Raw genomic sequence first — 57,671 nt, 5'->3', positions numbered from 1 at the left:
TGTTGCTTACTGCCCCCACTGCGATGGCCCGCTATTTAAAGGCAAACGCGTAGCAGTGATTGGCGGCGGCAACTCTGGCGTTGAGGCCGCTATCGATCTGGCCGGTATTGTAGGCCACGTCACCCTAGTCGAGTTTATGGGTGAGATGCGTGCAGACGCCGTGCTACAGAAAAAGCTTAAGAGCCTGCCTAACGTCGACATTGTTTTAAACGCTGAAACCACGGAAGTGACAGGCGACGGCAGCCGAGTTAACGGTTTAGCCTACAAAGACCGCAATACCGATGAGCTTAAAACCATCGCACTAGAAGGTATCTTTGTTCAAATTGGCTTAGTGCCTAATACCGAGTGGCTGAAAGGTTCACCGATTGAAATGACGCCACGCGGCGAAATCATTGTCGATGCCCATGGCATGACGTCAGTTCCAGGCGTATTTGCAGCAGGCGACGTGACTACCGTGCCATACAAGCAAATTATTATCGCCATGGGTGAAGGTGCAAAAGCATCACTGGGTGCGTTTGACTATTTGATTCGCCACTAATCTGATTCGACATTAGCTAGCCTGCTGGGCGGATCCCCTGCCACCCTTTAGGCTGTTTCCTTTGACGTAAAGACCGTGACGTCACGCCCGCTGCCCTGCGGGCGTTTTTTTTGTTCGCCGGGTTAATCAGCGCGACCGCACACTGAGCAAGCAGGATCACGCGGCACCTGAAAATGACGCCACTGCCCGCTCAAGCCCTCAAAAGTGGCGAGTCCTTGATGCGGTTTTCCTGCACCGCTCAACAGCTTAAAAGCTTCTATCGCTTGAAAACAGCCAATCAACCCAACCAGTGGCGCCATGACACCGCTTTCTGCACAGCTCAAGGCTTCATCTTCGCTATCGCCAGGAGGATACAGGCACGCATAACAGGGGCATGCTGGGTTGCGAGGATCAAAGACGGCTAACTGCCCAGAAAAACGAATTGCCGCTCCAGAGACCAGCGGTACACCGGCCTGCTGAGCAGCAGCGTTAATCGCATAACGGCTTGAAAAACGATCTGTGCAATCCAGCACCACATCCGCCGACGCTACCAGTGCCTCGAGCGCCTTGCCATCCGCATGTTGCTCCAAGGCGATTACATGGCACTCAGGGTTAAGTGCCTGCATGCTCGCTTTTGCTGAACGTGCCTTATTGGTGCCGATACTCGCCTGCTGGTGAGCAATCTGGCGCTGCAGGTTTGACAACTCTACCGTGTCAGCGTCGGCAATCGTGATTTTACCCACGCCAGCGGCCGCTAAGTAAAGCGCCACAGGAGACCCAAGCCCACCTGCACCGACAATCAGAGCATGAGCATTTCTCAGGCGCTCCTGCCCCTCAATATCAACCTCGGGTAGCATAATTTGGCGGCTATAGCGCAGCAGCGCCTGATCATCCATCATGGGATTACTTATCCTCAAATTCCTCGAAATCGGGTATGTGTAAGTTGAAGCTCTCTTTCACTTCTTCCATTACCACATAGCTTTTGGACTCTTTTACCCCAGGCAGCGTCAGTACAACATCGCCTAGTAGCTGCCGGTAAGCGGACATCTCAGGAATGCGGCATTTTAAAATATAATCAAACTGACCAGACACCAAATGACACTCTTGGATTTGCGGCAGTTTCTCGACCGCCCGACGAAACTCATCAAACACAGCAGGGGATTGAGTTTCCAGGCTAATCTCCACAAAGACCAACAAGTTAGCTTTCAGTGCCTGCGGATCAAGAATGGCTTGATAGCCGCGAATGATACCCGCACGCTCAAGGCGTTTAACACGCTCTAAACAAGGGGTTGTGGATAAGCCGACTTCAGCGGCAAGGTCGACATAGGAAATTCGCGCATTTTCCTGCAGACAGCGCAAAATTTTAAGATCGATCCGGTCCAGCGTTCTATTTTTTGGTTTCATGGCAGGATCCAATACTGATGAATCAGGCAGTTATTAAAGGTGGCCCAGGGTAACCCGTTCATGACCTCCAACGTCTAGTACACTTTCAACGTTTTGGAAGCCAGCGCGCACTAATGCCGTTCGTACGTTGGCCGCTTGCGTATAACCATGCTCTAAGGCAAGCCAGCCGCCATCGGAAAGATAGCCACGAGCGGTACAAATCAAATGCAGCACATCCGCCATTCCGTCAGCATCGGCCACTAGTGCCGATAATGGCTCAAATCGCACATCACCCAGGCGCAAATGTGGGTCGTCGGCAGCGATATAAGGTGGGTTACTAACAATAATATCGAATGCAGCCGCTTGTGGGGGCTGAACAAACGCGCTAAACCAATCGCTAATTACGAACTGAGCATTGTCGATCTTCAGCGCTTGTGCATTGCGCGCTGCGAGTGCCACTGCTTCTGGACGAATATCCGCCCCTATTACTTGCCAGTTAGGTTTCTCGCTGGCAAACGCAAGTGCAATAGCGCCAGTGCCGGTGCCAAGATCCAGCAATCTTCCTGCCCTCGCCTTGGCACGCATCAGGACAGCCTCAACCAGAGTTTCGGTATCAGGACGTGGAATCAGCGTTTCTGGCGATGTTGCCAGCCGCAGCCCCCAAAATTCTCGTTCACCAGTCAGATAGGCAATTGGCACTCCCTGGGCACGCGCAGCCACCAACGCATCAAATCGTGCTTGCTCCCAGAGGGGGCACTGACGATCTCCCCAGGTATACAGCCAAGTACGGTCATGCCCCGTAGCGTGACTGAGCAGCACCTCGGCATCAATTCTAGGGGAAGGCGACCCTACCGCTTGCAGCCGAGCCGCCGCTCGTCGCAAAAGCATATCGAACGTCACAACATCAAAGCTCATTAGGCGTCCTGAAGGGCCGAAAGCTGCTCTGCTTGATATTCGTGAATGAGCGGCTCAATGACATCATCAAGCTGCTCACCCGTAATGACTTCCGTTAGTTTGTAGAGTGTCAGGTTAATACGGTGGTCGGTAATCCGGCCCTGGGGGAAATTGTAAGTACGGATTCGTTCACTGCGATCCCCTGAGCCTACCAATGAGCGGCGAGCGTCTGCTTGCTCTTGGCGCTGCGAGTCAACCGCATTGCGTTTGAGTTTGGCTGCCAGCAACGACATCGCCTTTGCACGGTTTTTATGCTGACTGCGCTCTTCCTGGCACTCCACCACGACGCCTGTAGGCAAGTGAGTAATACGGATAGCAGAATCTGTGGTGTTGACGTGCTGACCGCCCGCGCCACTTGAGCGATAGGTATCAACGCGCAAATCAGAGGGATTAATATCGATATCGCCCACGTCGTCCACTTCAGGCATGACCGCCACCGTGCAGGCGGACGTATGTATCCGGCCTTGCGATTCCGTCGCAGGCACGCGCTGTACGCGGTGCGCGCCAGACTCAAATTTCAAGCGCGCATAGACACCATCGCCTTTCACGCGAGAAATAACTTCTTTGTAACCGCCCTGCTCACCGTGACTGGCACTAACAACTTCAACGCGCCAGCCACGTTTTTCCGCATAACGTGAGTACATGCGAAACAGATCACCCGCAAAAATAGCGGCTTCATCCCCGCCCGTGCCAGCACGCACTTCCAAGAATACACCGCGGCCATCATCGGGGTCTTTAGGCACCAGCAGGCGTTTCAGCTCACTATCCAGGGCTTCGAGTTTCTCACGCCCCTCACTGATTTCCAGTTCCGCCAGCTCGCGCATATCGGGGTCGCTGTCGCGACTTAACTGCACGGCTTCTTCGATGCTTTTTTCTACCTCGCCGTAGCGCTGCCAGGCGGCGACCAGCTCTTCTAATTCCGCGTACTCACGGGAGTAGTCACGAAAACGCTGCTGATTATTAATCACTTCAGGGTCAGACAGCAGCATTGCCAGCTCTTCAAAACGGTCGGAAAAGCTATCTAGACGTTGGCGCAAAGTCTCTTTCATGCGGGTGTATCATCCTTCTGGCATTTTACCGCGGCCACTGGTTGCTCAAAGGCAGGCTTAGCAGGCAATAGTATATTGGGCGCGGCATTCAGCAACTCGTTATTTTCTTGGGATGCAGCGTCGCGCAAGGCAAGCGTGGGCTGATGCATTAACCGATTCGCCAATTGGTGAGCTAGACGTTCAATCACCTTGGCAGGATCTTCACCCTTTGCTAATCGCTCAAGCGCTTGCTCACGAGAATGGTCTCGAATGGCCTCTCCGTGACGTCGATAGTCGCGAATAATTTCGCCGCCATTGCGGATTCGACGCTCATGCTGCCAACTACCCACCCCGTGTTCGATGAGTGATTCAGCCTGATCAGCGGCAACTTGACGGTGACGGCGATTTTCTTCAATGACCTCTTGCAAATCATCAACGGTATAAAGGAAGACATCCGCAAGCTCACCCACTTCAGGCTCGATATCACGCGGCACCGCGATATCCACCATAAACACTGGTCGATGGCGGCGCTTTTTCAGCGCACGCTCTACCATCCCCTTCCCTAGGATCGGCAGCGGAGAAGCCGTAGAGGATATGACGATATCAGCCTGCTCTAACGCTTCCGGTATTTCTGGCAGTGTAATAGCAGAACCACCCAGAGGAGCAGACACTAGCTCAGCGCGTTCCCGGGTACGATTGGCTACCGTTAGATGCCGCACGCCGGCTTCATGAAGATGACGCGCTACCAGTTCAATGGTTTCTCCCGCCCCGATCAAAAGCGCTCTGGCACGGCTAAAATCATCAAAAATACGGCTAGCCATGCTGACCGCAGCATACGCCACCGACACTGGATTTTTGCCAATGCCCGTTTCCGTACGCACCTGTTTGGCTACCGCGAAGGTGTGTTGGAATAACCGCTCCAATTCACCACCCAACCCATTGGCTTGGCGGGCCTGCTGATAAGCATCTTTTAACTGACCGAGTATTTGTGGTTCGCCCAGCACCATAGAGTCCAGGCCAACGGCGACACGCATCAGATGACGCGCAGCATCGTTGTCAAGATAATGATAGGCACAGCGGGAAAGGTCTTCGATGCGCAAATTATGAAAGCGCCCAAGCCAATCCAGCACGGCATGCTCACCGGCGGCATCCGTCACGCAATAAAGCTCGGTACGGTTACACGTCGAAAGCACAGCCGCTTCGCTGATTTGCGGCAGGTTACGCAGCTCCGTCAACGCGCTTTCCAGCTGCGTTGGCGTAAATGCAACCTGCTCACGTACGGCCACGCTGGCGGTACGATGATTTATTCCCAGGGCAAGAAGCGTCATGCGTTATGCGTCTTCGCTAGTGGATCGGTCGTCACGTCACTTGTCGATCTGAATGTCTGGAGCTTGCTATAGCAAGTCTAAAAAGAGTGGGTAGATACGATGAACTATAAGTAGATACTATGAGTAGATACCATGGATTGCACCACCCCACCCCGTTTTCAAGGTGTAATATTCTATCACAGCACAGCATGTTCTGGCGCACACCACTTTGCCGCAGGCAACCAAGCCGCTATGCTGAGCACTCGGCCACCTGATCGAGAGACGCATGCCCCTTCGCGCGACACTACTGGGTCACCCCCTATCGTTACCGGGTTTACCCTTACTGCCCTTGGCCACAACGCTACTACTGGGCGGCTGCCAGCTTTCCCCGTCTTCCTTTGAGAGCGGGGTTCAAAATGATGCTTATGATCCCATGCAGTCAGCGCCGCCGATTACTCGCGGGCTGGATGCCGAGGGTCTTCGCTCGTTGCTGGCAGCAGAACTTGCTGGCCAACGGGGCGATTATCGCTATGCCAGCCAAGGCTATCTGGAAGCGTCCCGGCGCTATCGCAACCCCGCGTTAGCCGAGCGCGCCACTTTTGCAGCGCGCTTTGGCAATGATGTCGCCTTAATGGAAGCCTCCGCGATACGTTGGCGCGAATTAGCACCTCAAGCAGAAATGCCGAATAGGTTGCTGGCAACCCTCTCATTACAACGCGGAGACTGGCTGGACAGCTTAGAGCAGCGTCTGGCGATCGCTGAAGCAGGAGGCAATGGCGAAATAGCGGCTTTTTCTGAGGCGGCGGTGGCCGAAGAGGCGCCACTGAACCTATTAATCGAGCCATTGCGCGACTATCTTGCCCAGCCTGGCGCTCAGCAAAATGAATTCCACAGCGATGTTTTACTTGGCGCCGCACTGATCGAGTCAGCACTAGGGCAAACACGTCAAGCGCAACAGCATCTGGATCAAGTAACGCAGCTGTCACCTGAATCTGCCGCTTTGTGGCTTGCTAAGGCGCGCCTAGCATTAGAGATTGGCGATCATCGTAGTGCTCAGAACGCCGCGCAAAGGGGGCTAGATTTAGCGCCCGATGATGTCCGTTTTATATTAATGTTAGCCCAAGCTGAAATTCGCCTGAACAACATTACCGCTGCGGAAGCACACACCAATACGTTGTTAGAAACGCATGGTGGTAACGAAGAATTACGTATTGCTCTCGCCCAACTCTATTTGGAAGAAGGCCATAGCGAGCCAGCGTATCGATTACTGCAACCTCTGATTGGTCAGGACCGCGTACCTAACACTGCCTACTTCTTACTGGGAGCCATTGCCCAGTCTCAAGGAGAAGTCGATAACGCGCTGCTTTATTATCGGCAAGTACAAGACGGCAACGAATTTCTTCCAGCCCGAGCCGCCGCTGCACGCATGCTGATTGAAAATGATCGCCTGCTAGATGCTCGCGCTATGCTGCGTGTCGAGCGAATGCGCCATGACGACTACTTCGGTGAGCTAGTCATGCTAGAAATACAGCTACTGGATGAATTTAATCTGCAAGAAGATGCCATGGCACTACTTGATAGAGAGCTGACTCGTACGCCAGATGACACCAGCCTGCTTTATTTAAGGGCAATGCGCGCGTGGGAAATGGGCGATGTTGAAGCAATGGAGCGCGACCTGCGCCAAATACTGCATACCGAACCTGATAATGCAGATGCATTAAACGCATTAGGCTACACGCTTGCCGACCTGAACCTCCAGGGGCGCCTTGAAGAAGCACGCGATTTGATTGAGCGTGCCTATGAAGCTGATCCCAGCAACCCTGCAATACTCGACAGCATGGGCTGGGTCTATTTCCGGCTCGGCCAGCCTGACAATGCACTTGCGTGGCTAGAGAGCGCCTACGCACAAGTGCCTGATCAAGAAATTGCCGCTCATTTAGCCGAAGTTCTTCATGCCCTAGGACGCAGTGAAGAAGCACGCCAGCTTATTGAGCGCATTCTTCAGCGAGCAAGCTATCACCCGCAAATTGATGACTTACTTGAGCGCCACCCTGAACTAACACCGTTAAGCGCGCCCTAACATGACATGCCCTTATAAAAGTATGCCCTTATAAAAGCACGCCCTTATAAAAGACAGTTTACGCAGTACTGACATGGAGCCAGTTTATGTTGACCAATTCCCTGCCCGCGAGCCGTTTATCAATCTGCAGTCGCTCAACTCGCTTGTTACTGGCCGGCATTGCCCTGTTAACGCTGGCCGGGTGCGCCACCCAAGCGCCTGTAGACGATGGCGGACGCCAAGCTGGGCAATGGGAACGCCAGCAAGCCGACGTTGAAGCCTTCGACACCTGGACTCTCGTGGGCAAAGCAGGACTTCGCACTCCCCAGGAAAATACCAGCGCCAATCTAGACTGGAATCAACATCCCCACTATTTCCGCATGCTGATCAGTGGCCCCTTTGGCGGCGGGCGCAGTGTGCTAGAAGGTCGCGAAGGGCGCTTTTCGCTAACCACTAGCGATGGTCGCTTTGAAGCCGAAACGCCGGAAGCATTAATGGAAGAGCAACTTGGTTGGTCATTGCCGGTTCGCGCCATGCCTGACTGGGTGCGAGGCCTGCCGGGCGAGCACGCCAGCTACCAGTTGGAATCAGACGAGCTCGGCTTCCCTAACCACTTACAGCAAGATGGTTGGGAGATCGACTACCGTGACTGGGAGCAAGTAGAGGGCATGTGGCTACCTCGTCGACTAGTGATGAACTATGGCGACCTGCGCATCACCTTGGTGGTCAATCAGTGGCAATCCACTAACTCGGACTCTTAGATCAGTAGAGAGATCACATGCCTGCAACACCCTCGGCGTTGACATTGCCTGCTCCCGCTAAGCTAAACCGCATGTTGCATATCGTTGGCCGTCGTCAAGACGGCTATCACGAGCTGCAAACGCTTTTTCAGTTTATCGATTTGTGTGATTACCTTACCTTCACGCCACGCACTGACAGCACCATTACACTTTCCAACACGCTTAGTGGCGTTGCCCATAACGACAATTTAATTGTCCGTGCAGCACACTTATTGCAACAGGCAAGCGGCATTCAGCAAGGCGTCTCAGTCGCCATCGAAAAAAATCTGCCGATGGGAGGCGGTCTTGGCGGTGGAAGCTCTAATGCAGCGACCACCCTGGTCGGGTTGAATCACCTGTGGCAACTAGGACTAAGTAGCGAAGCGCTTGCAAAACTAGGGCTGACGCTAGGTGCCGATGTCCCGGTATTCGTTCACGGTCACAGCGCCTGGGCGGAAGGCGTTGGCGAAAAGCTTACGTCTGTCACGCTAGATACGCCCTGGTTCGTGGTCATCCATCCAGGCGTTAGCGTCTCAACACCAGCAATCTTCCAAGACCCGGAATTGACACGCGACAGCCTCCCCATTACTATGGCGCGCGCACTGCAGGGGGGAGCGCCGGAGTGGCGTAACGACTGCGAAGCTATCGTCAAAAAACGCTATCCGCCAATTGCGGAAGCATTGGACTGGCTCACGCAGCATGCACCTAGTCGGTTGACCGGTACCGGCGCCTGCTTGTTTGCGGCTTTCGATTCACAGCAAGCCGCACAAGCCGTCGCATATATGGCAGGTCAACATTGGCATTCATGGGTAGCGCGCGGACTCAACACCTCTCCCCTACAAGATGCTCTGGGCCGCTGAAAGCGCCCGGTCATCGCATTAGGTTTATTGCTGGGGTATCGCCAAGTGGTAAGGCACCGGTTTTTGGTATCGGCATTCCCAGGTTCGAATCCTGGTACCCCAGCCAACCTAATTATGATCTGCGTTTTCTCCCCTGATCCCCAACACTGCAAAGGTGGCTGCGCGTGTCAAAATTGATGGTTTTCACCGGGAATGCCAATCCCGAACTCGCTCAAAAGATTGCCGAGAGCTTAGACAGCCGTATGGGTAATGCTACGGTCGGTCAATTTAGCGACGGCGAAATCGCGGTCGAGATCAATGAGAACGTGCGTGGTAAGGATGTGTTCATCCTGCAATCCACCTGTGCCCCCACGAACGATAACCTGATGGAACTGATTCTGATGGTGGACGCCCTGCGTCGCGCCTCAGCTACCCGTATTACGGCAGTCGTTCCCTATTTTGGTTATGCACGCCAGGATCGTCGCGTCCGTTCAGCCCGCGTTCCCATCTCAGCGAAAGTTGTTGCTGATATGATGGTGAAAGCTGGCGTTGATCGTGTCATGACGATGGATCTGCACGCTGACCAAATTCAAGGTTTCTTCGACGTACCGGTTGACAACGTTTACGGCTCACCTATTTTGCTGGACGACATCGAGCGCCAGAACTACGACGACCTCGTTGTGGTTTCTCCCGATGTCGGTGGCGTTGTGCGCGCTCGCGCTATCGCCAAACAGCTGAACGCTGATCTTGCCATTATTGATAAGCGTCGCCCCCAGGCCAATCAGGCCCAGGTAATGCACATCATCGGTGAAATCGAAGGCCGCACCTGTGTGGTTGTCGATGACATGATTGATACCGCTGGCACGCTCTGCAAAGCTGGCGAAGCGCTAAAAGATCACGGCGCAGCACGCGTTGTCGCTTATGCAACACACCCGATTTTGTCCGGCCCTGCGGTCGACAACATCACCAACTCGGTGCTGGACGAGGTTGTCGTGACCGACACCATTCCGCTTTCCGACACTGCCCGTCGCAGCGGAAAAATTCGCCAGCTGAGCGTTGCCGGACTCATCGCGGAAGCCATCCGTCGAGTCAGCAACGAAGAATCCGTTAGCGCGATGTTCCATTAATCGCCTGACGTAGCAGCCCCCTACTGGGGCCCTGGAAGCGTCGTCGTCTGGTCGCGGTCGGCGGCGTTTCCTTACTTAAACCAAGAGGCAAATTAAATGTCTGATTTTATCCTGAAAGCCAGCGTTCGTAACGACCTGGGGAAAGGTGCGAGCCGCCGCCTGCGTCGTGCGAACCAACAAGTACCGGCCGTTGTTTATGGCGGTGAAAAAGGCGCTCAGTCTATCTCTGTAGAAAAAACTGCTTTCTACAAAGCGATTGAAGACGAGTCCTTCTTCTCTTCGGTGATCAAACTGGTCATCGACGGTACTGAAGAGCAAGTGGTTGTTCGTGACCTACAGCGTCACCCCTTCAAGCCGCTGTTAACCCACGCTGACTTCCTGCGTGTTGACGCTACTCACGAAATCACCATGAACGTGCCGCTGCACGTCGTTGGCGAAGAGAAGTGTGTCGGCATCAAAGATCAAGGCGGCGAACTGCACGTCCTGGCCAATGAAGTAGCCATTAGCTGCTTGCCGAAAGATCTTCCGGACTTCTTGGAAGTGGACATCAGCGCCATTGAGCTAGGCACTACGCTGCACTTGTCTGACCTGAACCTGCCTGCTGGCGTCACGTCGGTTGATCTGGCCCACGGCGAAGATCACGACAACGCAGTTCTAAGCATCACCAAAGTAAAAGTACGCGGCGGTGATGACGAAGAGAGCGAAGGTGAAGGCGAAGAAGAGTCCAGCGCTGAGTAAAGCGCTAGCTCTCGGCGCTGCCAGCTGATGCTTTTCAGTGCCACCTGGGTCATGCCTGCATGACCCAGGAATGATAAAATCAAGCGCTTCGGCGCTTGATTTTTTTTTGCGGCCTGACATGACGTCGAAAATTTCGTCTAGAAATTTTTATGAGGTGGGACAATGAGCCAGGTAACGGCCATTATTGGCCTGGGAAACCCCGGTGCAGAATACGATGCAACTCGCCATAATGCGGGCTTTTGGCTGGTAGACGCCATTGCACGCAGTGCGCACACAGAGCTTCGCCCGGAAAAGAAATTTTTGGGCCTGTACGCCAAAGCACGTATTGGCGACCATGAACTGCACCTTCTCAACCCCACTACTTTTATGAATCGTAGCGGTGCTGCCGTCGCAGCGCTTGCACAGTTTTTCAAACTAACGCCTGACAATTTACTGGTTGCTCATGATGAGCTAGACCTTCCGCCAGGACAGGCACGCTATAAGACCGGCGGTGGTCATGGCGGTCATAACGGCCTGCGAGACATCATTAGCGCCTTAGGCAACCAGAAGCAGTTTCATCGGGTAAGAATTGGCATTGGCCACCCAGGAGAAGCACGTCAGGTCGTTAACTATGTGCTAAGCCGACCCGGCAAAGCCGAACGGGAAGCCATTGAAAGCGCTTTGGATGAGTGCCTAGCTACGCTACCACTTGCACTCTCTGGCGACTGGGCTAAAGCCATGAACCGCCTTCATAGCGTAAAATAGCAGCACACTTTATAAGCACCCTTAGAATCAGGCGTTCTAGCACGCCCTTTTTTTCAATATTGGCAGACGCTTCCCTTGTTGCGCTGCCCTAGCGGCCAGGAAGTAATTTATGGGCTTTAACTGCGGTATCGTCGGCCTACCTAATGTAGGCAAATCCACGCTTTTTAATGCGCTGACCAAATCAGGTATTGATGCAGAAAACTTCCCATTCTGCACCATTGAACCGAACGTAGGCATCGTACCAATGCCTGACCCGCGACTTGATAAGCTTGCGGAGATCGTCAAGCCACAAAAAGTGCTGCCGACAACAATGGAATTTGTCGATATCGCAGGCTTAGTTGCAGGGGCATCCAAAGGCGAAGGCTTGGGCAACAAGTTCTTGGCCAATATTCGCGAAACCCAGGCGATCGCCCATGTCGTACGCTGCTTTGATAACGACAACGTAATCCACGTTGCCAACCAAGTGGACCCACGGGCAGATATTGAAACCATCAACCTGGAACTGGCACTTGCCGACCTGGATACCGTCGAAAAAGCCAGCCAACGCCTCGTTCGTGCAGTAAAAGGCGGCGACAAAGATGCCACTGCCACCAAAGCCATTCTTGACCGCATTCAGCCACACCTCGCTGAAGGTATGCCGCTGCGTAGTTTTGGTCTTGATGAAGATGAGAAGCGCCAGATTAAGAGCTTCGGTTTCTTAACGCTCAAGCCCACCATGTACATTGCCAACGTTAACGAGGATGGCTTCGAGAACAATCCCTACCTGGATATCGTTAATGAGATTGCGGCAGAAGAAGGCGCAGCAGTGGTGCCGGTATGCAACCAGCTAGAAGCTGAGATTGCCGAGCTGGATGACGAAGAGCGCAGTATGTTCCTATCAGAAATGGGCATGGAAGAGCCAGGGCTTGATCGCGTCATTCGCGCAGGCTATGCCCTGCTTGGCCTACAAACATATTTCACCGCTGGCGTTAAAGAAGTCCGCGCCTGGACAGTGAAAGAAGGCGCCAGCGCCCCAGAAGCCGCTGGTGTGATTCACACCGATTTCCAGAAAGGTTTTATCCGCGCGGAAGTGGTTGCTTACGAAGACTTTGTCGCCCTCAATGGCGAGCAAGGGGCTAAAGATGCTGGCAAATGGCGCTTAGAAGGTAAGGACTACATCGTTAAAGATGGCGATGTTATTCATTTCCGTTTTAACGTCTGATCAGTTGCCGCTTGATAAACAAAAAAAGAAACACTTGACGAACGACGGGCTACTGAGTAATATTCGCCCCCGTTGAATGGCTACGTAGCTCAGCTGGTTAGAGCACATCACTCATAATGATGGGGTCCCCTGTTCAAATCAGGGCGTAGCCACCACACGAATATTGAAAGCCCGCTGACTCAGTCAGCGGGCTTTTTTCGTTATTGATCAGCAATGTACTCAGCACAACTCAGACCGGTTCAAAAACACCGTCAACGCCTGGGTCAAATAATCAACATCTCGGGTACCTGCTGTTTCACGTACCGAATGCATTGCCCACTGAGGAAGCCCTACATCAATCGTCGGCACCCCCACCTCAGTCGCCGTAATCGGCCCGATAGTGCTACCACACCCCATATCTGAACGAGTAACAAACGACTGCACGGGCACATCGGCCTCACGGCACACATCCCGAAACAGCGCTCCTGTTACACTATTAGTGGCATAACGCTGATTAGCATTTACCTTAATAACTGGACCACCATTAATTGCAGGGCCATGGCGTTCATCGTGTTTGTCTTGGAAATTCGGGTGTAAAGCGTGAGCGTTATCGCATGAAATCATAAGCGATGACTGAATCAGCTGAATCAGCGACTCCTCAGTCGCACCACCTACCTGAGCATTTAAACGCTTCAGCACATCACCCAAGAAAGGTCCCTGAGCACCGCAGGCACTGGCACTACCCACCTCTTCATGGTCATTGGCCACCAACAAGGCGCCCTGACTAGCATCACACGCTAGCATCGCCTCGAGTCCCACAAAACACGACAATAAGTTGTCTAGCCGCGCACTGGCGACCAACTCCTGACGCAAGCCTACCAACGATGGCGGCTGTACGTCATAAAATCCTAACTCAAAGTCAACGACTTCCACAGCGCGCAGGCCATGCTGCTCTTCCAACCAATCAGCCAATAAGTCGCTAAGCTGCGCGCTATCACTCTGCATCACAACAGGCGACATTTGCGTTTGCGGGTTAATAACACGTCCAGCGTTAACATCGCGGTCTAAATGAATCGCCAAACTAGGCACCATGGCAATCGGCCGGTCCACATTTAGCAGCACACTTTCTAAATGACCATCGGCGTGACGTACATGCACACGCCCTGCCAACCCCAAGTCGCGATCAAACCACGGGGCTAACAACACACCACCATATACTTGCACCCCCAACTGCATCCATCCCGCGGCATACTGGGTGGCGTTGGGCTTTAAACGCAACCCCGGGCTATCCGTGTGCGCACCTAACATACGCAGGCTGGTTAACTTCTCAACAGGCAGCTGAAATGCAATCACTGACGAATCATTGCGCGTCACGTAATAGCGCTTGCCCGGCTCAAGCTGCCAGTTAGCCGTCTCCTCAAGACGCACAAAGCCCGCCTGCTCCAAACGCTCCGCCATACAGCGAGTCGCATGCCAGGGCGTAGGCGACTGGTGCAGAAAATCACATAGCCGCGTTACACGGTCCGCGTTGAAAGCTTCGGACATAGAAATCCTCATAACAGTAATGATTGAGTATCACAGGGTAAATGACCTGCTACAATGCTCCCTCGGCCTACGCAACTCATAGGCTATCTGCGGGTCTAGGGAAGAATAAGTGTACACAAATCCGGGAGAGCTTGACTGATGAGCCTGTTTGCAACGTTTTCGCGCTCGGTCGCCCTTGCTGTGATGCTGGCCATTGCCAGCCCAGCAGCGCTGGCGCAACTTGAGCCGACCGACGAACAACGCCAAGCGGCAGAGGAAATAGCGGACTCACTCCGCTATGGGCATTATGCCGATATTAACTTCGACGAGCAGTGGTCAGCGGAAGCTTTCCAACGCTATCTAGACATTCTGGACGGCCAGCGCTCCTACCTATTGAACCGTGATATAGAGCCTTATCGCCATTTAGAGCGCGACATGGCAGAAGCACTTTTCGATGGTGATCTTGACGATGCATTTGCACTCTATAATCGTCTTAGCGAACGCCACACCGCCCGCCTAGAGTGGTTGCTAGAACGCCTTGATGAAGGGCTTTCATTCGAATTCGATAGCGACGAGCGCTTAGAAGTCGATCGCGAAGATGCCCCATGGGCAACCCGCGAAAGTGAATTAGACGAACTCTGGCGTAAACGGCTCAAAAACGATGCGCTAACGCTTGCTCTAACAGACCAAGATGACGAGCAGATAGAAAGCAATCTGCGCCAGCGCTACGAAGGACAACTATCCCGCTTGCGTCAGTCAGAGTCTGAAGACGTCTTTGGGTTAATCATGGCGGCAGCCTCCAGCACTATCGACCCTCACACCAGCTACCTCTCCCCTCGCCAAAGCGAATCGTTTGATATTCAAATGAGCCTTTCACTTGAAGGTATCGGCGCACTACTTCAAGCCGATAGCGAATACGTGAAGGTAGCCAGCCTAGTTCCCGGTGGCCCTGCCGATCGAGCGGGCGTGCTTGAGCCCGCCGACCGAATTATCGCCGTGGGCCAAGAAGAAGGCGACATGGTCAATGTGGTAGGCATGCGCCTGGACAACGTCGTCGACCTGATTCGCGGTCCTAAAGGCTCCGTTGTACGTCTGGACGTGGTGCCTGCCCAAGCAGTGGACATGACCCGCTCTCAAATTGTTGAAATTACTCGCGACACTGTCAGCCTAGAAGACCAGGCAGCGCATAGCGAAGTGATAAACATTGAGCGAGACGGCAAACCTCATCGCATTGGCGTGATTGACATTCCGACGTTCTACGTCGACTTCGATGCCTGGCAAGCCGGTGAGGATGAGTATCGCAGCACCACCCGCGACGTCGCTCGAGAAATTGAAAGTCTCAAGAAAGAAGGCATTGAAGGTATTGTCCTAGATCTTCGCAATAATGGCGGTGGCGCGCTTCAAGAAGCCAACTCCTTGATAGGCCTGTTTATTGACCGAGGCCCCACGGTACAGGTTCGTGATGCCCAAGGCCGCATTCAGCTCTACGGCGACACCGATGCAGGCACGACTTACGACGGGCCTCTAACCGTGCTGGTTAACCGTCTTTCCGCTTCAGCATCGGAGATTTTTGCTGGCGCTATTCAAGATTATGGCCGCGGCATTGTGGTAGGCGCCCCCACCTTTGGCAAAGGCACTGTACAAACGCTCAATGATCTTAGCCATGGTCAAATCAAGCTTACCCGTGCCAAGTTTTACCGCATTTCAGGTGATAGCACCCAAAACCGCGGCGTTGAACCCGACATTATATTCCCCAGCCTGATTGACCCTGAACGCATTGGTGAAAGCAGTCTAGATAATGCTCTTGCTTGGGATACCGTGCAGAACGTTCAATACCGCCGCTATGGCGCTCCAGAGAACACCCTCGCTGCCCTGACTTCTCAACACCAAGAACGTGCCAATGAGAATCCTAACTTCCGCTATCTAGAGCGCCAGTCCACCTTGGCTCGCCAGCTACGCGAACAGCACACCAGCGTTAGCCTGAACCGCGAACAGCGTCAACGAGAGTTAGAAGCTCAAGAAGCTGAACAGCTTTCACTTGAAAACCAACGCCGTCGCGCTTTAAACCTGCCAGAGCTGGATGAGTGGATGGATGCGCGCAGTGATAACTCGCAGCCCGAAGGTAGTGACGCAGACGCTGCCAACGAGGAGGATAAGGATGAAGACATGCCGGTTGACCGTGCCCATGTACTAGAAGCCGCCGAAATCTTACTCGACTACGCCCACCTCCAGGGCGCACAGCGCATGGCGAAATACTGAGACCCCACCAATGAATGTACCAGTCCATTATCTGGACTGGTACATTCGCAGTTACTTTTCATAAAGCTTCTTGAGACGGCTTCTGGGTAGATACGGCTACTTTGGCTGTGTGCTCGTCTGAAGGCCTACCAGGCGCGACAGCAGAATCACCGTATATAGCACGCCAATCACTGCCTCGAAGATCGCAAACGACTGGGCGTAGAACCCTTGCGGGGCGATATCGCCATAGCCCACGGGTGTTAACGTGACATAACTATAATAAAACAGTTGCTGCCAGTTAATCGGCACCCCTGATGACACTACAAAAGAGCCTGGCACGATCCATTCAATCAGCGCAAAGATCGCTGTAAAACCTGATCCGATCACCAGATATATCGAAGCGGCAGCCACTAGCACATCGGACATCATCTCGGTCGCGCGGAAGATATAGAGTGCCAGCACCACTCCGATGACAAGATGATAGGCGATAGAGGTAAGATAAACCGCCAGAGTGGTATAAGTACCCGGAGTATAGGAGTTTGTCAGTCCAGCCACGATCACTGCCACTCCACTGACAACCGCCAGTGTGCGCAAACGTCGGCCAGCCAACAGCGAAAAGGTTGCTACGACGAAGATAGACCCATAAAAAAAATAAAACAGCGCAGGCCAGATACCCTCTGCACCCGATAATGGGTAGGTCAAATTGTGCAACAAAATCGCCAGTAAAAGACCGATTGTCACCCGTAAACCACCAAGCCGAGCGGGAGCACTTGTCATGCTGCCCTCCCTTCACGATGGGCGGTTGCTGCCAGGGTGATCATCACGACCAAGACCCCGCCTCCCAACCACAAGCCATTCAGATGCATTGTTAATACCAGCCAGGCCCAAGCCGCAAGAGCCACCCCGGCAAGCAGATAGCAGACGGGTAGTTTCGAGGCCATGGTGCGATGAAACATTGCCGATCCTACCAAAAAGATCGTTGGACCAGCGAAAGCAAACAACGCCGTTGTGGTATGAATGGCATCATACGGATGAGCAACGATCAGCTCGATAGCGACGGCCACCACAATAGCGCCGCAGACCATCACTCCGTGGGCATAGGCCAAACCTGCCCGAGCCAGCCGCGTATGATCAGCCGCATGTTCAAAGCTGTGCTCGCCTGCCTCAGCAAGATGTACGAAATAGATCCACCATAGCGTAATAATCAACAAAAAGCCGATAGCCGCAGCAGCGATGACACCAGCCCCCAAAGATTGACTAACGAGCAAGCCCCCCAAAAGCAGGATGGATTCGCCAAGCGCAATAATAAAGACCTGCTGGTTGCGCTCCAAAAGATGCAGACCGCGCAAGGGCCAGCTATCCATGGGCGTGGCTCCTTTACCAGGTAACCAAAAACCAGCATAGGGCGCGGAATAGTCGATTACTACAGCAATGATCCACAACTCTAATCTAGCGCTGGGGATCAGAGCGCCAGCAACCCAGAACAAGCCCGATATCGCACTCCATGCACAAAGCTGTGCATAGCTTCTCCCCATCTGTTCACCACGAAAAACGATGGACATATAGCCCGCACGTATCAGCGCCATGGCAACATAAGCACCCACAAAAAGGCCTGCACGAGAGGAGAAAGCATACGGGATTGCAATCGCCATCAGCAGTGCGCAAGCCATGAGCACAATCATCAGAACGCGCCCACTGGCATGATCGGGATCAAGCCAGTTAGTCGCCCATGACGTGTAATTCCACGCCCACCAAGCCGCCGCGAAAAGCGTAACGGCCTCAAGCGCACCTACCCAGTTGTCGTGGGCTAATAGGAAGTGTGAAAGCTGGATAATTGCAAAAACATAGACCAAGTCAAAGAAAAGCTCGACATTGGTCACATGTGGGGTCTCGCCTAAACCAATATTACGCAACGCAGTCTTTGGAGCGAGCCTATGAAGAGCTGTTACCATCATGAAATCTTCCCTCTGTTATCGCCAGCAGTTATCCCTGGAACCCTCCTTAGTTTCTCCGCGACCACAAAATAGCAACCACCGCCGGAACAGCGAAAACGATCAACAAGAACGGCAGCTCCTGCATCACGCTGTAGCCCGCCTGACTGACACCAATCCACATATTGATAGCAGTACAAATTAACCAGACCACGAGATATACAGGCAGAAGCCGCGCGAATCGGATTGAAGCAATACGAGCCAAGACGACAAAAACCGCCAACAATACCAATCCAGCGAGGATGACCATAACCGTATGCATGAAACGTCTCCTTTGAATCTAAAAAGGTAGCCGGCGGTGATATTCGTCAGCCACCCAATTTATTTTGTGGTATAGCCGCCGTTGACAAGAATTGTCTGGCCAGTCATCCACCATCCACTAGATACCATGAAAAGGATCCAAGGAGCGATATCCTCAATATCAGTCAGGCCGGTTTTTGAGAAAGGCGAAAGTGCCGCAGCCGTCTTATGGTAGGCAACAGCATCCTCACCTTCAGCAGGGTAAAAGAAAGGCGTATCCATCGGCCCTGGCCCAATCGCAGTAACAGAAATACCCCGCTCCCCAAGCTCTTTTGATGCCGCCCGCGTGAAGTGCTCAACAGGTGCCTTTAACCCTTCATAAGCCGCATAAAATGGCGTGTAAGCCCCCAGGAGTGACGTCACAAGAGTACAGACCTTGCCATGATCGTTAACGTACTTACCTGCCTCCTTCAGGAAAAAGAACGCTGCCTTAACATTAACTGCACAAGACTGATCGAAAACCTCTTCGGTCACTTCGGCAATCGGCCGCTTAACCACCATACCGACGGTATTGATGGCAATATCGGGCCTACCCACTGCAGCAACAGTATCCTGAAAGAGTTTTTCCATGGCTGCCGCGCTAGTTAGATCAGCTTGGAATGCGACTGCCTCGGCTCCTGCCGCCCGAATCAAGGCCAAGGTTTGCTCGGCAGCCTGCTTAGCAGAATCACTGTTGTAGTGGATCGCTACAGCCTTGGCCCCCGCTTTTGCAAATTCTTGCGCAAGCAAGCCACCCAAGTTCTTCGCACCACCAGCGATCAGCACTACCTTACCTTCAATACTATTAATAGACATCACTCATCCCTCACGTTAAGTATCATCACCGCTCAACATCACGGCCTACGGATAAGATGACGCGTTGTCTGATCATGATAAACATGCGAATATCAACATGACCTGTCGGAATTAACGAACAATAGCAATGGATCGCATCAGGCAAATGCAAATCTTCATCCAAGTGATGGAGAGTGGGAATTTCACTCGGGCAGCTGAGGCACTGGCTATCCCGCGCTCTACTGTCTCAACGGAAATCCAGGTATTGGAAGACAGGCTGCAAACGCAGCTTCTATTCCGTACCACCCGTAAGGTCGCTCCAACCCAGGACGGTAGGCGGTTTCTAGAAACGGCACAGGATATCATCGATGCAGTAGCGGCCTCTGAACAGATGTTCTTGCAAGGCAACTTGCGCCTAAGTGGGCGACTGCGCGTCGATATTCCAAGTCGCATAGCTCGTCGACTAATCCTCCCTGCACTACCAGGCTTTATAGACCAGCATCCTTCTCTGGCTATTGATCTTAGTGCAAGCGATAGAATGGTGGATCTGATCGCTGATGGTGTCGACTGTGTCCTGCGGCTTGGAATACTAGAAGATTCAGACCTTGTTTGCCGCCCACTTGGCGAAGTGGATTTCGTAACTTGCGCTAGCCCCGAGTATTTGGCACACCATGGGTTACCAAAGAAGCTTAATGATCTAAGCTCTCATTTGATGGTCAACTACTCCACCCAACTTCCAGCCTCAACCGCGACACTGGAATTCCAGCAGAGTGAACGTTTGGTAGAAATCGAAATGCGTAGTGCCATTACCGTCGACGGGGCTGAGGCCTATATCGCGGCGGCCCTGTCTGGGCTTGGCTTAATTCAGGTGCCCACCTATGATGTACGTCATCTTTTTGAAAGAGGCGAGCTCAAAGAGATACTGCCTGACACACCACCACCGTCTATTCCACTCTCGTTTCTGTTCGCCAAACGACGTAACCTATCCCCCAAAGTGCGTGTTTTTTTACACTGGCTGGAAAGCATACTTGAGGGGCACGGCGTTATTTCGCAAAGCTCTACACAAAGAGAGAGCACTGACAAGTCAGCATAGTGCTGCCCGCCGTGTCGGCCGATCACCCATCTTAACTAATCGCTGAGTAAGCGTGTTCAACCGCACCGGACTGCCTTCAGCGCCTGCACAAATAATATCTTGCGCCCATCCAGGTAGCTGAGGCGACAAACGATAATAAACCCACTGCCCCTCTCGCTGATCGATTAGCAATCCACACTGCCGCAACTGGGCCAAATGACGCGACACTTTAGGCTGCGACTCTTCTAGCGCATAGGTCATTTCACACACGCACAGCGATTGCTCTTTGGCGATCAAGAGCACCAGCATTAACCGTGTCTCGTCACTTAGGCACTTGAACACCTGCAGTGCATTCAGGCTGGCAGCTTTTCCCACGGACACCTTCCAAAAAAATGAGTAGCCAAAACAGTTTATACGCTCCTAACCGGTAGACACAAAAAATCACCCAGGATGCCATAGAACATTGAGCGAGGGCATTGAGTGTTATTATAAACAGGTCGTAGAGATGCGAAATGGTCGTTTTAGGCTAGCGACTGCGAGAGAATGCTTACTAGAAAGGTGAGACTAAAAGAAAAGAAAAAACAGAATGGCTCCCCGAGCAGGACTCGAACCTGCGACCCAATGATTAACAGTCATTTGCTCTACCAACTGAGCTATCGGGGAACATTTACCGTAGGCGGTAATTAAAGCAGAACAGCAATTTGGCTCCTCGAGCAGGACTCGAACCTGCGACCCAATGATTAACAGTCATTTGCTCTACCAACTGAGCTATCGAGGAACATTACATTTTGCTGCTGTGTTTTGAGCGAAGCCACTGAAAGCATTCATATAACTTACTTCAGTATGTTGGCTCCTCGAGCAGGACTCGAACCTGCGACCCAATGATTAACAGTCATTTGCTCTACCAACTGAGCTATCGAGGAACTGCTCAAACACGGTGCGTAGTATACTGATAGAAACGCTCGGGTCAAGTATCGATTATAGGTTAACGGCTAGCCCCGGGTTTCTTGTGTCCGTATAATGCCGCCATTCAATGGCTGTACGTTACACTGCCCATTACGATTGCAGTCATGTTTTCATTCATCCCTCGTCCCCCGACGACTCATAGATGACAGGTACCGATGGCGAAGAAGCTCTTTATCAAAACGCACGGCTGCCAAATGAACGAGTACGACTCCTCGCGTATGGCAGATCTGCTCGGCGAATCTCACCAGCTGGAATTGACCGATAACGAAAAAGAAGCTGACGTTATCTTGTTGAACACCTGCTCTATTCGCGAAAAAGCCCAGGACAAGGTGTTTCATCAACTGGGTCGCTGGAAAAAGCTAAAAGACGCCAATCCAGACCTCGTGATTGGTGTTGGCGGCTGTGTGGCAAGCCAAGAAGGTGAGGCGCTGCGTAAGCGCGCGCCTTTTGTCGATATGATTTTTGGCCCACAGACGCTTCACCGCGTGCCAAAAATGCTGGATGCGCGCAATAACAACCAGATTGCTGCGGTCGATGTCACTTTTCCAGAAATCGAAAAGTTTGATCACCTGCCGCAGCCAAAATCTGATGGCGCAACCGCTTTTGTTTCTGTCATGGAAGGCTGCTCGAAATACTGCACATTCTGTGTGGTGCCTTATACCCGCGGTGAAGAAGTCTCCCGCCCCTTTGAATCGGTTATTGATGAAGTCATTCACTTAGCCGATCAAGGGGTGCGAGAAATTAACCTGCTTGGCCAGAACGTGAACGCTTATCGCGGTGAAAATGACGAGGGCGATGAGATCGACCTTGCCGAGCTAATCGCCTGCGTTGCTGCAGTGGATGGTATTGATCGCGTGCGTTTTACGACCTCTCACCCGGTGGAATTTACGGATAGCCTGGTAGATGCGTTTGCCGACATTCCGGAACTGGTGAGCCACCTACATTTACCGGTACAGTCAGGTTCTGACCGTATTTTAAGTGCGATGAAACGCGGCCATACCGCAGAAGAGTACATCGAGAAGATGGAGCGGATCCGCGCCAACCGCCCGGATATTAGCTTCTCTTCCGACTTTATCATCGGCTTCCCTGGCGAAACCGAAGAGGATTTCGAAGCAACGATGGATCTGATTCATCGCATCGGCTTTGATCACTCGTTCAGCTTCGTTTACTCGGCACGCCCAGGCACACCCGCCTCCGGCCTGCCAGACGAAACGCCGGAAAGTGTCAAAAAACAGCGTCTCGCCATTTTGCAGGAGCGAATTCTGCAGCAGGCAGCGCAAATCAGCCGACGCATGGTAGGCACTACCCAGCGGGTGTTGGTATCCGGTTTCTCACCGCGAGACCCGGGACAGCTCTCAGGGCGCACCGAAAATAACCGCGTGGTTAACTTCCGGGCAGCCAACCCAACAGAACTGATCGGCTACTTTGTAGACGTGGAGATTACCGAAGCGCTGCCCAACTCGTTGCGCGGCGATCTCGCTTCTCCAGAGCGTTATTAACTGCTCACTTATCCTAGGTAATTGCCCCGGCATCGCCGGGGCAGTAAGCTGAGTCTCACATACATCAACTAATGGGTTTCTTACTCTTGAGCCAGCCATCACCTCAGGCCAATCGCATTATCACCCTAAGCCTTGAACCCAATGATCCGCAGCGCCTTGCTAGCCTCTGCGGCCAACAGGACGAGCATCTAAAACTGATTGAGAGCCGCCTGGACGTGACGTTGCGCAACCGTGGCAACGTGTTTCAGCTGGCCGGCGCCGCTAACCGGATCAAAGCCGCCGCTAACGTGCTTGAGCACCTTTACCGTGAAACTGCGGCAGAAGAACTTGCAGCAGACACAGTTCACCTCTTCCTTCAGGAATCTGGCTTAGAAGCGCTAGAAGAAGAGGATGATAGCGACATCAACAGCGATGACGTGATTATGCGTACACCGCGCACCATGATTAAGCCTCGTGGCCTTAATCAGCAGCGCTACGTACAAAGCATTCGCGAGCACGATATCAATTTCGGTATTGGGCCTGCCGGTACGGGAAAAACATACTTGGCGGTTGCCGCGGCGGTAGAAGCACTAAATCAGCAGGAAGTACGCCGCATTCTGTTAGTTCGCCCAGCAGTAGAAGCAGGCGAAAAGCTTGGCTTTCTACCTGGCGACCTTGCCCAGAAAATCGACCCTTACCTCCGCCCGCTCTACGATGCACTGTACGAGATGATCGGCTTCGAACAGGTCGCTAAGCTTATTGAGCGTCAAGTGATCGAGATTGCCCCGCTGGCCTATATGCGTGGGCGTACGCTGAATAACTCCTACATCATCCTGGACGAAAGCCAGAACACCACGCCGGAACAGATGAAGATGTTCCTGACACGGATTGGTTTTGGTTCAACAGCGGTGATTACCGGCGATATTACCCAGGTAGACCTGCCTCGCGGACAGCGCTCTGGTCTTTCACAGGTGCTGGATGTTCTCAAGGAAACCCCCGGCATCGGCGTGACCCACTTTGCTGCGAAAGACGTTGTGCGTCACCCGCTGGTTCAGCGGATCATCGAAGCCTATGACGAGTTTGAGTCGCAGCAGGAAGTGCAAGAGCGCGCTCGCCGTGAAGCTCGCCAACAGGAGCGCGAAGCCCGCATGCAAGCACTTGAACGCGCAGGAGAGGCGCCTCGATGAGTAACATCGTGATTGACCGCCAGGCGGCCATCAATGAGCCGTTGCTTCCCACCCTTGAGCAGCTCACCCACTGGGTGGGCTGTGTCTTCTCACGCCACCCCGATGATGAGCGCTTAGAGCTGACGATTCGCTTTGTGGATGAAGCAGAAAGCCAAGCACTCAATCGAGATTATCGGGGTAACGATAAATCAACCAACGTGCTCTCGTTTCCTTTTGAGAATCCTCCCGGCGTCTGTTTACCGTTACTTGGCGACCTGATTATTTGCCATGCCGTGGTTGCCCATGAAGCCCAAGAACAACAGAAGCCTCTTGAGCATCATTACGCACACATGGTGGTGCACGGCACACTGCACTTAATGGGCTATGACCACATTGAAGAGCAAGAAGCGGAAGAAATGGAACAATTAGAGCGCGAGCTGCTTGCCACTCTCAATATTCCTGACCCGTATCACGAGTAAGCTGTTAACCTGATCGATAATTACTTTTAGGGTGGTGTATCCCCCGACTCAGTGATAAAACGACAGACTGCTTGCCCGTAGCCATCTTCACATAGGGAGCCTCTGATTAATGTGATGAGCGCAGGCCAGACAAGGCAAAAATTAACGAAAAAAGGATCGGACTCGCGTTCGAGTTTACGGGCTGTAAATGAGCATTTTGACCGGGCTCGCGCACGAGGCGATTTTTAACGCAGTATGGCCAAGCGTAGTTAATCAGAGGTTTCATAGCTGTTTTTAAGTAGTGCTTTGACGTACTGTTTGCACACAACTATTTGCAAGTCACTATTTGCACGTAATAGAGAGATTAGACGCAATGAGCGAAGACCGATCGAGCAACTCAAATCAAAAATCCTGGCTCGAGAAACTCTTTGGCGCCCTTTCCGGAGACAATGACGAACCTAGCTCGCGCGATGAGCTAATGACGTTTTTACGCCACACCGCAGGGAAACTGAAACTAGATCAAGACGCTATTATGATTATTGAAGGCGCTCTTGAGATCAGCGATCAGCAAGTGCGTGAAATATTGATTCCACGCTCTCAGGTGTCGGCAATTACCCTTGACCAAACCAGCGATGGCTACTTGCCATTGATCCAAGAAACAGGGCACTCCCGCTATCCGGTCATTGGCGAGAATCTTGACGATGTAAAAGGTATTTTACTGGTTAAAGATTTGCTCCCCCTGCTCTCTCAAACGCAAGAAAGCCGTGATGCCTTTAAGCTGGAAGACGTGCTGCGCCCGGCAATGTTTATTCCCGAGTCCAAACGCCTAAACAGCTTGCTGAAGGAATTCCGTGACACCCATAACCACATGGCCATTGTGGTAGATGAGTACGGCGGCACGGCTGGCATTATTACTATCGAAGATATTCTGGAGCAGATCGTTGGGGATATCGAAGATGAGCACGATACCGATGAAGAGGACGATATCCGCACGCTGGACAATGGCCACTTCGCCATTCGTGCTCTCACACCAATTGAAGACTTCAACGAACGCTTTGGCAGCGAATTTTCTGATGACGAATTCGATACTGTCGGAGGCCTTGTGATGCAACAATTTGGCCACTTACCAGGCCGTGGCGAACATACTAGCCTGGGCGGCTGGCGGTTCGTCATTCTTAATGCCGATAATCGACGCATTCGGTTACTGGAAGCTTATCGCGATGACACCAGTGAAAATGCTACCGATGGCGACGACAGCGACGGCTAGTCAACCGCCCACTTCAACCTGCCGATAGGATATCACCATGGGGTTGACGCCCACCTTTGCACTCCAGCTGCTGGCTGCCCTCGTGGCCGGTGGTTTCACGACGCTTACCGCTTCACCATTTGAATTATGGTGGCTAGGGCCCATCGCCATCGGCCTGCTTTATGTTGGCCTGCATACATTAAGTCCTGCTCAAGCAGCACTAAAAGGCTGGCTATACGGCGTAGCGCTCTTTGCCAGCGGCACTTCTTGGGTATATGTATCCATTCACGATTACGGCTATACCGGCGTTCCCCTGGCGGTATTTCTGACTGCTCTGTTTGTGTCCGTATTAGCCCTCTTTTTTGCAGGCACGTTTTGGCTTTATCGACGTTTTTGCAGCCCGCGCTGGGCATTGGCTAGCTTTGCAGGGGCATGGGTACTGGGGGAAGTACTACGCACTTATCTGTTTACCGGCTTTCCGTGGCTATTGGTTGGCTCCAGCTATGTGGATTCACCGCTGGCCAACTGGGCACCAGTAGGCGGCGTTTACTTACTTTCCCTGCTGGTAGTGCTCACAGGCACCTTAGGCGCTGAACTGCTGCGACGCCAATGGTGGGCAGCGCTGCCATTAGCCGCTATCTGGCTCGTTCCGTTGGCCCTACCCTCACTGTGGACGACACCAGCAAGCGAGCCCACGCGCGTTGCGCTACTTCAGGGTAATCTGCCCCAGCTATTAAAGTGGACCCCCGAAGGCCAGCGCGTAGCAGCCAATACCTATAGCGATTTAACCCGCCGTGTCGCGGATGATGCCGATCTCATTCTGTGGCCCGAAACCGCCCTGCCAATGATCGACAACCAAGCTCGCCCGGTGTTAGAGCGCGTACAAGCCAACTTACCGCCAAGCACCGCGCTATTAACCGGCATTGTTCAACTCGACGAAGACAACCGTTATTTCAATAGTGTGATTGGTGTTGGCAACGTAGAAGGCAGCTATCAAAAAGAGCATCTAGTGCCGTTTGGTGAATACCTGCCGCTTGAAAGCGTGTTACGGGGTGCTATCGATTTCTTTGATCTACCGATGTCGAGTTTTTCTAAAGGCGCCTCCGAACAAACGCCCATGCAGGCTGCCGGTGTGACAATTGGCAACGCTATTTGTTATGAGATTATCTACCCACAGTTGGTTGCACAACGCGCAGCAGACAGCGACGTGATTGTGACGGTATCCAATGACACTTGGTTTGGCGCTTCCATTGGCCCCCACCAACACTTGCAAATGGCCCGCCTGCGCGCGCTAGAGAATGGTCGTTATGTCGTGCGCGCTACCAGCAACGGCATTACCGCGATTATTAATCCCCGTGGCGAGCTGGTAGATAGCGCTGCGCAATTTGAAACCACCTACCTTATTGGCGAATTTTACGCCATGGAAGGGGCAACACCGTTTACCCGCACGGGTAGTTGGCCTGCATGGCTATTCGCTGGCCTGCTACTGTTACCGGGCTTGATACGCAAGCGTTAAAACCAAGGAGGCCGTTTCCAGCGGGCAGGGGCGGCGTAGCCGCCCCTGCGAAGCCATGCAAATCAGTTGAATCATCGTCGAAGTGTCGAACCAAAGCTAAAGCTCCCTCCCACAACATCCGAGCAGCCAAGTGCTTATGCATACGTTGCAAGAATGTAGATACTATCGAAACAATGGCTACCTATGATAAGTGCCCGCTTAATTTTATTCAGGCACTTATCACCAAGTAATAAAATATCGCTTTAACTGAAAATTTTTAAGAATTATATTCAGCGCTTTTTTATAGCTGTTCTTTATAAATTCGCCCGCCTTTCATAATCATGCGTAAGTTACGTTCTGGGTCTTTTAGAAACTCAAGATCGCGACTTGGGTCGCCATCTACGACTAAGAGATCAGCTAGTGCACCTGGTTCAATGCGCCCAAGTACACCAGGATAAGGATTACGCGGACCTGAAAGTGACAACAAATCACCGTTATGCCCTGTTGCCATTGCCAACACTGTTAACGGATCATAAAAGCGCGTTAATTTTGCCAAATGCCGCAGTTGATTCGGGGTGTTTTTAGGGCTAAAGAGAATGTCGGTACCCCAGGCAGTTTTCACATTAAACCGCTGTGCCATTTCATAAGCACGAGCGGTACCTTCAGACACTTGGCGCTGAGACTCTCGGCGCGCAGCATCAGGGTAAACATTAGCATCTTCATCTTGCAGGAAAGGCTGAAGGCTCCACCACGTGCCTTCTCCAGCCATCATTCTTACCGATTCTTCATCGGCCAATTGGCCATGCTCAATCGACTTAACGCCGGCTCGCAGAGCGCGCTGGATACCACGTGACGTATACACATGCACCATCACATAGGTGCCCCAATCATCGGCAGCCTCAACCGCTGCGCGTAGCTCTCGTTCCGTAAACTGGGTACTGTCTAATGGATCGTAAACCGACGCGACCCCACCGCCAGCCATCAATTTGATCTGCGAGGCACCTAGCATTAGCTGCTCACGTGTGCGCTTGAGCACTTCAGCCTCACCATCCGCAATCATTGCAACACCCTGACGCTCGACTTCACTTAGCGGTGTTGTGCTGCCACGAGGTACGTCATGGCGCATTCTAAAATCACCGTGGCCCGATGTTTGAGAAATCATCGCCCCTGCGGGAAATATCCTAGGGCCATTCACAATACCTTCATCAATAGCACGCTTTAACGCAAACGACGGCCCCCCTACATCCCTAACTGAAGTCACACCACGCATTAAGGTTCGTTCTGCTTCTCTGGCTGCCACCAAATGCACATAGCCAATATCAGCAGTCATGGCTTCCATCTGGGAGATGGCCGCTAGGGTGGTGTGCCAATGGGCATCAATCAAACCGGGCATCAATACACGACCGCCGCAATCAATGACATCAATACCTTCTACCTCTCCACTACCGTCTAGAATAGCGTCGATACGGCCATCTTCTACCCTGATTGATACACCATCACGCAGCGGGCCACCGTTGCCATCAAACAGCTTAAAATTGGTTAACAGCAGAGGTCCATCATGGGCCTTTGGCTGCTGCCCAACGGCAAACGGCACATGTAAACCTGCGAAAAGTGCCATCACCGCCGCTGTTCCCCCAATCATTTGGCGACGGGTAATCTCTGCCATCACCCGTTCATGAAAGCGTTGCAATATCGGCGACCCACAACAGCATGCCCCGTGGCTATGATGAACGTGGGCATCTGTTAACACTGGCGAAAATAAAGAACGGGCAGTTGGGGGCATGGCTAGAGCCTCGCTTAGCGGTAAGAAGTACAAGCAACTTTTCAAGACTTAAACCCAGAAGACTAAGTCAGCATTTCATCGCTTAATGCTATTTAATATATCTCAAATTTCCCAACAGGCAATTTCATAACAGTCGCTTTATCGAAAACTTGCGATGAATGCTAGCGAGCTAACATAGCTCACTAAAGCTTTAAGTGACGGTCAACGAAAACCAACGAATTTCCGATAAACTTTTTTCATTTATTGCACTTAACACCTACATTGTGGTTTAACATTTTTAATAAACAACAAATGAGGTGATGAGTTGTGAAAAGCTCGGGCATTTTTTTATGGGCATCACTACTTGTGATAGCCACAGCATCACCCAGCCAATCTGCTCAAGCACAACCACTCGCACTAGAAGACGCTTGGCAACAACTGCGCAGCCAAGACGATGACGTTGCCGCAGGCCAAGCTGCCCAACAACGCGCCGCTGCACTGCTTTCCACCCGCAATAATTTACTGCTGCCGCAAATAGACCTGTTAGGCTCTTATACCCACCTCGATGACCCAATTGAAGTAGATGCACTTGCGCTTAATCCGCTTAGCAGCGTCGCTGACTCTTTGCCTGGCCAACTGTTAGTTGACCTTATTGGTGGTCCCAATGCATTTCGTACACCGGTCACTAACCGCAATGTTGCCAGAAGCTCGTTAGCGATGTTTTGGCCGCTCTATACGGGGGGCAAAATCAGCTCTGCGCGGGAACTATTAACACTGGAAGAGCGGGAAGCCTCCCTACTACTTGAAGAGGTCTACCGCGTCCGCTTCATGGATTTAGTAACCGCTTATTACGGACTAGTCATGGCAGAGCGTGCGCTGACGACTCAACAGCAAGCTGAAGACACCCTTGCTCAGCATTACCGCTCTGCTCGTGCACTTGAAGAGCAGTATCAAATTGCCCGGGTAGAACGCTTAGCCGCCGAAGCAGCCTATGACCGTTCACGCATCACTACCCGTGCTATTCGCGAACAGCGTGATAGCGCCCAGCAAGCATTAGCGTCGTTGGTGCACTATGCACCTTCTGAATCTAGCTTAGGAGGTCACTCACCGGGCCCAACGCCTACGTCTCCCCTGTTTACGCTTGCGTCGCTGCCGCCAATTGGGCATTTTCAACCAGGGCTAGCCGACCACCCTGCTCTCAGGCTATTAGCTAATACCCAGGCACAGGCTGAAAGCGTGGTTGAGGCAAGCCGTGGACTTTATCATCCCAATATTTTCATGTTTGGCAGCTACAACCTTTATGAAGACGACTCTTTAGCAAGCGATCTCACGCCCGACTGGCTAGTTGGCGTTGGCGTCAGCATGCCACTGGTAGACCGAAGCGGACGGAGTGGCAAAGTACAGGCAGCGGTGAGCACTGTTTCGGAATTACGCTATCGCCAGCAGGCCGCCTCCCGCAAGCTGGAATTGCTGCTCGACCAACACTACCGTGAAGCGAATCAAGCGCTTGAAGAGTATAACGACCTCGCAAGTACAGTGGCGTTGGCAGAAGAGAGCCTGCGCCTGCAAATACTGGCTTTCTCAGAAGGGGTTGGTCGAGCACTCGATGTGATTGATGCCCAAACCTTTCTATCCACGACCCACACGCGCCGTGATGCTGCCGCCTTCCGGTTCGTCATGTCACTTACCCAGTTACTCAGTATTACAGGTCAACAAGAATCACTGTTTGCTTACCTTAGCGAGGGGGATCCAATTCCGTGACCACGCGCAGATTTCTCATCCTGGTCGTATTGGCAGGGATCGCCATCGCAGTATCCGTTGTTTTTTGGCACACCTATAGCACACCCCCTCTTCGCTTACAGGGTCAGATAGAAGCTCAACAATATATGGTGTCTTCAAAAGTACCTGGTCGGCTTGCAGAGATTGACGTACGACGTGGAGATAGCGTCAATGTCGGTGATCGGGTATTCCGTATTGAGAGCCCTGAGCTTGAGGCAAAACTCACCCAGGTCGATGCACTCGATACGATCAGCCGTTCGCTGGCACAAGCAGTGGAAGGCGGTACTCGGGAAGAAAAAATTGCTGTCGCACGCAGTGAGTTTCAGAAATCCCAAGCGGCAGAAACCTTGGCACGAACAACCTACGAACGTACTCGCGTACTAGCAGAGCAAGGCGTTGTGGCACGCCAACGACTAGACGAGGCCTTTACACTGCTACGGGTAGCGGAACAGACGCGTGTAACTGCAGCGGAAGTGCTTAGATTAGCAGAGGCTGGCCCTCGCGAAGAAGCACGCACCGCTAGCCGCGCTGGCGAAGAGATGACCTCCAGCCTGCGCGACGAGATCAACGAACTGCTTGAAGACTCAATGGCGTTTGCCCACCATCAAGGCATCATCAGCAATGTCTTACTAAATACAGGTGAACTGGTACCCCAGGGTTTCCCAGTGGTCATGATTACTGATTTAGATGAGGCATGGGCACTATTTAATGTGCGTGAAGACCTGCTACAGCATTTTTCGCAAGGAACCGAGTTCGATCTGGATATTCCCTCTCTTGGCCAACAGGCACGCTTCCGAGTCAGCCACATCGCAGCGTTGGGCGACTTTGCTACTTGGCGTGCCACGGTGCCAGGGCGCGGCTTTGATATGCGCACGTTTGAAGTGGAAATGCACCCGGTCGAGCCAGTACCTGGCCTAAGGGCAGGCATGAGTGTATTGCTTGATTTACCTTCTGAGGATGCGCGGTCAGGTAGCCAACATGGAACCGACTAGGCTGAATGGCTGGCAGGCGCTGCGCAGCCAGCCTTGGCTGCTAGCCCTGGCAGGATGGCTCCCCCCATTAATGACGCTGTTATTTATTGCCGTATTTGAAATGGGCACCCCACAATCGCTGCCCGTGGGCGTAGTCGATTTAGACCATACCGCTGAATCCCGTTCGCTACAGCGTTATTTAGATGCCAGCCCAGCGTTAGATATGCTTAACCCCTATCCTTCGGCAAGTGAAGGGGCCGAAGCGCTACAGCGTGGTGACGTCTTAGCACTATTGATCATTCCACGTGACTTTGGCCGCGACTTACGTCTCTCGCTCAGCCCTGAAGTCGTCGCTTTCTACAATAGCCAATACCTGCTGGCCGGAAAATTCATATCCTCCGCGTTAACTCAGTCAGGTATGACCTTCGCCGCCGAAGCAGGTGTTGCATTGCGGCTTGGTCAAGGTTATGCGTTACCACAAGCCGTAGCCGCAGCGGCTCCCGTGCGGCCACAAATTACCTCCCTTTATAACTCTGGGATGAGCTATGCCCGCTTTTTAGTCACCACGATCACACCCGCACTTTGGCAAATTGTGATTGTTGTCGCCACGCTGCTTACACTTTGCTGGCGGCTCGAAAAAGCACCTTTACCAGCCACTTTCTCCGCTAGAAGTATCGCACTTTGGCAACTACTGACGCCTATTTCGTTGCTGCTTTGGCTTCAGGGAGTATTAATGCTGGGCCTGTATAGTTACTTTCTCGGCTGGTCACCAGAGGACAGCCTTGCTTGGTTAGTGGCCGGAATGGCACTGATGGTACTGGCCGTGCAAAGTATGGCTACGCTGATTCTCTCCGCGGTTGCCAACAAAGTACGCGCACTAAGCCTTTGCGCCGCCTATCTAGCGCCAGCCTTTGCCTTTATGGGAATTACCTTCCCAAGAGGCGATATGAATATGCTGGCACGGGTCTGGGGTAACTTAATGCCATCCACACACTATATTGAACTCCAGGTAGCAGTGGCTGACCACGGAGCACCGCTGGCTACTCTGCTACCGCCCTTATTGATATTGCTGCTGTTTCTGCTGCCACTCCCCTTAGCCATTCATGCCTTACCAAGACAATTAAACATCAACCCTGCCGAGCAGGTGTCCTAATGAGTGCCTGGCAACGGTGTTGGCAAGCGTGGCAGGTAGAGATTGCGAATATATTTGCTGATCGGGCCGTGCTGCTCGTTATTGTTGGCGGCTTACTGTTCTATGCCGTTCTTTACCCTCTTCCCTATCATAAGAGTGTGCCGGGAGAGCAAGCGGTGGCGGTGGTGAATCATGACCACACTCATCTAGCGCGGCAACTTATCCGCATGGCAGATGCGGCTCCTCAAATTCGAGTCGCCGCCCAGCCTTCCAGCATGGCGGAAGCAGAAGCCTTACTGGCCAATGATGATGTTCATGGACTCCTGATTATTCCGTCTGGCTTCGAGCGGGATGTTTATTTAGGTCGACCTACCAGCCTGTCTTTCGCTGGGGACGCCAGTTACTTTCTAATTTACGGCAATGTTGTCGAGGGCTTGCTGACGGCCGCGACGACACTCAGTGTACAAACCCAAATCGTTGGTAGCTTAATGAAAGGGGAAAACCCTGCTCAGATTCCCGGTCAGATCATGCCTATGCGAATCACTACTAAGCCCGCGTTCAACCCCACGTCTGGCTACATCAATTACATTGTGCCCGCTGTCTTCGTATTAATTCTGCACCAGACGCTGCTAATTGCCGCGGGTAGCGTAACCATCAAAGATCGTGCACGCAGGCGTCTGGGACAAACCGCGCCATCGCTTGCATTAGCACTGCCGCTTCGACTCTTCACCTTTATGCTTATCTACCTGTTATTTGCCATGCTCTATTTTGGCTTTTTCTTTCAGCTTTATGGTGTCCCCCATGTTGCTGCACCTAGCGAATTACTCGTCTTCAGCGTGCTATTTTTCATGAGCGCCACGCTGTTCGCCATTTGGCTTGGCTACTTGCTTCCGCGACCAGAACTTCCCACTGTCCTGGTGCTCCTCTCGTCACTACCGATCGTCTTCACCGCAGGGTTTGCTTGGCCTGCAGAAAGCTTGCCCAAGTGGCTTGACACCCTAAGCCTACTGATTCCTGTAAAACCTGGCATACAAGGTTTTTTGGCGATTAACCAAATGGGGGCTCCACTGCTCAGTATCGGGCGGGAAATTAGCGTACTGGTTGGATTATGCGTTCTGTATGGCGGATGGCTTTGGTGGCTCGCTTGGCAGCAACGCCAGCCAAGCCCACGACAAGCTCATTGCAGTGACATTGCTGAAAGGGACGAATAAAGGGCTACTAACAGAAGGAGTATTAATAGTAGAGACGCAAATGGCGGTGATGTCTCAATCGGTCAACCCGCACGAGACACACCGCCATTTTCTACCACTCTAAACGTTACCGTTAGTGTAAAGATAAACGTAACGGTTTTTCATCAGCCCATCATGCCATGGTGGCAAATTATTCTGCGGCAGGGAGTTCGCCCAGCACCTCAGGAATCGTCATTTTCACATAGCGACCAGGCGCGCTTTCAATAACACTTAGCCCACCTTCTCCAGGCTGACGCGCGGGCACCATTTTTTCCGGATCAGGATCTGCATAGCCGTTCTCCGTCACCCAGGCCTGCCAATGCGGCCACCAGGAGCCTTCATTAAAGGTCGAGCCTTCTTGCCATGCATCATGCGTTTCGGGCAGCGCATCGTTGGTCCAATAGCCGTATTTATTCTTATGAGGAGGGTTCACAATGCCCGCGATATGGCCAGAACCACCCAACACAAACGTCACCGGCCCTTTGGGCAACAGCGCGCCATAATACGTACTGTTCCACTTAGCGATGTGATCTTCTTTCGTCGATACGAAATAGCAGGGGGCCGATATTTTACGAAGGTCAATCTTCACCTCGTCCAACTCAATGCCACCCGGCTCGACCAAGCGATTTTCCAAGTACATATGGCGCAGATACCACGCATGCGTACCTGCTGTCAGGTTTGTGCCATCGGTATTCCAATACAGCAGGTCAAACGCTGCGGGTACTTCGCCCTTCAGGTAATTATTGATATAGAACGACCAGAAAAGATCATTCTCACGCAATAAATTAAAGGTATAGGCCATTGAACGGCCATCTAAATACCCCTTCATTTCTAGCGTGTTTTCGATTCCCTCAACCACGCGCTCGTTAAGGAATACGCCAATATCACCGGGATCGCGGAAATCTTGCAGCGTCGCCATGTAGGTAACGGACTTCACCTTGCGACCACGCCGCGTGCTTGTCAGATAAGCGACTGTAGAGGCGGTTAGTGTGCCGCCCACACAGTAGCTCAACAGGTTGACTGACTTCTCGCCACAGGCTTGCTCAATGGCCTCCATCGCGCTAATGGGGCCCATTTGCATGTAATCAGCCCAGGTGATGTCACGCTGCTCTGGGCCTGGGTTACGCCAGGAAATCAGAAATACCGTATGCCCTTGATTCACCATCCACTTGACCAGCGAATTGTCTTCTCGCAGGTCGAGAATGTAATACTTATTGATCCATGGGGGCACGATCAACAGTGGCGTTTTAAAGGTTTTTTCCGTAGTGGGGGTGTATTGAATCAGCTGAATCAGCTCATTTTCATACACCACGGCACCCGGGGTAACCGCAATGTTATCGCCAATACCAAAGGCACTTCGATCGGTCATGCGTACATTGATACCTTCGGCTGAGTTCGCCAGGTCTTCTCGCAGACGCGTCAAACCATCCACCAAGTTCTGCCCGCGAGTTTCCAACGTACAGCGCATCACTTCCGGATTAGTCGATACGAAGTTAGTCGGCGACATGGCGTTTACCAACTGCCGAGCATAAAACGCCAGATTGCGCTTTTGCGTCGGGTCTAGGCCATCCAGGTCTTCTATGAGTTCTTCTACCATCTGCGAAAACAGCAGATACTGCTGCATAATCGCCAAGTAGTAAGGCTCTTGCGTCCAGGCTTCATCTTTAAAGCGGCGATCGCCTTTAGCAGGTGTGATCAATGGCGTCACCTGCTCACCAGACATAGCGCGCACACCCTGTTGCCAAAGCAGCCACTGATCTTGCATAAGGCGCGATTGGGTTTGCCACAACAGGTTAGGGTTACTCATAAGCGATTGTGCGGCGGCTTCAAAGCTTTCGCGCATATCACTGTAGACAGAGTCAGCAGCTTCGCTGGGGGCTATCCGTGACAGTAAATCCTCAAGCAGTCCTTTGTACTGTTCACCGACATCGCTTAGCTGCACTTTCCATGCTTCAAGCTCTTCTTGAGAAACACCTTGAGACGGCATTTTCCACCCTGACAGCATACTCACTCTCCCCTCACCTGCTGGCATTTTCTGCCCAGGCACATCATCCAAAAGAACGCGGCGCCTTGAAGGCGCCGCGAACATAGTTGCGTTTAGCTTTTACGTGAAGACTGGCTAGTCGCTTTCGCAGGCTGTTCACTTTTCGTGGCAGAGGTGGCTTGCTCGCTCATTTTCTGCCCAGCTTCGCTGAACAGCTTTTCCATTTCGGATTTGAATTGCAAGCTCATCTCACCCATGACACGGGCATCTTCCTGCATTTGCTGAGAAAGCTCGTTCATCATTTCGGCTTGTTTGGTGCCAAAATCACGCAGGCTTTCTGCATCGTCAATTTCCGTCGCGCTACGAATGCGCTCGGTGCCCATCTGGCTGTAGCGTTTCATTGCTTCCAGCTGATACTGGGTCATTTTTTCCATGTTGTTGAGCATCAGCGAGTTCATCTTACGCATTGGCTCAAACATTTGGCGGGTTTGGGTACTAAAGGCGTCCATCATTTTATCTTGCATAGTGTCTGCTCCTGTCTCTCGTTCCTTGGCATGAGCCTGGAGTGGCTCATCACATGGCAAAATTGCTGCACTGCAAAAAGAGTAAACGCTGCAATGCTGCTTTGCAACATTCTTAGCAGCTCGCTCAACCACGCTACACATTTCACATGACAGTTCTACCCTTTAGTGCGAGAACGCGAAGAAGCCGTCGCTTTCGCTTTGGAGCTTCTCGCACTTGATGCGCTTCCACCTGACGCTGCTGGCTTAGCAGCCTCTTGAGACTCGCCTTGATCTGTGCCGTCATCCTGTTCGGCACCGCTGCCGGAGGAACCCGCTTTGCGTAACATGTCCAACATCATCTGTTGATACGTGCCAAAGTTAGCTAACCCTTGGGAGAGACCTTGTTGCATCATCGGCTGCTGCAGGAAAGGACGCATTAGATTCATAGGGTCATAGCCATCTTCCCCTGACTCCATTTGCCGCTGAATATTTTCCAGCAGGCTTTGCTGAAACGCCTCAACATCCGGCAGCCCTAGTGATTGGCGAAACTCATCCGGTGTCAGGTCAAATTCAACGTTGATCTTCATAGGCGACTCCTTAACCATCTTCCTAGAGTGTAGCAGCGTTACGCCAAGCGCACCGTGCTGTTATTGTTGTTCTAAACGTGGCGTGTCAACGCTAACATCTCCATTTTGTCCACGATGACGTAGCCAATGATCTAGCAGTGTGATTGCCATCATCGCCTCAGCGATAGGCGTCGCACGGATACCGACACAAGGGTCATGGCGGCCTTTCGTTATTACCTCAACTGGCTGACCATGTATATCAATTGATCGCCCAGGCGTGGTAATACTTGACGTTGGCTTCAACGCTAATCGAGCGACGATCGGTTGGCCACTGGAGATTCCGCCCAACACCCCGCCCGCGTGATTAGAAAGAAACCCTTCAGGCGTCATCTCGTCACGGTGCTCGCTGCCACGCTGGGCAATGCAACCAAATCCGGCCCCGATTTCTATCCCTTTTACCGCATTGATGCTCATCAAACCATGCGCCAGATCAGCATCTAAACGGTCGAAGACCGGCTCGCCTAATCCGACCGGCACACCGTCGGCAATCACGGTAATTTCAGCGCCTACGGAATCTTGATCCCGACGCAGCTGATCCATATAGGCTTCAAGTTCGGCCACTTTGTCCGGGTCAGGGCAGAAAAAGGCATTTTCGCCTACCGCGTCCCAGGTTTTGAATTCGATTTTAATGGGCCCCAACTGACTCATATAACCGCGAATCTGAATTCCTTGCGCGGCCAGTACCTGCTTGGCAATAGCGCCAGCAGCAACACGCATGGCTGTTTCTCGCGCGCTAGAACGACCGCCGCCCCGGTAATCGCGATGGCCATACTTATGATGGTAAGTGTAGTCAGCGTGGGCGGGGCGGAATTGATCTTTGATTTTAGAGTAGTCTTTGGAGCGCTGATCGGTGTTCTCGATCAATAAACCAATCGACGTCCCCGTGGTTTTGCCTTCAAACACGCCAGAAAGAATCCGCACCTGATCCGGCTCTTTACGCTGAGTGGTGTGTCGAGAGCTACCTGGGCGGCGGCGATCTAGATCAAGCTGCAAGTCTGCTTCACTGATCGGTATGCCAGGCGGGCAACCGTCAACAATAGCGCCTAAAGCAGGGCCGTGGCTCTCACCAAACGTGGTAACGGTAAATAGCTTGCCAAAGGTATTGCCAGACATGGGCGTTAGTTCCTCACGCAAAAGACGCCGCATGGGCGTCGAGTTCAGCGGCGCTCAAGGCAAAAACACCCTGGCCGCCACGCTCGAATTCAAGCCAGATAAAGGGCACTTCAGGGAAAGCAGCCTCCACATGGCGGTCGGAATTGCCAACTTCAACAATCAGCCAGCCCTCGTCGGTTAAGTGCTGGCGTGCTTCACGCAAAATGCGTCGCACGATATCCAGCCCGTCGTTACCAGCGCCTAACGCCAGAGCAGGCTCATGGCGGAACTCGGCAGGCATGGTGGCCAGATCACGCGCATCAACATAAGGAGGGTTAGACACGATTAGGTCAAAACGCTGCCCTTCCAGGCCATCAAACACATCGGATTCGACAGCCCGCACGCGATCACCAACGTCGTGACGCGTAATGTTTTGACGAGCAACTGCTAAGGCATCCTGACTAATATCCGCCAATGCCACCTCGCAGGTAGGCAACACCAATGCAGTGGCAATGCCGATACAGCCAGAACCGGTACATAGGTCCAATACTCGGGCAGGCGGCTCTTCCGGGAACCATGCAGCAAAGCCGTCTTCAATCAGCTCGGCAATGGGCGAGCGCGGAATTAACACGCGTTCGTCAACGCTGAACGGGAATCCTGCAAAAAAAGCTTCGCCCAGTAAGTAAGGCAGCGGGCGGCGAGTCGTTACCCGCTCTCGCGCTAACCGGATAATGCGTTCGCGCTCTATTGGCAGCAAGCGGGCATCCAGCACAGCTGGGTCGACGTTCCATGGCAGATGCAGTGCGCCTAAGCAAAGCGCAACGGCTTCGTCCCAGGGCGATTCCGTGCCATGCCCATAGTGCAGCCCCGCCAGATAAAACTCGCTGGACACCCAGCGTAAGTAATCGCGCAGTGTAAAAAGCTCGCTCACCAATGCCGATTCCGGCAACGAAAGCATTGAGTGGGAGGTCTCATCATTGAGATGCGTAGTCACAGCGGCTCCTGGCGTGTAAAAAGTTCATGGAAGGATTGTACCTTTGACGCCGTCTGGTTCACAGCGCGTGGTTCACGGTGAACGGTTCACAGCTATGGTTTACAGGAACGGTTCACAGCAACGACAAGCTCGCTATACTGTGCGCTTCTCAATTATGCTTATTTGTTAACACTTCATTTCTCTATTTGAGCCGACCATGACGCGACACCTGCCCAATGACGACGATATCAGTGTCTTTCGCCAAGCGCTGCAGGCAGCAGGCGTGCGCCGTATTGCCAGTAATCAAGCTGATCCCGGCAAGCCTAAGCGCAACGACGAAGCTGCCCAGCAAGCACGTCGACAAGCGGCGGTAGAGAGCAACACGCTGCAAACCAGCGGTCGCACGACCGACGGTCGAGTAGAGGCGGTACGCCCCTCAGAGTATCTGGAATTCAGCGTGCCCGACCTGCCCTGGCGCACCTTAAGCCAGTTAAAACGTGGCCAAACCGCGTGGCAAGCGGGGTTGGATTTACACGGTTATACCCTAGAAGAAGCGAGGATTGAGCTTGAAAGTTTTTTGCGCGACGCCGCTGCACAAGGCATGCGCTGTGTTCTAGTCGTGCATGGTAAGGCCTGGGGCACCACCTCTGACTTTCCGGTGCTTAAAAGCCATACCAATGCGTGGTTAAGAGAGTGGCCCGGCGTCTTGGCGTTCTGTTCCGCCACCGATATCGATGGCGGTACAGGCGCGGTGTATATTCTGCTGCGCAAGCGCGGGCAGTAGGCGGCTATGTCACTCGGTCGCATCCGAAGCAATGCTAGGCATGCGGCGCTCTAACGCTTCATCAGCAAGATGCCGACCCAGCCGAATTAATTCGTTGGCCCGGTGAAACTCGTAAGTGCTGCAAACAGTTTTGGGAATTTCGATCAATACATCCGGCGGATAGCCTGCGATTTTATACTTCGCCAGCGCCGCCTGGGTGATATCAAACGACTCTAGAATCATATCGAGCTTACCCCACTCACGCCGACCACGCAGGTCAACGGTTTCATCAACGTCGCTCTCTTCACCATTACTGCCCCCCAGCCCATCCCACAGGCGGCGCGTGGTGGCACGCACATCGTCCATCCAACCGCCAATATTAGCATCACGGTCGCGCTCTAACGCGGTGCGGCTGTCGCTTGTATCTTCGCGGGGTAACAACTCCTCTAAGGTGATCGGTTGTGGGCTGTGCGCCGTCACGTTAACCGCCACGACAAAATCCGCTTCGTGGGTGGCTAATATCGGCATTATCGGCAGTGGGTTCAGCAAGCCGCCATCAACGAGTACCTGGCCACCCACATGTACTGGGGTAATGACACCCGGCACGGCAATAGAGGCACGGATTGCCTGGAGTAAAGGGCCATTTTGAAACCACACTTCACGTTGACGAATCAGATCTGTCGCGACGGTCGTCACCGGGATAGGCAGGTCTTCAATCAATCTATCACCGACCAGCTCTTCAAGTTTGCTCATGACCTTATTCGCTCGCATGGCGCCCATTGGGCTCCAGGTCACATCGACCAGCTTGAGCACGTCTAAATAGTCCAGGTTACACACCCACTCCCGGTATTCAGGCAGCTTTCCAGCGGCATAAATACCAGCAATTAGCGCGCCCATAGAGCAACCCGCAATCGAAATTATCTCGAAGCCGCGTGCTTCCAATGCTTCAATAACACCGATATGGGCGTACCCCCTGGCCCCTCCGCTCCCTAATACCAGCGCAACCTTATTACCGCCATTCAAGCAGCTGCTTGCCACAGGTGTTTTAACAACATGCGCTACTTTTTTCTTCATCGTCATCTTCCTAACGCGAGCAATCAGGTACCCGCTACGCTTGCTGACTGATTGTGCTGGCCACGTGATGAACCGCCTGGGGCTCAAGATGCAGATGATGGCCACCCGCTAGTACATGGCGCGTTAACTGTGGTACTGCTTGGCGCGCTTTTTCTGCCCAGTCCCGCTCGCCTAAAATACCTCGTTCCCCTTCTATCAATAGCACCGGGGCTTGAATCTCCGCCAGTAGCGCCAACACTTGCTGGGGCGTAAAGCGCACCAAGGAAGGCTTTAACAAACGGCTATCCGTGCGCATTTGCACATGCCCATCGGCAGTGGCCTGGGTGTTGCGCTCGACAAGTGGCGTGGCGGTGATGCTGTCCAGCGGCGTGACACCTCCGGCTACCCGCGCTGCAACTGCACTCTCAACATCGGGATAACGAGGAGGACGGGAAAGCGGCCGCCGATAGGCCACTAGCCCTTTGCGTAGTTGGCTGGCAGTCTCTTCGGCAGGTGTGTTTAGCGCTCCTAAGCCATCTAACAGAATTAGCTTATCTACCCGCTCAGGCAGCGCTGCCGAGACTAGGCAAGCCACGGCTGCCCCCATCGAGTGAGCAAGTAGCGTCGCCTTTTCGATCTCTAATGACTCCATGGTATCCAGCACGTCCTGGGTATAGTCCCATAGTGCATAGTCGCTTCCTGCAGGCGCATGAGCCGAATGCCCGTGACCGCGGAAGTCGATCGCCACAATGCGAATATCCAGTGCTTTCACCAATAGCGGCGCCAGCCGACTGAAGCTCGCCGCGTTGTCTAGCCAACCATGCAGTGCCACCCAAGTAGGCGCAGTGCTACGCCCCCAGCTAAGCGCCGCCAGCCGACCATTCGCCAGGGAAAGCGGCTGCGCAGCGGTACCGACGTGGGTCGATTCATTCATAAGCAGGATCTCTTAAAAGCCGGATAACCAAGCAATGTCATATACGTCAGATGACGCTCTAAGGCGTAAACGTTACCATGCTAAGCGCAGCGCATCTGCCGCTTTTATGCGGATAACGCTTGCGTGCTGCAACTACTGCGAAATGCTCTTAACGATGATGACCAACAGGAAAATGACTATGAAACCACGTCGTGACACCCGTGCTCGCAACCTTGTGTTCTTGATTACTGTGATAAGTGCGTTGGTGGTTGGTCTGTGGCTTGCTCGCTAAGCCAATTGCACCCACTAAGCCAGTAGCTCCCAGCCCCCCAGCGTTGAGCGTCGCTTGCAATTTCTCTTCCACGAATAAATACTGTATATAAACACACTATTTATTCATGAGGATGCCGACGATGCCGTCCCAACCCGCCGTTTTAAAAACAGCCACGTTGGCAACAAGTACGTTTACAACGAGTACATTTCCAACAACGATGGTTGCGACAGCCCTGCCGTTAACCTCTCAGCCGTTGCCATTTCCAACGTTATACGGCCGCGCTGGGTTTAGCGGCTTCCCTTCACCTGCTCAAGATTACGAACCACGCACGTTAGATCTCAATGAGCGACTGATTAAACATCCCAACCACACGTTTTACCTCACCGCCGCGGGCGACAGCATGGAAGGCTGGGGGATATTCGAAGGTGATTTGCTGGTGGTAGATCGCAGCATACCGCCCCGCTTAGGGCATATCCTGGTCGCCATGTTTGAAGAGGAAGTACTGATAAAGCGTTATGCGCTCTATCAAGGCACGCCACACCTCTGCTCGGCACATCCCCACTATCCACCGCTGCCGTTAGCAGAGACAAACTGTCAGCTATGGGGGGTGGTGCGCGCTGTGGTGCATGAGTATTTGCCATGATTGGCCTTGTTGATGCCAATAATTTTTATGTTGCCTGCGAGCGTGTTTTTAACCCCACGCTTGAAGGCAAACCCGTGGGCGTGATGTCGAATAACGATGGCTGTGTGATCGCCCGTTCGGCCGAAATGAAAGCCTTGGAAATCCCCATGGGCACTCCCTCTTTCCAGCTGGAAGGTTTGCGCCGACGGGGAGAGATTCACTTACTGTCATCAAACTACGAGCTGTATGGCGACATGTCCGCACGACTCACCCAGCTACTGCGGGATGCCTGTCCAGACGTCGCGCCTTACTCTATTGATGAAATGTTTATCTACCTGGATGGCTTCAGCGACACTCAATGCCAAGTGCTCGGGGAAGTTGTCCGCCGCCGTGTTCGCCGCTATTTAGGGCTACCTGTATGCGTAGGGCTGGCACCTACCCATACGCTAGCCAAGCTCGCTAACCACGTTGCCAAACAGCAGCCTCACTACCAAGGCGTCTGCCTACTCACTGCCAACAGCCCGACCACTACGGCGCTGCTTAAACAGCTGCCGGTGAATGACGTATGGGGCGTCGGCAGACGCCTAGCAGAACGGCTTGCGGTGAGTGGTATTCGCACGGCGTGGCAGTTGCGGGAGTGCGACCCAAAGCAACTTCGCAAACGATTTTCAGTGGTGCTTGCGCGTACAGCGCTAGAGCTACGTGGCACCTCATGCTTGGCAATGAACGCATTAGAAGAGCCGCGTCAGCGTATTATGACGTCACGCTCTTTTGGCCACGCAACCGGCGTAAAAGCGGAATTGCACGCAGCGCTGCGCCGCCATGCTCAGCGCAGTGCCGAAAAACTGCGCCAGCAGAAAAGCCTTACTCGCGCCGTATTGCTATTTCTAAACACCAACCGCCATCGTAAAGACCAGCCTCAGCTTTCACCTAGCGCGATGATTCCCCTGGCATCGCCAAGTGACGATACCCGCATCATTTTAGAAGCCGTCCGCGAAGGGTTGGAACAGATGTATCGGCCGGGTTTTCAGTTTATGAAAGCCGGTGTCATGCTATTGGACTTAGTCGATGCACAGCAGTATCAGCTTTCGCTGTTGCAGCCTTCACATAAAGCGCACCCGCACTTGATGAACGCCGTTGACGCCATTAATCAGCGCATGGGGCAAGGCACGATTCGCTTTGGAATGACAGAGGCGGAAGCACCGTGGCAGTTGCGCTGTGCGCACCGCTCTAACCGTTACACCACCTGCTGGGACGAACTCATGGAGGCAGGCACTCACCCTGGCGCCATTGCAGCTGCCAGGGTGAAGCGTGAACAACAGCGGCTAGCGCGAGCGCAGCGCTTGGCGCAGCCGCGGGCTTAGGGTCTCCCCCACTGCGACCATGACCAGCAAAACCGCTAGCAGCCACGGCCAATGCACCGCGAACGAAACTTGGTAAAGCCCCAAGGCATCAGCAAAGATAACCAAAATACCCAACGGACTAACGTAGCGCACCATGGTCAGCCATAGCGCATAAGGCAACGGCGCAAGGCCCAGTTCGTCGCGGAAGGTTTCGCTTTTCAGCACAAAACCTGCCAGCACGACCGTACCCAATCCCCCTAGCGGCATCATCCAGCGCGAGGTCAGGTAATCAAGCCAGTCGAAAAAGGTTTTACCCGCCAGTGTCCAATCAGCGCCCAGGTTAAACGATAGCATCGCCAGCGTGCTGATCAGCCATAGCACGATGCCCGTCGCCCAAGAGGCAGATTTGCGGGTCATGCCTTTGTTATCGCATAACCACGACACCGTGGCTTCCACCATCGAAATAGACGAGGTCAGCGCCGCCATCGAGAGCATCAAGAAAAACAGAATGCCAAATAGCGTGCCCATTGGCATCGCCTGGAAGGCCAGCGGCAAGCTCATAAAGATAAGCCCCGGCCCTTCACCAGGATTCATACCGTTAGCAAAAATGACCGGGAAGATCGCCAACCCCGCCATTAGTGCAACGACGGTATCAGCAATGGCCACGCTTACCGTGGTACGCCCAATCGAAGCTCCTTTGGGCAAGTAGCTACCGTAGGTAAGAATCGCACCGGATGCCAACGACAACGTGAAAAAGGCGTGGCCCAACGCCGCCAGCATGCCTTCACTAGAGAGGCTGCCTGCGTTGAACGAGAACAAGAAGCTCACTGCCTCGCCAAACCCACCGGAAAACACCCCGAAGATGATCAGTAGAATGAGCATGAGCACCAGCCCAGGCATCATCCAACTGACATTTTTCTCGATACCTTCCTGAACGCCTTTGCCCACAATCACCATGGTCAGCACTGCCACCAGGGTGCTCCAACCGCCCAGAATGAACGGGTTGGCATTATTGGCTCCAAAGACCGCCGCCATGTCATCAACGCTACTGCCTGCGAGGCCACCGGTGAGCATTTTCCATAAATAGGAGAACGACCAACCTGCGACCACGACATAAAACGACAGAATCATAAAGCCGCAAAGCATCGCCATCCAACCAATCAGCGACCAGGCAGAAGAGCGGCCAGACTCATTGACAACGCGCCGTATCGCATCAATCGGGCTGCCGCGCCCACGCCGACCAAAGGCAATTTCGGTCATCATCACTGGAACGCCAACGGCTAAAATGCACGCCAGATACACCAGCACAAAGGCCCCACCACCATACTCCCCGGTGATATAGGGGAATTTCCAAATATTGCCCAGCCCCACCGCCGAACCGGTGGCTGCCAGCATAAAGCCCCAGCGGCCCAGCCACTGAGTGCGAGGTTGCCCAGAAGACGCCATGACCTTCCACCTTGTCAGAAAAAAGCGCCTATCCTAGAGGATTTTATAACCAAAGCCCAAAATTCTTGTCTCTCTAGGCGAACCAGCCATGCGCATCTGAAGCAAGAATCTGGCAGACTAGTGAGCGATGAACACCACCCAACGGAGAGTGCTTAACATGAGCGACAGCGCCAAACCCTGGACGCAACCCATGCCCGACGCGCAGTTCAACATCATGCGCGATATTCTTGCTGCCCCCAGCCCGGTAGGCCTGGAAGGCGCCATGACCTACGGCGTACTGAAGCCCTACTTTGAAAGCTTCGCGCCCAGCGGCTGGCATCTGCATCAGTTTAAAGGCAATGCTGGCGTGGTGCTGGACACCCATCCTGGCCGCGATGACATGTTCAAAGTGATGATCATCGGCCATGCAGACAAAATCCGCATGCAGGTTCGCTCGATTGGCGAAGACGGCAAGATCTGGATCAACACTGACTCCTTCTTGCCGACTGTGCTTATCGGCCATGAAGTGAAGCTATTCAGCGAAGATCCTGACGCTCCCGGCAGCTATCGCTGCATCCAAGGCGGTACAGTAGAAGCCTTGGGCGCTATTCACTTTTCTGATCCTGCACAGCGCGATGGCAGCAAAGGTATCAAAAAAGAGCAGATCTACCTGGACCTGCAAATCCATGGCGAAAATAAAAAGCAGCAAGTGCTGAATTTAGGCGTTCGCCCAGGTGACTCCATTATTTTCGACCGCCCCATTCGCCCTGGTTTTAGCCCGAACACCTTCTACGGCGCTTACCTGGATAATGGCTTGGGCTGCTTTGTTACCGCAGAAGTAGCGAAGTTAATCGCAGAAGCCGGCGGCACCGAAAACGTACGCGTGCTGTTTGCCATTGCCAGCTACGAAGAAATTGGCCGTTTCGGCAGCCGCGTATTGGCTGGCGAACTAAAGCCAGACGCACTGATTGGCGTAGACGTTAACCACGACTACATAGCTGCTCCTGGTATTGGCGACAAGCGCATGCAGCCGCTGGAAATGGGCAAAGGCTTCACGATGTCCGTAGGCTCGATTGCCAGCGAACAGCTCAACCGCATTATCGCCAGCGCCGCCAAAGAGCAGGATATTCCCCTGCAGCGGGACATCGTTGGCGTGGATACGGGTACTGACGGCATGGCAGGCGTGCTGGCCTCTATTGATAGCGCAGCTACCTCAATAGGCTTCCCGATTCGCAACATGCACACTATTTCCGAAACCGGCAACACCCAGGATGTACTCGCGGCAGTTCACGCGCTGACCCACACCTTAAAAGCACTGGATGCCCTACCCGACCTGCAGCGGGAATTCCTGGACAACCATCCACGGCTTGACCAGGCCAGCCCACTTAGCCATCAGGGTAGCGACAAGCCTGATACTGATGAAGACAAAAAAGCCTCAAAGCCCAAAAAAGCAAAGAAGTAGTGAAAAGAAAGTTAGTGAAGAGTTAGCGAAGAACGAGTGTAGCCAAGTACTAGCGTAAAAAAACCCCGGCCATTCCTGGCCGGGGTAGTAGTATTTCCTCCGTAATCCTTCTTCACGAACGTCCTGTTCGTGCATCCTTGGTTTAACAAGCCTTCCTGCTTGGTCGTCCCTAACACCTTTCCCTGTGTTTACCTACCTTGAACCTCATATATGTCAAAAACATTAACCTGGGATATCAAAACATAAGTTTTTTTAAATTTTTATACTACCCGTTTATAAACAGATAGCTGCTTATATAAATGGCGAACTAGCCGTTTGCTGTTTATACTTTTTAAGCATCGTCACGGATGCACCTCTACACGGAACGTTACCACGACTGAACCCATTAACTCCCTTACGTTAGGAGGTCAGCGTGAGACATATCATGATTAGCCCGACAATCTACGGTGTGGATATTATTTGCCGTCATTGCGGCAACGCGGAATCCTCGAAAACGTCGTACCTAAAACGATTTCGCCTTGAGGGCACCGGCAAAGACAGCGCTACACTACGCTGCATGAATTGCCAAACGGCGGTATCCACACCAATGAGCAAACTCAGCGCACTGTTTTATCATCACGCTTGTTAGTCAGCAGTGCCGTTTGCCCATAAAAAAACCCCGACCATCGCACTGGCCGGGGTTTTATCAGGTCCTCCTTGATTTTTCTTCACGAACCTCCTGTTCATGCGTCCTTGTGCACCACAAGCACTCCCTGCTTGCACTTCCTTGTAGCGCTATGTGTGCACAGTGCGCCCTATAGCCGTTGAGTTATCTAACCTAAGCTATGAAACAGAAAATAGTTCCAATTCATGGACCACGCAGGTCTCTAGAGCGCTTGCAGTAGTTTGAAACAAAAACATACAATCACGCAGGTTTGAACAATTTAAAGGACACCCCGTGACGACTCTCGTTTCTCGCGCGACCCAAAGCACTTCTAACTATAAGTACTTCACCCCCTGGTTAGCAGCGGCTTTCATTAGCATCGCATTCGCTGCCCCCGCATGGGGGGACAGCTGGGAAGGCAGTATAGGCGCAGGCGTAACCTACTCACCTGACTACCTGGGCAGCGACGACTATGAAACACAAGCGTGGCCTGTCCTTAACCTGACGTACGGCGACCAGCTCTCAATCAATGTGCGCGACGGTATTGAGTGGCACGCTATCCGTAGCGGAAACTGGACCGCCTCTCCGTTCATTGGCTACACCTTTGGGCGAGACAATAAGGGCGATATCAGCCGGTTTGAAAAAGTCGATGACGGAGCCACGTTAGGCTTGCGGATTAGCTATCAGCAAGGGTTCTGGCGCTATAGCGTTGCAGGCAGCACGCCGGTAAGCGGCGACGTTGAAGGCGCGAAATTTTCAGCCAATGCTGTTATGCGTATGCCGGTTAGCGAACGGACATTCTTCACGCTATCGCCCAGCGTTACCTATTCAAACGAGAAGTGGACCGAGTCGCTGTTTGGCGTATCAATGCAAGACAGCGTACGTAGCGGCGTGGCTGCTTATAACCCAGATAGCGGTTACTGGCGCATGGGGGTGAATGCCAGCCTTAGCTATTTCCTAACCCCTGAATGGACTGCTACCGGTTTCGTCGGCGCAACTCACCTGACTGGCAGCGCGGCCGACAGCCCAATAGTTGATGAGCTAGGTAGCGATTGGCAAGCCCTCACCGGAGTATCGCTAAGCTATCGTTTTTAAAATCGGTCGTTTTTAGAGTCGGGAGTTTTTGCGTTTCCCACGCGTAGCTGAATAGATAAAAAACGGCGGGCACACTGCCCGCCGTCATGCTTTCTAACGCTAAAAAACGTACTGCTTAACGGGCCTCCAGCCATGCCATTAGTGCTTCGGCGGTAGCCGCAGAAGAAGGCGGATTTTGGCCAGTAATTAGCTGGCCGTCTTCACGCACATACGGCGTAAAGTCATCTGCTTTGCTGTAGATGCCGCCGCACTGTTGCAACGCATCTTCCACCAAGTGCGGCACGATATCCGTCAGGCCAACCGCATCTTCTTCACCGTTAGTAAAGCCTGTGACTTGGCGCCCTTTTACCAGTGGTTCACCAAGACTATTTTTTGCATTAATCAACACGATAGGCGCATGGCATACCGACGCCACTGGTTTGCCCTGGGCAATAAAATTTTCGATCAGCTTGATGGAATCTTGATCGTTCACTAGGTCCCACAGCGGGCCATGACCACCGGGATAAAACACTGCATCGAAATCGCCCGCATACATATCGCTTAGGCGATGCGTTGCCGCTAGCGCCGCATTCGCTTCATCATCTTGCTTAAAGCGCCGCGTTTCACCGGTTTGGCTATCGTCTGCGTCACTTTTCGGGTCAAGTGGCGGCTGCCCACCGTTTGGCGAGGCCAGCGTTACGTCTGCACCTGCATCTTTAAAGACATAGTACGGCGCTGCTAGCTCTTCTAACCAAAAGCCAGTTTTTTCGCCGGTGTCTCCTAACTGATCATGTGATGTCAGCACCACCAAAATACGCTTGCTCATCTAATGACTCCTAAGTGTGAAGCGTGCGATAGCGTCTTGCGTTACTTACTCAACCTTGGGGCGTGTTTTCTGGGTTGCAAGGCGCATAACCTTTTCTACTCACTTGCGTTACAGCAGACTCTTCAGCGGCATCCAAAGCCCCATGGCGATCATGACAAGGTTTTCCGTCAACGAAATAAAGCCCAGCGGCACATTGCTATTACCGCCCGCACAGGCACATTTCAGTTCTCGCTTATCGATATACACCGCCTTAATCACCGACACAGCACCCACCGTACCAATGAACAGTGCCAGCGGTGCTGCCAGCCAGATCAATGCCCCCGCCAGCATCAAGATACCCGCAAAGGTTTCCGCATAGGGGTAAACATACCCATAGGGCACATAGCGCTTGGCCAGCAGATCGTAATTCAGAAACATGATGCTAAAGCTTTCCACGTCTTGAAGCTTCTGCAACCCAAGCAACACCATGGCGCTAGCCACTGCATATTCAGGTAATCGCGCAGTCAATAGCGCCCCATGGGCCAGCCAGCTAATCGCCAAACCAATCAACAGCGCCGTAGCAAAAATAGCGATCACTGGCCGATAGGATGTTTCCTGAGCACCCGGCACGTTTAAGCCCAAATACTCGCGCACCTCTTCATAGCCACCGATGCGCTTATCATCAACATAGGTTTGCGGCGTCGTATCGACCTGCTCTTTCGCTTTAAATGCATCGGTTTCGTCGCGGGATGTTAACGGGTGGTCATGCACCTCGTAGCCCTTACGCCGCAGCAATGAAACGGTTTTCAAACCAAAGGGGCACTGGTGCGCATCCGTTTTCATGCGATAAACATGTGCCGTTGCCATACTCCCTCCCTGTTGTGCAACAAAGTGCAGCCCATCATTCGCTGCCTAGGTATAAGGGTAGACACATTAGGCAAGCTTGCCGAACAGACTTTGGCGCTGACTCGTTACCTTCGATAAGATAGCTAAGTGAACTTCTTTTTTAGGTTAGCGAGCACGCCGTGAGCATTGAAGCACGAGAGTTTTACCGCCAAGGGCCAATGCACCGCCCGGAACGTGCCAGCAGCTTTGCGCTGATCCGTCGCCAGTTCGATTTTCGCTCAATTGAAATAGGCCGCTGGGTGACCACCGCAGAGCGCGACCGCGCCGCCGAACTTTTTCACGATGCGCTGTGCGATTTAATGCTGATACTGCACGGCAATGAAGCGCTGATTTAGCTGCGTGGCTCGTTAGCCCTACAGTACGGCAGCGGTGGTAGGCCCGGCGTTTCTGCCCATTACGCCCCCAGCCAGCGTAGCTTTTCGCTCGCCAAGAATGCAGGGCCTGGCAGCATTGCCCACGAATGGTTTCACGCCTTCGATCACTATATTGCCCAGAAGTGTTTTAACAACGTGCCGACTAGCACCTTCGCTTCGGCGGCATGGCTAGCAGATGCAGCCCCGATTAACCACCCGCTCAACCAGCGCCTACTCGCCTGCTTCCATGCTATTCTGCTTCACCCCGACGGCCAGCAGCCCAGCGCGCTTTTCAACCACTCCGTCGCCATGGACAAAGCTCACGGCCAGCTCTATTACAGCAAACCAGAAGAGCTATGCGCCCGAGCCTTTGAAGCTTTCGTGCAAGACGCCAGCATCAAAAACCACTTCCTGGTGAAAGGCACCAAAACCTCCCCTGAGGCAGAACACGGCCTATACCCACAAGGCGAACAGCGCGAACGCATCAACGCGCTATTCAGCGCCTATTTTGCCAGCTTGGGGAAAGCACTCAGTAAAGAGCGCCGTTCATAAAACGTGAGTTGTGCGAAACACGCCAATGGCGACTACGCTTCAATGACACTCATTTCTCAAAGGAAGAGAAAAATGCCCTCTACTACAACCATTGTGGTTATCGTTGTTGTGATCGTCGCCGTCGCAGGGATAGGTTTCAGCGGCATATTTCCCTTTTAAGGGGAACTGATACCAGCCTCACCCTGGCCACCTCATCGCCGAGTGCGGGGTGATTGAGAGGCTGCGGCTGGTGAGCGAGGACATCTTGCAGCCATCAATTCCGACGCGGCACCTCTCGGGGTTTAGATCAGTGGCGCGCTATAGGCCAGGGTGCCTGCCCGGCAAACGCCATACCGGGTTACCACAACAAACATAGGTCCCAGCGGAGTAGCGTGTACACCGCACTCGATATGAATCGGCTTACCTCGACTTTTATACTCGCCTGGGGTGACTGCTCAAGTGGTCATGTAACCTTGAACTGCCGCTTAACCCAAGCTCATGTGATACCTCGAGCAAGGAACGAGAATTCTCCAGCAACACTTTGCCCCGCTCCAATGTCAGGACCTGTCAAAAGCGCTTCGGAGTAGCACCCGCCCACCGACAAAACAATCTTTGAAAGTGATACGAACTCAAATTCACGTGGGCGGCTATCTCTTCAAGCCTGAGCTGATCAATTGCCCGATCAACCATATGATTCGGTCATAGCCTGACATGGCGCAGCCTCTCAGACACGATTTATGGATACACCGCCATCTACCAGCATCGCAGAACCCGTTGTGAAACTGGAGGCATCGGATGCTAAGTACAAGGCGGATTGAGCAATTTCATCTGGTGTCGCCATACGCTTGAGAGCATGCAGGTTATGCACAAACGCCAATGCTTCCGGCGTATTGGCAAATTCACGTCCCGCTGGTGTATCAGTACCACCGGGCAGAAGGGCATTGACCCGGATATTCTGAGGCCCATGCTCTGACGCCAGCACTTGAGTCAACCCAATAAGGCCCGCTTTACTGGCTGCGTAGGCAGCCATGCCAGGCATACCTGCGGTGTAACCAACGAAGGTAGAGGTGAAAATTAATGAACCTCCTTTTCGGGCAGCCATGGCGGGCAGTTGGTACTTTGCGCCCAAAAATGCGCTGGTTAAGTTGGTCGCAATAACCTGATTCCAGTCCGTATGCGACATCTCCGGGACAGGGCCCATAGCACCCAGGATAGCCGCATTGTTGAAAGCGATATCCAATCCGCCAAAGTGACTTACCGCCTTATCTACCAACGCTTTGGCAAAAGCTTCTTCGCTAACGTCGCCCGCAACTGCCAGCACCTGCCCGCCTTCCGCGTTGATTGCGTCTGCAAGGTCATCAAGCTCCTTTTGTCGCCTTGCGGCCACCACGACGGCAGCTCCTTCTTTCGCAAAAAGCTTCGCGGCTGCGTAACCAATTCCGGTGCTGGCACCGGTAACAATAGCTACTTTATTGGAAAGTATAGTCATCGTTATTCCTCTAGGATCTGCTTACTATAAAAGGGCATATGCCCGAACAGATGCCATATTAGGAGACCGAACGACTACTGCCGACCCGAATCTTGCTGTACTTCAAGGCGCTATAACAGTTTATTAGTGTGCATGCGCGTTAACATTATCGTCAGCCTTTGAAAATTGCGTATAAAAACAAACACACTACTCATAAACCATTGTTTTATTTATACTTATGCGAAACTTTGCCACCTTTCATGGGCAAAAACAGGACTAGCGTAGCGCAAACTGCATGTGGATAACTTAAATGGCAGGCACGAAAAAGCCCGCTGATTGCTCAGCGGGCTTTTTCTATATTCTGTGGCGGAGAGGGAGGGATTCGAACCCTCGAAGCCTTTCGACTTACACACTTTCCAGGCGTGCTCCTTCGACCACTCGGACACCTCTCCACTTTTTTGCTCGGTTGTTAAGGCGTTGCCTTTCCCAACAGAACGGCGCATATTCTATGGTCTAAGACCTAAAATAGCAAGCCTTTTAAAGATTTAAGCAACAGGCAGCACAGCGTAGCGCCCGCTGGCTTTCAGGCAGAGCGTGTCGCCACAGTAGAGCTGCTGAGTGAGCGCAATGCTGCCCCTGCCCCGCGCGTTAAGCTTTTCCGCTAGCTGCTCAGGGCCTTGGGAGTCGCTGGGAGTGCAAATGATGCGGTAGTCGCTAGTGACTGGCGCAAGAAAGCGCTGGCTGGCTTCGGCCACTACCACATCTTGCGCCCGCCCTTGGGCACGCAGCCATAGCGTTACCCAACACCAGCCCTGCAGCGTGGTTTGCGCCGTTAGCGCACCACCGAAGCCTGTGCCTTTGTCGTTGAGATTGGGGCTAAGCGCTAGCTGCCACATCAACGCCCCGCCCTCTTGGGCGGCGCTTTGGGTCATGCCTTGAATTCCCAGCGCGCCTACCATGGGAATTGCTTCCCCTAGCCACCGCTGAAAGGCGGCAAGGTCTTCCTGGGTTTCAGGGAGTGGCAAACGCGGGTAAGGCACTCCTGGTTGACGTGGCTGGCTCATGACCGTTAATCCCAACGCTCTACAAAGTCTTCCACATTGTGCTGAGGTAGCGGTTTATGGCGACCTGCTAGGCTACCCAGATAGATAAACGCGACCACTTCGTCATTTTCGTCTAGCGATAGACCTTTACGCACCACGGGGTCAAAGGCGTACTTACCGCTGCGCCACATGGCACCTAAGCCTAGCGCGTGGGCGGCCAGCAGAATGCCGTGGGCGGCGCATCCGGCGGAAATCACCTGCTCCATTTTCGGCACACCAGGAATATCCGGGGTGACCTTGGCAATCACGGCAATGATCATCGGTGCACGCAGCGGTTTTTTACGTGCGGAATTTAGCGTGTCATCGCTGGCACTAGGGTCTTCTTGAAATTCCGCTTCTGCAAACAACTCACCCAGGCGCTCGCGCCCTTCGCCGATAAATTCGATAAACCGCCAGGGGCGCAGCTCTTTATGGTCTGGGGCGCGCAGCGCAGCTTGGTAGATAGCGCTGAGCTGGTCGGCACTGGGCGCAGGCTCGGTGAGTTTCCCCATAGAGCTACGTTCGTGAAGCAGCGTGAGTGCGTCCATGATGACTCCCCTTTTATTGATCGTTGAGCGCTAGGTTAGCGCCGTTGTTACTGCCTTGCTAGGCGCAATGGGCTGGGCGGCGTTAACCCAGGGGTTGCTCGCCATGGGCTGATATCAAGCCCGCCGCGGCGCACATAGCGGGCCAACACCAGTAGCTCTTCAGGCTTAGCCAGCTGCATCAGGTCGGTAAAAATATGCTCGACACAGTGCTCGTGAAAGTCCTGATGCTGACGATAACCGATTAGATAGCGTAGCAGCCCTTCACGGTCGATTTTAGGGCCTTTATAGCGAATTAATACGCTACCCCAATCGGGTTGGCCAGTCACAGGGCAGTTAGATTTAAGTAGATGGGAATGCAGCGTCTCTTCAACGATCTCTTCGCTGACTGCCAAATGCGCTGCACTGGGAGTGTAATCGCTGATGTCGATATCCAGGTCATCCAGGCATTCGCCCGGCAAGCGCTGGGGGGCAAGCTCAGCGTCGTCTACCGCTAATAGCTCTACGCTAACGGCAGCACCCGCCGCGGCGGCTAGGTCGCGCATAAGCACACATTGCACCGCTTCTCGGCTTTCAAAGCGCGTTTGATTTAGGCTATTGAGATAGAGCTTCCAGGATTTAGACTCGATCAGGTTCGGTGAATTCGCAGGCAGGCGAAAACGGGCAACCGCCACGATGGGTTTACCACGGTTATTCAACCAGGAAACTTCAAACGCGTGCCACTCATCTTCCCCCACAAACGGCAGCTTATTGTCTTCAATGCCCAACGGGGCACGGTTAGCAGCACGGGGAATAGGATACAACAGCCCAGCGTCATAATGCTCTGGGTAGGCGGAATCGCGCCCTAAGGGCGCGTGTTCTAAGGTATCGGGGCGGTGTGCCATGACTGGTTGCTCTCTTGACTAGTTACTCTCTTGATTAGTAGCGCGCTTTCTACTGGGCGTTATCACACGTTTAACTGCGAATGCCTTTGCCGCGCTCTAGCATGGTAAGTGCCACCATAAACAGCACAACGATAAAGGCAAAGATAGCGGCCAGCGCCCAGACGACCGGAATGTCAGACACGCCTAAAAAGCCGTAGCGGAAGACGTTCACCATATACAATATTGGGTTGAGCATGGAGACGCCCTGCCAGAAATCGGGCAGCATCGAAATCGAGTAAAACACACCGCCTAAATACGTCAGCGGGGTCAAAATAAACGTCGGCACGATGGAGATATCATCGAATTTATTAGCCAACAGCGCGTTAATAAAACCGCCGATGGAAAACAGCGCCGAGGTCAGCACAACGACCAGCACCGTGAGCAGTGGATGCTCGACAGTTAAACGGGTAAAGAACAGCGACACCAACGTAACAATTAACCCCACCCCCAAGCCGCGGGCCATACCACCCAAAATAAAGCCGGATAAGATCACCCAGTTAGGCATGGGAGAGACCATCATCTCTTCAATAGAGCGCTGAAACTTATTGGAAAAAAAGCTAGAGGCCACGTTGGAGTAGCTGTTGGTGATCACCGACATCATAATCAGCCCTGGCACAATGAAGTCCATGTAGCTGAAGCCATCCATATCGCCAATGCGCGAACCAATCAAGTTACCGAAGATGATGAAGTACATCGCCATGGTGATTGATGGCGGCAGCAAGGTTTGCGGCCAAATCCGCGTAAAGCGTTTGATCTCTTTAAGCACTAAGGTCCACAGCGCAATGAGGGTCTGCGTTGCATTCATGCTCGCGCCTCCTGCTGCTTGCGTTGATCAATCGCTTGCTGGCTACTTTCCACCATGGAAACAAACATCTCCTCTAAGCGGTTGGCGCGGTTGCGCATGGAAACCACGTTTAGCCCCTGTTCGCTTAAGGCACTGAACACATCGTTAAGCTGCTGACCACGATGAATCACCAACGCTAGCTGGGAAGGCTCGATCTGCTGAATTTCAAACCCTTCAACGACGGGCGCTTGCTCAACTGGGGCGGACAAGTCGAGCAGGAAGGTTTCAGTGTTCAGCTCAGTCAACAGTTCACGCACACTGGTGTTACGCACGATTTCGCCTTGATTGATAATGGCGATATTGCGGCACAGGCTCTCGGCTTCTTCGAGGTAGTGTGTTGTGAGAATAATGGTAGTGCCCTCATCGCGATTAATACGCCGCATGTATTCCCACATACTGCGGCGCAGCTCGATGTCGACACCCGCTGTTGGCTCATCAAGAATCAGTAGCTTTGGGCGATGCATCAGCGCACGGGCAATCATCAAACGACGCTTCATACCGCCCGAAAGCATACGCGCACTGCCGTTGCGTTTGTCCCATAACCCAAGGTCAGTGAGCAGTTGCTTAGCACGGGGCAACGCCTCATTACGGGTCATTCCGTAATACCCCGCCTGGGCCAAAATGATATCAATGACCTTTTCAAACTGATTAAAATTGAATTCCTGGGGCACCACGCCAAGCTGGTATTTGGCTTTCGCGAAGTCTTTGTCGATGTCGATGCCAAAAATCGACACCCTACCGGCGGATTTCTGCACCAGCGAGCAGACCACCCCCAGGGTGGTCGACTTACCCGCGCCGTTGGGTCCTAACAAAGCAAAAAAATCGCCCTGCTGGACATCTAAATCAATACCTTTTAACGCTTGAAAGCCGTTGCCATACACTTTTGTGAGGCCACGGATAGACAATGCCGGTTCGGCCATGAATATGTCCTGTCAGCAAATGGGGAGCACAAGAAAAACAAGTTAGACGAGAGGATATCGGGGCATCCGTATGTTTTTTCAAGTCGCTCGAAAGACGGCCACGCGAAAATATCGCCAATTGATGTGCGATACAGTGTTCAAAAAACACAGGGAAAACAAGCAATAAAGGAGGAGAAAGGGAGTGTTTGTTTGGAGCGGGAAAATAGATTCGACCGGGCTGGCGCTCCAGCTCTCGACCCTTGGCACCGATGTAAAACCGTTGTATGGAGCGGGAAAAGAGATTCGAACTCTCGACCCTCGCCTTGGCA

The 57,671-nt window shown here is 53.0% G+C and carries 53 protein-coding genes, 6 tRNA genes and 1 pseudogene (1 of these 60 running past the window's edge); 27 read left to right on the top strand and 33 right to left on the bottom strand.

Annotated elements, in window-relative coordinates:
* A protein-coding gene (gene ahpF / locus INT21_RS14700; protein ID WP_193085377.1) for an alkyl hydroperoxide reductase subunit F crosses the window boundary here: on the top strand, positions 1 to 538 show its 3' end. The gene continues 1,019 nt to the left of window position 1, outside the view; only the last 538 of its 1,557 coding nucleotides appear in the window; its start codon lies off the left edge, out of view; the stop codon is at positions 536 to 538.
* A gap of 122 nt (positions 539 to 660) precedes the next feature.
* Here the strand turns inward: ahpF and INT21_RS14695 are convergent, their stop codons facing one another.
* Genes INT21_RS14695 through hemA form a run of 5 tightly spaced genes read right to left on the bottom strand, consistent with a single transcriptional unit; the run spans position 661 to position 5,210 of the window.
* The gene (locus tag INT21_RS14695) at positions 661 to 1,416 is read right to left on the bottom strand and encodes a molybdopterin-synthase adenylyltransferase MoeB (protein ID WP_193068058.1); all 756 of its coding nucleotides are present in this window, start codon (positions 1,414 to 1,416) and stop codon (positions 661 to 663) included.
* A 4-nt stretch (positions 1,417 to 1,420) separates the two neighbouring features.
* Positions 1,421 to 1,921: an Lrp/AsnC ligand binding domain-containing protein gene (locus INT21_RS14690; RefSeq protein ID WP_038482725.1), complete on the bottom strand. Its 501-nt coding sequence runs from the start codon at positions 1,919 to 1,921 to the stop codon at positions 1,421 to 1,423.
* 33 nt (positions 1,922 to 1,954) lie between these two features.
* Positions 1,955 to 2,800: a peptide chain release factor N(5)-glutamine methyltransferase gene (gene prmC, locus INT21_RS14685; RefSeq protein ID WP_319022058.1), complete on the bottom strand. Its 846-nt coding sequence runs from the start codon at positions 2,798 to 2,800 to the stop codon at positions 1,955 to 1,957.
* A gap of 14 nt (positions 2,801 to 2,814) precedes the next feature.
* The gene (gene prfA, locus INT21_RS14680; RefSeq protein ID WP_089038646.1) at positions 2,815 to 3,903 is read right to left on the bottom strand and encodes a peptide chain release factor 1; all 1,089 of its coding nucleotides are present in this window, start codon (positions 3,901 to 3,903) and stop codon (positions 2,815 to 2,817) included.
* Complete coding sequence (gene hemA / locus INT21_RS14675; RefSeq protein ID WP_089038647.1) at positions 3,900 to 5,210, bottom strand: glutamyl-tRNA reductase; 1,311 nt, start codon at positions 5,208 to 5,210, stop codon at positions 3,900 to 3,902. The genes prfA and hemA overlap by 4 nt, the downstream gene beginning before the upstream one ends.
* A gap of 265 nt (positions 5,211 to 5,475) precedes the next feature.
* Between hemA and INT21_RS14670 the strand changes: the two genes are divergently transcribed.
* From INT21_RS14670 to INT21_RS14630, 9 genes are all read left to right on the top strand, one after another.
* Complete coding sequence (locus INT21_RS14670) at positions 5,476 to 7,269, top strand: tetratricopeptide repeat protein (RefSeq protein WP_226916819.1); 1,794 nt, start codon at positions 5,476 to 5,478, stop codon at positions 7,267 to 7,269.
* A gap of 86 nt (positions 7,270 to 7,355) precedes the next feature.
* The gene (gene lolB / locus INT21_RS14665) at positions 7,356 to 8,009 is read left to right on the top strand and encodes a lipoprotein insertase outer membrane protein LolB (protein WP_193061661.1); all 654 of its coding nucleotides are present in this window, start codon (positions 7,356 to 7,358) and stop codon (positions 8,007 to 8,009) included.
* A gap of 17 nt (positions 8,010 to 8,026) precedes the next feature.
* On the top strand, positions 8,027 to 8,887 hold the full coding sequence (ispE, locus tag INT21_RS14660) for a 4-(cytidine 5'-diphospho)-2-C-methyl-D-erythritol kinase (RefSeq protein ID WP_193068060.1): 861 nt from the start codon (positions 8,027 to 8,029) through the stop codon (positions 8,885 to 8,887).
* Positions 8,888 to 8,918: 31 nt separating this feature from the next.
* Positions 8,919 to 8,993: transfer RNA gene (locus INT21_RS14655), tRNA-Gln, on the top strand.
* 58 nt (positions 8,994 to 9,051) lie between these two features.
* On the top strand, positions 9,052 to 9,993 hold the full coding sequence (locus INT21_RS14650) for a ribose-phosphate pyrophosphokinase (protein ID WP_171880177.1): 942 nt from the start codon (positions 9,052 to 9,054) through the stop codon (positions 9,991 to 9,993).
* Positions 9,994 to 10,089: 96 nt separating this feature from the next.
* Positions 10,090 to 10,731, top strand: a complete 642-nt coding sequence (locus INT21_RS14645; RefSeq protein WP_089038650.1) for a 50S ribosomal protein L25/general stress protein Ctc — start codon at positions 10,090 to 10,092, stop codon at positions 10,729 to 10,731.
* Between the two features lie 162 nt (positions 10,732 to 10,893).
* Positions 10,894 to 11,475, top strand: coding sequence for an aminoacyl-tRNA hydrolase (pth, locus tag INT21_RS14640; protein ID WP_193068061.1), 582 nt, complete (start codon positions 10,894 to 10,896; stop codon positions 11,473 to 11,475).
* A gap of 109 nt (positions 11,476 to 11,584) precedes the next feature.
* On the top strand, positions 11,585 to 12,676 hold the full coding sequence (gene ychF / locus INT21_RS14635) for a redox-regulated ATPase YchF (protein WP_038482699.1): 1,092 nt from the start codon (positions 11,585 to 11,587) through the stop codon (positions 12,674 to 12,676).
* Between the two features lie 78 nt (positions 12,677 to 12,754).
* Positions 12,755 to 12,831 (top strand) — tRNA-Met (locus INT21_RS14630).
* Between the two features lie 64 nt (positions 12,832 to 12,895).
* Here the strand turns inward: INT21_RS14630 and INT21_RS14625 are convergent.
* Positions 12,896 to 14,200 (bottom strand): M18 family aminopeptidase, encoded by a 1,305-nt coding sequence (locus tag INT21_RS14625; RefSeq protein ID WP_193068062.1) that lies wholly within the window; start codon positions 14,198 to 14,200, stop codon positions 12,896 to 12,898.
* Positions 14,201 to 14,338: 138 nt separating this feature from the next.
* On the opposite strand from INT21_RS14625, the gene INT21_RS14620 reads away from it, so the two are divergent.
* Positions 14,339 to 16,438, top strand: a complete 2,100-nt coding sequence (locus INT21_RS14620) for a carboxy terminal-processing peptidase (RefSeq protein ID WP_193068063.1) — start codon at positions 14,339 to 14,341, stop codon at positions 16,436 to 16,438.
* Positions 16,439 to 16,534: 96 nt separating this feature from the next.
* Here the strand turns inward: INT21_RS14620 and INT21_RS14615 are convergent, their stop codons facing one another.
* Genes INT21_RS14615 through INT21_RS14600 form a run of 4 tightly spaced genes read right to left on the bottom strand, consistent with a single transcriptional unit; the run spans position 16,535 to position 19,503 of the window.
* Positions 16,535 to 17,194 carry a potassium channel family protein gene (locus tag INT21_RS14615; protein WP_193068064.1) on the bottom strand — a complete coding sequence of 220 codons (660 nt, stop codon included), beginning with the start codon at positions 17,192 to 17,194 and terminating at the stop codon, positions 16,535 to 16,537.
* Positions 17,191 to 18,372, bottom strand: coding sequence for a low temperature requirement protein A (locus tag INT21_RS14610; protein ID WP_226912542.1), 1,182 nt, complete (start codon positions 18,370 to 18,372; stop codon positions 17,191 to 17,193). Before INT21_RS14610 ends, INT21_RS14615 begins: the two co-directional genes overlap by 4 nt.
* Positions 18,373 to 18,418: 46 nt before the next feature.
* Positions 18,419 to 18,670, bottom strand: a complete 252-nt coding sequence (locus tag INT21_RS14605) for a hypothetical protein (protein ID WP_193068065.1) — start codon at positions 18,668 to 18,670, stop codon at positions 18,419 to 18,421.
* A gap of 59 nt (positions 18,671 to 18,729) precedes the next feature.
* The gene (locus INT21_RS14600) at positions 18,730 to 19,503 is read right to left on the bottom strand and encodes an SDR family oxidoreductase (protein ID WP_193068066.1); all 774 of its coding nucleotides are present in this window, start codon (positions 19,501 to 19,503) and stop codon (positions 18,730 to 18,732) included.
* Between the two features lie 127 nt (positions 19,504 to 19,630).
* Between INT21_RS14600 and INT21_RS14595 the strand changes: the two genes are divergently transcribed.
* Positions 19,631 to 20,575, top strand: coding sequence for a LysR family transcriptional regulator (locus INT21_RS14595; RefSeq protein ID WP_193068067.1), 945 nt, complete (start codon positions 19,631 to 19,633; stop codon positions 20,573 to 20,575).
* Here INT21_RS14595 and INT21_RS14590 read toward each other — a convergent pair.
* The 4 genes from INT21_RS14590 to INT21_RS14575 all read right to left on the bottom strand — a co-directional run bounded on the left by INT21_RS14590 (position 20,567) and on the right by INT21_RS14575 (position 21,477).
* Positions 20,567 to 20,929, bottom strand: coding sequence for a metalloregulator ArsR/SmtB family transcription factor (locus INT21_RS14590; protein WP_193068068.1), 363 nt, complete (start codon positions 20,927 to 20,929; stop codon positions 20,567 to 20,569). The genes INT21_RS14595 and INT21_RS14590 overlap by 9 nt on opposite strands.
* Positions 20,930 to 21,141: 212 nt before the next feature.
* Positions 21,142 to 21,217: transfer RNA gene (locus INT21_RS14585), tRNA-Asn, on the bottom strand.
* A gap of 39 nt (positions 21,218 to 21,256) precedes the next feature.
* Positions 21,257 to 21,332, bottom strand: a tRNA-Asn gene (locus INT21_RS14580).
* A 69-nt stretch (positions 21,333 to 21,401) separates the two neighbouring features.
* A tRNA-Asn gene (locus INT21_RS14575) sits at positions 21,402 to 21,477 on the bottom strand.
* 198 nt (positions 21,478 to 21,675) lie between these two features.
* On the opposite strand from INT21_RS14575, the gene miaB reads away from it, so the two are divergent.
* The 5 genes from miaB to lnt all read left to right on the top strand — a co-directional run bounded on the left by miaB (position 21,676) and on the right by lnt (position 27,384).
* Entirely contained in the window at positions 21,676 to 23,019 is a 1,344-nt protein-coding gene (gene miaB, locus INT21_RS14570) for a tRNA (N6-isopentenyl adenosine(37)-C2)-methylthiotransferase MiaB (protein ID WP_038482686.1), read from the top strand.
* 86 nt (positions 23,020 to 23,105) lie between these two features.
* Positions 23,106 to 24,185 (top strand): PhoH family protein, encoded by a 1,080-nt coding sequence (locus INT21_RS14565; RefSeq protein ID WP_193061651.1) that lies wholly within the window; start codon positions 23,106 to 23,108, stop codon positions 24,183 to 24,185.
* Positions 24,182 to 24,643, top strand: a complete 462-nt coding sequence (ybeY, locus tag INT21_RS14560; protein WP_193068069.1) for an rRNA maturation RNase YbeY — start codon at positions 24,182 to 24,184, stop codon at positions 24,641 to 24,643. Before INT21_RS14565 ends, ybeY begins: the two co-directional genes overlap by 4 nt.
* A 352-nt stretch (positions 24,644 to 24,995) precedes the next feature.
* Complete coding sequence (locus INT21_RS14555; protein ID WP_193068070.1) at positions 24,996 to 25,889, top strand: HlyC/CorC family transporter; 894 nt, start codon at positions 24,996 to 24,998, stop codon at positions 25,887 to 25,889.
* Positions 25,890 to 25,926: 37 nt separating this feature from the next.
* Complete coding sequence (gene lnt / locus INT21_RS14550) at positions 25,927 to 27,384, top strand: apolipoprotein N-acyltransferase (RefSeq protein ID WP_193068071.1); 1,458 nt, start codon at positions 25,927 to 25,929, stop codon at positions 27,382 to 27,384.
* Between the two features lie 280 nt (positions 27,385 to 27,664).
* Here the strand turns inward: lnt and INT21_RS14545 are convergent, their stop codons facing one another.
* Entirely contained in the window at positions 27,665 to 29,029 is a 1,365-nt protein-coding gene (locus tag INT21_RS14545; protein ID WP_193068072.1) for a metal-dependent hydrolase family protein, read from the bottom strand.
* 423 nt (positions 29,030 to 29,452) lie between these two features.
* On the opposite strand from INT21_RS14545, the gene INT21_RS20675 reads away from it, so the two are divergent.
* From INT21_RS20675 to INT21_RS14525, 4 genes are read left to right on the top strand one after another with little or no spacing between them, the layout of a single operon-like run.
* On the top strand, positions 29,453 to 30,886 hold the full coding sequence (locus INT21_RS20675) for a TolC family protein (RefSeq protein ID WP_193068073.1): 1,434 nt from the start codon (positions 29,453 to 29,455) through the stop codon (positions 30,884 to 30,886).
* A complete protein-coding gene (locus INT21_RS14535) occupies positions 30,883 to 31,896 on the top strand; it encodes an HlyD family secretion protein (protein WP_193068074.1) in 1,014 nt (337 codons plus the stop codon). The genes INT21_RS20675 and INT21_RS14535 overlap by 4 nt, the downstream gene beginning before the upstream one ends.
* Positions 31,883 to 33,028 carry an ABC transporter permease gene (locus INT21_RS14530; protein ID WP_193061645.1) on the top strand — a complete coding sequence of 382 codons (1,146 nt, stop codon included), beginning with the start codon at positions 31,883 to 31,885 and terminating at the stop codon, positions 33,026 to 33,028. The genes INT21_RS14535 and INT21_RS14530 overlap by 14 nt, the downstream gene beginning before the upstream one ends.
* Positions 33,028 to 34,218 carry an ABC transporter permease gene (locus INT21_RS14525; protein WP_193068075.1) on the top strand — a complete coding sequence of 397 codons (1,191 nt, stop codon included), beginning with the start codon at positions 33,028 to 33,030 and terminating at the stop codon, positions 34,216 to 34,218. Before INT21_RS14530 ends, INT21_RS14525 begins: the two co-directional genes overlap by 1 nt.
* 169 nt (positions 34,219 to 34,387) lie before the next feature.
* Here the strand turns inward: INT21_RS14525 and phaC are convergent, their stop codons facing one another.
* The 5 genes from phaC to prmB form a co-directional block, all read right to left on the bottom strand.
* Positions 34,388 to 36,241 carry a class I poly(R)-hydroxyalkanoic acid synthase gene (phaC, locus tag INT21_RS14520; RefSeq protein WP_193068076.1) on the bottom strand — a complete coding sequence of 618 codons (1,854 nt, stop codon included), beginning with the start codon at positions 36,239 to 36,241 and terminating at the stop codon, positions 34,388 to 34,390.
* Between the two features lie 92 nt (positions 36,242 to 36,333).
* Positions 36,334 to 36,744 carry a phasin family protein gene (locus INT21_RS14515; RefSeq protein ID WP_038482660.1) on the bottom strand — a complete coding sequence of 137 codons (411 nt, stop codon included), beginning with the start codon at positions 36,742 to 36,744 and terminating at the stop codon, positions 36,334 to 36,336.
* A gap of 155 nt (positions 36,745 to 36,899) precedes the next feature.
* A complete protein-coding gene (locus INT21_RS14510) occupies positions 36,900 to 37,310 on the bottom strand; it encodes a hypothetical protein (protein ID WP_193068077.1) in 411 nt (136 codons plus the stop codon).
* 60 nt (positions 37,311 to 37,370) lie between these two features.
* Positions 37,371 to 38,462: a chorismate synthase gene (gene aroC, locus INT21_RS14505; RefSeq protein WP_038482654.1), complete on the bottom strand. Its 1,092-nt coding sequence runs from the start codon at positions 38,460 to 38,462 to the stop codon at positions 37,371 to 37,373.
* A gap of 13 nt (positions 38,463 to 38,475) precedes the next feature.
* On the bottom strand, positions 38,476 to 39,435 hold the full coding sequence (prmB, locus tag INT21_RS14500) for a 50S ribosomal protein L3 N(5)-glutamine methyltransferase (RefSeq protein ID WP_193068078.1): 960 nt from the start codon (positions 39,433 to 39,435) through the stop codon (positions 38,476 to 38,478).
* A 196-nt stretch (positions 39,436 to 39,631) separates the two neighbouring features.
* On the opposite strand from prmB, the gene INT21_RS14495 reads away from it, so the two are divergent.
* Positions 39,632 to 40,198, top strand: coding sequence for a Smr/MutS family protein (locus INT21_RS14495; RefSeq protein WP_089038690.1), 567 nt, complete (start codon positions 39,632 to 39,634; stop codon positions 40,196 to 40,198).
* Between the two features lie 9 nt (positions 40,199 to 40,207).
* Here INT21_RS14495 and INT21_RS14490 read toward each other — a convergent pair whose 3' ends face one another.
* Complete coding sequence (locus INT21_RS14490; RefSeq protein WP_193068079.1) at positions 40,208 to 41,251, bottom strand: patatin-like phospholipase family protein; 1,044 nt, start codon at positions 41,249 to 41,251, stop codon at positions 40,208 to 40,210.
* A gap of 34 nt (positions 41,252 to 41,285) precedes the next feature.
* Complete coding sequence (locus INT21_RS14485) at positions 41,286 to 42,164, bottom strand: alpha/beta fold hydrolase (protein WP_193068080.1); 879 nt, start codon at positions 42,162 to 42,164, stop codon at positions 41,286 to 41,288.
* A gap of 470 nt (positions 42,165 to 42,634) precedes the next feature.
* Here INT21_RS14485 and INT21_RS14480 point away from each other — a divergent pair, with 470 nt between their 5' ends.
* The gene (locus tag INT21_RS14480) at positions 42,635 to 43,060 is read left to right on the top strand and encodes a LexA family protein (protein WP_089038693.1); all 426 of its coding nucleotides are present in this window, start codon (positions 42,635 to 42,637) and stop codon (positions 43,058 to 43,060) included.
* Complete coding sequence (locus tag INT21_RS14475) at positions 43,057 to 44,403, top strand: Y-family DNA polymerase (RefSeq protein WP_193068081.1); 1,347 nt, start codon at positions 43,057 to 43,059, stop codon at positions 44,401 to 44,403. Before INT21_RS14480 ends, INT21_RS14475 begins: the two co-directional genes overlap by 4 nt.
* Here INT21_RS14475 and INT21_RS14470 read toward each other — a convergent pair.
* Positions 44,365 to 45,828, bottom strand: a complete 1,464-nt coding sequence (locus INT21_RS14470; RefSeq protein WP_193068082.1) for a sodium-dependent transporter — start codon at positions 45,826 to 45,828, stop codon at positions 44,365 to 44,367. The two genes, INT21_RS14475 and INT21_RS14470, sit on opposite strands and share 39 nt — an antisense overlap.
* Before the next feature lie 157 nt (positions 45,829 to 45,985).
* Here INT21_RS14470 and INT21_RS14465 point away from each other — a divergent pair, with 157 nt between their 5' ends.
* Positions 45,986 to 47,269 carry a M20/M25/M40 family metallo-hydrolase gene (locus tag INT21_RS14465; protein ID WP_193068083.1) on the top strand — a complete coding sequence of 428 codons (1,284 nt, stop codon included), beginning with the start codon at positions 45,986 to 45,988 and terminating at the stop codon, positions 47,267 to 47,269.
* Between the two features lie 937 nt (positions 47,270 to 48,206).
* Positions 48,207 to 49,007: a MipA/OmpV family protein gene (locus tag INT21_RS14460; RefSeq protein ID WP_193068084.1), complete on the top strand. Its 801-nt coding sequence runs from the start codon at positions 48,207 to 48,209 to the stop codon at positions 49,005 to 49,007.
* Positions 49,008 to 49,122: 115 nt separating this feature from the next.
* Here INT21_RS14460 and INT21_RS14455 read toward each other — a convergent pair whose 3' ends face one another.
* Positions 49,123 to 49,812 carry a type 1 glutamine amidotransferase domain-containing protein gene (locus tag INT21_RS14455; RefSeq protein WP_193068085.1) on the bottom strand — a complete coding sequence of 230 codons (690 nt, stop codon included), beginning with the start codon at positions 49,810 to 49,812 and terminating at the stop codon, positions 49,123 to 49,125.
* 108 nt (positions 49,813 to 49,920) lie between these two features.
* Positions 49,921 to 50,658, bottom strand: coding sequence for a MauE/DoxX family redox-associated membrane protein (locus tag INT21_RS14450; protein WP_193068086.1), 738 nt, complete (start codon positions 50,656 to 50,658; stop codon positions 49,921 to 49,923).
* Between the two features lie 158 nt (positions 50,659 to 50,816).
* Between INT21_RS14450 and INT21_RS14445 the strand changes: the two are divergent.
* Positions 50,817 to 51,602 (top strand): annotated as a pseudogene (locus tag INT21_RS14445) (CLCA_X family protein).
* Between the two features lie 546 nt (positions 51,603 to 52,148).
* Here INT21_RS14445 and INT21_RS20435 read toward each other — a convergent pair.
* From INT21_RS20435 to INT21_RS14405, 8 genes are all read right to left on the bottom strand, one after another.
* The gene (locus INT21_RS20435; protein WP_226912544.1) at positions 52,149 to 52,271 is read right to left on the bottom strand and encodes an AraC family transcriptional regulator; all 123 of its coding nucleotides are present in this window, start codon (positions 52,269 to 52,271) and stop codon (positions 52,149 to 52,151) included.
* Between the two features lie 34 nt (positions 52,272 to 52,305).
* On the bottom strand, positions 52,306 to 53,070 hold the full coding sequence (locus tag INT21_RS14435) for an SDR family oxidoreductase (RefSeq protein WP_193068087.1): 765 nt from the start codon (positions 53,068 to 53,070) through the stop codon (positions 52,306 to 52,308).
* A gap of 343 nt (positions 53,071 to 53,413) precedes the next feature.
* Positions 53,414 to 53,501: transfer RNA gene (locus INT21_RS14430), tRNA-Ser, on the bottom strand.
* A 93-nt stretch (positions 53,502 to 53,594) separates the two neighbouring features.
* Positions 53,595 to 54,113 (bottom strand): YiiD C-terminal domain-containing protein, encoded by a 519-nt coding sequence (locus INT21_RS14425; protein ID WP_193068088.1) that lies wholly within the window; start codon positions 54,111 to 54,113, stop codon positions 53,595 to 53,597.
* A 5-nt stretch (positions 54,114 to 54,118) separates the two neighbouring features.
* On the bottom strand, positions 54,119 to 54,679 hold the full coding sequence (locus tag INT21_RS14420; RefSeq protein WP_089038705.1) for a nitroreductase family protein: 561 nt from the start codon (positions 54,677 to 54,679) through the stop codon (positions 54,119 to 54,121).
* 47 nt (positions 54,680 to 54,726) lie between these two features.
* Positions 54,727 to 55,560 carry an NADPH-dependent 7-cyano-7-deazaguanine reductase QueF gene (queF, locus tag INT21_RS14415; protein ID WP_193068089.1) on the bottom strand — a complete coding sequence of 278 codons (834 nt, stop codon included), beginning with the start codon at positions 55,558 to 55,560 and terminating at the stop codon, positions 54,727 to 54,729.
* A 70-nt stretch (positions 55,561 to 55,630) separates the two neighbouring features.
* Entirely contained in the window at positions 55,631 to 56,404 is a 774-nt protein-coding gene (locus INT21_RS14410) for an ABC transporter permease (protein ID WP_038482594.1), read from the bottom strand.
* Complete coding sequence (locus tag INT21_RS14405) at positions 56,401 to 57,363, bottom strand: ABC transporter ATP-binding protein (protein WP_193061629.1); 963 nt, start codon at positions 57,361 to 57,363, stop codon at positions 56,401 to 56,403. Before INT21_RS14405 ends, INT21_RS14410 begins: the two co-directional genes overlap by 4 nt.
* Positions 57,364 to 57,671 lie beyond the last annotated feature (308 nt).

It is taken from the genome of Halomonas sp. 3F2F (genome assembly GCF_014897805.1).
GTDB lineage: Bacteria > Pseudomonadota > Gammaproteobacteria > Pseudomonadales > Halomonadaceae > Vreelandella.
The sequence above is the reverse complement of the archived record's forward strand: the minus strand, read 5'-3'. Positions and strand labels throughout refer to the sequence as shown.

Coding starts and splice junctions, on each gene's coding strand:
- INT21_RS14695 (WP_193068058.1), bottom strand. CDS start 1,416: ATGATGGATGATCAGGCGCTGCTGCGCTATAGCCGCCAAATTATGCTA.
- INT21_RS14690 (WP_038482725.1), bottom strand. CDS start 1,921: ATGAAACCAAAAAATAGAACGCTGGACCGGATCGATCTTAAAATTTTG.
- prfA (WP_089038646.1), bottom strand. CDS start 3,903: ATGAAAGAGACTTTGCGCCAACGTCTAGATAGCTTTTCCGACCGTTTT.
- hemA (WP_089038647.1), bottom strand. CDS start 5,210: ATGACGCTTCTTGCCCTGGGAATAAATCATCGTACCGCCAGCGTGGCC.
- INT21_RS14670 (WP_226916819.1), top strand. CDS start 5,476: ATGCCCCTTCGCGCGACACTACTGGGTCACCCCCTATCGTTACCGGGT.
- lolB (WP_193061661.1), top strand. CDS start 7,356: ATGTTGACCAATTCCCTGCCCGCGAGCCGTTTATCAATCTGCAGTCGC.
- ispE (WP_193068060.1), top strand. CDS start 8,027: ATGCCTGCAACACCCTCGGCGTTGACATTGCCTGCTCCCGCTAAGCTA.
- INT21_RS14645 (WP_089038650.1), top strand. CDS start 10,090: ATGTCTGATTTTATCCTGAAAGCCAGCGTTCGTAACGACCTGGGGAAA.
- pth (WP_193068061.1), top strand. CDS start 10,894: ATGAGCCAGGTAACGGCCATTATTGGCCTGGGAAACCCCGGTGCAGAA.
- ychF (WP_038482699.1), top strand. CDS start 11,585: ATGGGCTTTAACTGCGGTATCGTCGGCCTACCTAATGTAGGCAAATCC.
- INT21_RS14625 (WP_193068062.1), bottom strand. CDS start 14,200: ATGTCCGAAGCTTTCAACGCGGACCGTGTAACGCGGCTATGTGATTTT.
- INT21_RS14620 (WP_193068063.1), top strand. CDS start 14,339: ATGAGCCTGTTTGCAACGTTTTCGCGCTCGGTCGCCCTTGCTGTGATG.
- INT21_RS14615 (WP_193068064.1), bottom strand. CDS start 17,194: ATGACAAGTGCTCCCGCTCGGCTTGGTGGTTTACGGGTGACAATCGGT.
- INT21_RS14610 (WP_226912542.1), bottom strand. CDS start 18,372: ATGATGGTAACAGCTCTTCATAGGCTCGCTCCAAAGACTGCGTTGCGT.
- INT21_RS14605 (WP_193068065.1), bottom strand. CDS start 18,670: ATGCATACGGTTATGGTCATCCTCGCTGGATTGGTATTGTTGGCGGTT.
- INT21_RS14600 (WP_193068066.1), bottom strand. CDS start 19,503: ATGTCTATTAATAGTATTGAAGGTAAGGTAGTGCTGATCGCTGGTGGT.
- INT21_RS14595 (WP_193068067.1), top strand. CDS start 19,631: ATGGATCGCATCAGGCAAATGCAAATCTTCATCCAAGTGATGGAGAGT.
- miaB (WP_038482686.1), top strand. CDS start 21,676: ATGGCGAAGAAGCTCTTTATCAAAACGCACGGCTGCCAAATGAACGAG.
- ybeY (WP_193068069.1), top strand. CDS start 24,182: ATGAGTAACATCGTGATTGACCGCCAGGCGGCCATCAATGAGCCGTTG.
- INT21_RS14555 (WP_193068070.1), top strand. CDS start 24,996: ATGAGCGAAGACCGATCGAGCAACTCAAATCAAAAATCCTGGCTCGAG.
- lnt (WP_193068071.1), top strand. CDS start 25,927: ATGGGGTTGACGCCCACCTTTGCACTCCAGCTGCTGGCTGCCCTCGTG.
- INT21_RS14545 (WP_193068072.1), bottom strand. CDS start 29,029: ATGGCAGAGATTACCCGTCGCCAAATGATTGGGGGAACAGCGGCGGTG.
- INT21_RS14530 (WP_193061645.1), top strand. CDS start 31,883: ATGGAACCGACTAGGCTGAATGGCTGGCAGGCGCTGCGCAGCCAGCCT.
- INT21_RS14525 (WP_193068075.1), top strand. CDS start 33,028: ATGAGTGCCTGGCAACGGTGTTGGCAAGCGTGGCAGGTAGAGATTGCG.
- phaC (WP_193068076.1), bottom strand. CDS start 36,241: ATGCTGTCAGGGTGGAAAATGCCGTCTCAAGGTGTTTCTCAAGAAGAG.
- INT21_RS14515 (WP_038482660.1), bottom strand. CDS start 36,744: ATGCAAGATAAAATGATGGACGCCTTTAGTACCCAAACCCGCCAAATG.
- INT21_RS14510 (WP_193068077.1), bottom strand. CDS start 37,310: ATGAAGATCAACGTTGAATTTGACCTGACACCGGATGAGTTTCGCCAA.
- aroC (WP_038482654.1), bottom strand. CDS start 38,462: ATGTCTGGCAATACCTTTGGCAAGCTATTTACCGTTACCACGTTTGGT.
- INT21_RS14495 (WP_089038690.1), top strand. CDS start 39,632: ATGACGCGACACCTGCCCAATGACGACGATATCAGTGTCTTTCGCCAA.
- INT21_RS14490 (WP_193068079.1), bottom strand. CDS start 41,251: ATGAAGAAAAAAGTAGCGCATGTTGTTAAAACACCTGTGGCAAGCAGC.
- INT21_RS14485 (WP_193068080.1), bottom strand. CDS start 42,164: ATGAATGAATCGACCCACGTCGGTACCGCTGCGCAGCCGCTTTCCCTG.
- INT21_RS14480 (WP_089038693.1), top strand. CDS start 42,635: ATGGTTGCGACAGCCCTGCCGTTAACCTCTCAGCCGTTGCCATTTCCA.
- INT21_RS14475 (WP_193068081.1), top strand. CDS start 43,057: ATGATTGGCCTTGTTGATGCCAATAATTTTTATGTTGCCTGCGAGCGT.
- INT21_RS14470 (WP_193068082.1), bottom strand. CDS start 45,828: ATGGCGTCTTCTGGGCAACCTCGCACTCAGTGGCTGGGCCGCTGGGGC.
- INT21_RS14465 (WP_193068083.1), top strand. CDS start 45,986: ATGAGCGACAGCGCCAAACCCTGGACGCAACCCATGCCCGACGCGCAG.
- INT21_RS14455 (WP_193068085.1), bottom strand. CDS start 49,812: ATGAGCAAGCGTATTTTGGTGGTGCTGACATCACATGATCAGTTAGGA.
- INT21_RS14450 (WP_193068086.1), bottom strand. CDS start 50,658: ATGGCAACGGCACATGTTTATCGCATGAAAACGGATGCGCACCAGTGC.
- INT21_RS20435 (WP_226912544.1), bottom strand. CDS start 52,271: ATGGTTGATCGGGCAATTGATCAGCTCAGGCTTGAAGAGATAGCCGCC.
- INT21_RS14435 (WP_193068087.1), bottom strand. CDS start 53,070: ATGACTATACTTTCCAATAAAGTAGCTATTGTTACCGGTGCCAGCACC.
- INT21_RS14425 (WP_193068088.1), bottom strand. CDS start 54,113: ATGAGCCAGCCACGTCAACCAGGAGTGCCTTACCCGCGTTTGCCACTC.
- INT21_RS14420 (WP_089038705.1), bottom strand. CDS start 54,679: ATGGACGCACTCACGCTGCTTCACGAACGTAGCTCTATGGGGAAACTC.
- queF (WP_193068089.1), bottom strand. CDS start 55,560: ATGGCACACCGCCCCGATACCTTAGAACACGCGCCCTTAGGGCGCGAT.
- INT21_RS14410 (WP_038482594.1), bottom strand. CDS start 56,404: ATGAATGCAACGCAGACCCTCATTGCGCTGTGGACCTTAGTGCTTAAA.
- INT21_RS14405 (WP_193061629.1), bottom strand. CDS start 57,363: ATGGCCGAACCGGCATTGTCTATCCGTGGCCTCACAAAAGTGTATGGC.